Source organism: Hydrogenophaga sp. GW456-12-10-14-TSB4, assembly GCF_059424305.1.
The window spans coordinates 1-46,645 of sequence record NZ_JBWKZH010000047.1; the positions used below are offsets into that span (position 1 = coordinate 1).

A 46,645-nucleotide genomic window follows, 5' to 3' on the forward strand; every position below is an offset into this window, starting at 1 on the left:
ACAACCTCCAGCGCCAGCGCCTACGCCATTGCCGGCGCCAAGCTGAGCACCACCGTGATCGGCGCCATGAACAGCGCTACCGCGGACGTGATGGGCAAGGTCACGGAAAAGTCCGACGCGACCACGTCGTCACTGGGTGCGGCCAGCCTCGCCGCGTCGGGCGGTGCTGTCAGCGTCACCAGCCCGAGCTTTGGCGCAGGCCAGTTGGGCGGTTTGGCGGTTACCGGCTCCAAGCTCGTCGACCTCACCGGCACTGGCGACATGAACCTGACCGGCCTGACCAGCGCGGCGACCACCAGCGCGTCGAACAAGGTCTCCGAACTGCAGGCCATGGACGTCTTCAACTCGGCCATCAACGTCGCCGCCCTGGACGCCAGCATCAAGGTCGCCGCAACGGTGGACTCCAGTGCCTGGTTCCTGGGCCCCCAGACCGGTGTCGTGAACCTGTCCAACATCGAAATGGCCACCACCAACATTGGTGCTATGAACAGCAGTTTCACGCGCCTGGGCGTGAAACTGGGCAACTGATGAGGGCTTGACGTTCCCAGGCCCTGCTCCGGCAGGGCCTGGGGCGGGCGCAGGCGCGCGAATGCAGCGCCGACCTGCGCCACCACCGTCGTTGCCATGGCCGGCGCGGGTGACTGCACCTGCGCCTGTCCCTGGGTTCGCATGCCTGTTTTCCCGGCCTCAACGCCACTCCCATTTTTAAGAAGTTCCTCCATGAGCCAGCCCGCCACGAGTCCGAGCACGATGCCCCTGCGTGCGCCGGCCCTCACCGCCAGCCCCCTGTCGCAACCACACGGCATGCCTTTGGCAGGGCCCATGCAGACGCTCAAGCGGTCCCTGAACACCGTGCAGGTGAAGAAGCCCGAAGACGCCGAAGACGACCCCGTCTTGCTCGCGCAGGCCCCCTCGGTGGAGCAGGAACTGCTGTCCCAGGCCGCCGCCGGCCTCCCCCCTGCCCCGCCATCCTGCCCGGTCTCCGAACCCGGGGTCGCCGACGCTTGCGGCCCCTCAGGTGCCGCCGATGCGCACCCCGCGGGCGGCGCACTGTGGCCGCTCGGACTGCTGCCCCTGCTGGGCGCGGGTGGTGGTGGTGGTGGTGGTGGTGGCCAGACCGGCCCCACCAGCATCTATCCCAAACCCCCCGCCACTCCGCCGGGCACTGTCCCTGGCCCCACTAACATCAACACGCCGCTGAGCGTTTTGCACCCGATCGATACCAGCGCCGACAACGGCAAGACCGTGGCGGACTTCGATTCCAATCAGGCCAACGCGGTGTTTCGGGTGCTCAAGGTGGTGGACGCGGCCTCCGGCGCCACCATTCCGGGGCGCGCGGCCGAGGGCAGCGGCCCCTACAACCCGGCCACCTACCCCGGCACCGATCCGGCGAGCAACCCCTGGTTCTACCTGGACACGAGCACCGGCATCGTTTCGCTGACGGCGGCCGGTGCCAATGCCCAATGCATCGGCCAACGCTACACCGTCACCGTGCAGGCGACGGCCAACGGTCTGGACAGCGAGCAAGGGCAGATGACTTTCACGCTGGGTGCGCCCACCAGCGGTGTGCAGTACCACCTCGCGCACGCGGCTGCGGAGCCGTACCCCAGCCTTTCCATCGAGGGGGCCGTCACTGCCTATGACGTGCTGACTGTGGACCAGGGGGCCGCCGCATTCACGCATATGCAGGTATTGCCTGCCAACCATGGGTTGCTTGGCCAATTCAACTCGCTCTACCTACAGGTGGGCAACGCCTTTGCCGAAGTGGTTAACCATTTCGACGCGAGCCGTGGTGTGGGGTCCGGTGCCCTGGAGTACCTCACCTTCACCAACAGTGGCACCTACTACGGCTACGACTTCGGCACCGCCAACGGCCTCAGCTACTACCGCGTGCAGGGAGCCGAATCGAGCGATGAAAGCCCCGTTGTCAACGGCACGGCCTGCGCGGACCTGCTCTATGGCTCCACGGCCAACGACGGCCATGCCGAAACATTCAATGGGGGCGCGGGCAACGACCTGATATTTGCCGATCCGCTCAACTCCGGCCGTCCGGGAAGCTGGATCGACGAGACCTTCGGCTTGGTGGACACGCTCAATGGCGGTGACGGAAACGATTTGCTGGTCGGCGGTGGCGGGAGCGACGTGCTGAAAGGTGGATCGGGCAACGACGTGCTGATCGGTGGCTATGGCATCGACGAGCTCACCGGCGGTGCCGGTGCCGACACCTTTGTCTTGAACGCCGCTCCCGGAGCCGCCCACGCCGACACCCTGGTGGACTTCGTGGCTGGTGAAGACCGCATCTATCTGGATCGGTCCATTTTCAGCGACGCGAATCCCCTGAACCATCTGGCCTACGACGCAGGATCGGGCGCGGTGACGTACGACGGCTTGCTCATCGCCACGCTGCTCAACCACCCGACCCTGGCGCTCGACCAGACCAATTTCATCATCGCCTGAGTGCCGCGCGACGAAAGGACCCCACACACATGAAGACGCTCACGATCTGTACCTTGTTCATCGCCGCCTGGCTGGCTTCGGGCTGCGCCGTGTCGCGCGGCAACCATCAGGACGAGACGCCGCCGCGCCTGGTGACGCGTGGCAAAACCGTGGCCTGGGATCGCGGAGAAGCCTTTGGCCCCGTGCCCCTGCAATTGGCCTCGCTGGCCGCGATGCATTGCGCCTCGCTGAACACCCAGGATGTGAAATGGCAGGTCGAAGGGTTTCATGCGCGGGCGCAGGACTTTGACGGCAAGACTTTCCCCGGTGGGGGTTATTTCTGCAAGCCCAGGCAGCGCTCGAACTGACCGCAGCTCGCACCCCAATCCAAGGCTTTCGCCCAGACAACATGTACCTAGAGCACTTCGGCCTGCAGGCTTTCCCGTTCTCCATCACGCCGAGCACCCAGTTCTTTTTTTCGTCGGAAACCTCGCAGGAGGCGCTCAACACGCTGCTGATCGCGGTGTCGATGGGCGAGGGCTTCATGAAGATCACCGGGGAGGTCGGCACCGGAAAGACCATGCTGTGCCGCAAGCTGTTGGGAGCACTGGGTGAGGAGTACGCCGTGGGCTACATCTTCAACCCTTACCTGGAGCCACTGGCTCTGTTCATTGAGCTGGCGGCAGAACTGGGTCTGCCACGACCCGTGCCTGAGGGGATGACACAGCACGAAATTCTCAACGCGCTGACGCGGCGGGTGCTAGAGCTCAACGACAGTGGCAAGCGGGTGGTCATCTGTCTGGATGAAGCGCAGGCCATGCCGATCGAGACGCTGGAGGCACTCCGGCTGCTGACCAACCTGGAGACGGAGAGCCGGAAACTGCTGCAGGTCATCATTTTTGGCCAGCCTGAGCTCGACGAACGCCTGAACCACCCTTCGGTGAGGCAACTGCGCCAACGGATTACCTTCCACTATCACCTCAAACCCTTGAGCCACTCCGAGTTCAGCTACTACGTGCAACACCGCCTAGCCGCGGCCGGCTACCGGCGTGGCCAGTTGTTCACGCCCCTGGCGCTCTGGATGCTGCGGCGAAAGTCACGCTGCGTGCCTCGCCTGATCAATGTGCTGGCGAACAAGGCCATGATGTCGGCCTATGGCAAAGGCAGCCGTCTGGTCGGGCTGAAGGAGGTGGTGCACGCGGCGGATGACACCGATTCGGTGCTGGGTGCCAGACCCAAGCGCACGGCGTCGCGCTTATTGGGCGCGCTGGTCTTGGCAGGCGTGGCTGTGGTTGCCGCATGGGCGTACCGTTCATGAGCCTGATCAACGACATGCTCAAAGATCTGGAGTCGCGCGAGCGGGGCCAGGATCGCCAACGTGCACCGGCCGCAAGTCAGTATCCGTCAGAGGCTCGGCTGGCCTCGCCTTCCTGGGCTAGTCCATCCTTGCTGTTTCAAAGTGCGCTGGTCTGCCTGGTGGTGGGTGTCGCTGTGGGATGGATGGTGCGGCAGCAGGGCGCCACACCGGACCGCGCAGCGTTGCCCGAGCGCGCCGCGCCGCGCCCAGTGCAAGGCGTAGCGACAGCGGTGGATACCGCGGAGCTGGGTCAAGCCGCGACGGATTTTGCAGCGGCCACGGGGACGCCATCGGTAGCCTCCCCTAGCGAGTTGCCGCCGTCCGAGCGAAGCACAATGGCTTCGGCGTCGGGAGTGGAAGGCCCTTTGCCTGAGCGACCGCTTGCTGCTGCGGCGGCAACACGCCCCCTGCCATTGAGGGCGACCACATCGGTGTCTCCAAGCGTGGCCGCTGTGTCCTCGCCGCCTTCGAAGGCCAGCCCGACCCCAGCGCCCGTTCGCACTACGTCTGCCAACGTTCCCGGTTCCGAAACCCGAGCAATACAGGCTGCCACTGCGGTGAGGCCTGTTGCTGAGACCCCGCCGTCAAGCACCGTGAAGTCTCGCGTTGCTGCGGGCGACAACGTGAACGGGTCAGGAACGGGGCACGTTCCAGCGAAGGATATGCTGGCGCTCAAGGCGGAACAAAAATTCCAGCAAGCGCTGAACGAACACAAGCAGGGGGCGCAGGAGCCGGCATTGAGCCTGTTGCGGGAGTCGCTCGACCTGAACCCCCAGCACGCGCAGGCTCGACTGGCCTTGGCACGACTGCTGGTCGAGCGCAAGCAGTCCGCCGCTGCGGCCGATGTGCTCGGGGACGGTCTCATGCTTTCCCCGCAGCAGACCCTCTACATGCTGGCGTTGGCACCGTTGTGGATTCAGGCGGGTCAACAGGAAGACGCGATGACTTTGTTGGCGCAGGGGTTGAAATCAGCCAGCGGCGACCCGCAATTTCATGCGTACTACGCATCGCAGTTGCTGCGACTCAAGCGCCACGCCGATGCTGAGATGCACTACCGCATTGCGTTGCGAGGAGATCCGAGCAAGGCCGACTGGATGGTCGGTTTGGGTTTGTCGCTGCAGGCGATGGGGAATACCCGAGAGACGATTGAAGTGATGCGGCGAGCGAGTGAGAGCGGTCAGCTCTCCAAAACCAGCAAGGATCTGGTGGATCAAGTCATTGCCAAGCTGCAGTCCCAAGCACCTTGATGGACCACCCGCATCTCACAATGGCCTGGGGCCGAACCCAGATCCTCTGGCCTTGTGGACCTCGTGCAACTTCACGACGGCTGGATGCCGTGAGCCAGCGTAGATGCGCGCCGAGCACGTCTGTGATGGCCGGCGCGCCACCCTTGTAGGGAACGTGGTTCATCGAGGCACCTGCGGTGGACTTGAAGAGTTCCGTGGTCAGGTGGCTGGAACTGCCCACGCCGGTGGACACGTAGTGCAACGGATCGGGCCCAGCCTTGGTCAGCTCCACCAGTGCTCGTAAGCTCATGGCCGGCACCTAGGGATGCACTACCACCACCAGCGCCGATGCCCAACCTTTTCTTGGCTTGGGCAAGCCCTGATGCACTGGCCAGGGGCGTGTAGGTGCCCGTCTCCATCAGGACGGGGATGTCCCTGCGGTTGTCGGCGCTCATGCGGCTCATCCCCACCTCCGACCAGTCGCTGCCCGAGTTCGCGGTCAGGCTGCTGCGCATCTGCCGCGTGCGCTCCAGCAAACTGCCCGGAATGGCGCCGTCGTATTTCTTCTCGTAGATCGCCTTCGTGGCATCTGCAAGCGGCAACCAGGGCGTGCCATCGGGCGCGGTCTTGGTGTCGAGGCGCTGGTTGATGCTGCTCTCCAGGATCGCGGCCAAGTTCGCCATCAGCTCGTCTGGGGGCAAGCTGCGCGATCAAGTGGTCGAGGCGGCGCAGCAGCTCGGGAATGCGCGCGGCGAAGGCCTCGATGCTTTCACCCGCTGCAATGGCCTTGTTCAACTCGACCATAGGTCTCGTCGCCGCTGATGCAGACCTCTTCAACCTGGGGCGTCTTCCTGAAGCTCTCTGCCGATCGGCCACGAAGACATGGCGGGCAGCCAAAGCAACGCAGCGGCTGTTCGGTTGACACAGGTCAAATCATCCTGGCGGCATTTTGGGTTCAATGGTCCGGCGGTTTATATGCGATACGTTACTTCATTGATAAAACAGCTCGCGTTGTAGACCGTTTCCAACTGACATTGAAAGGAAACCACATGAGCACCACCGCAACCGATCGCACCTCATTCCAGCCGCCCGCCGGCATGAGCCTGGCCCAATGGATGAAGACTCGCCTGGCCACACGGGCCACCAGGCGCTATGACTGGGAAGCGCTGAAGTTCCAGGCCGACCTGGACCCCAAGTACCGTCGCGCGCAGATGCGGTATGTCGGTACCGGCGCCACCGGCGTGGCCAGCGACGCCAATACCGTGCAAGCCGAGCACTTCACCTTCTCCACCATGATCCTGCCGGCGGGTGCGGAAGGGCCATTGCACATTCACACCGATGTTGAAGAGGTGTTCTTCGTGCTGCGAGGTCGCGTCAAACTGATCGCCGAACTGAACGGCGAGTCTTGGGAGGCCGAAGCAGGCGAACGAGACCTCATCTCGTGGCCAGTGGGCGTGTACCGCGGCGTGATCAACATCGGCGATGAAGAAGCCTTGATGTGCGTCATCGTTGGCGCGTCCAAGCCTGTCACACCCACCTATCCGCCCAGTCACCCCCTGTCCCAGGTCGAGCGTTGAGTCGCGGGCCTCGATCTCGAGCATTCGTCCATCTCAGCGCCTGCTTTGCGCAGCCTGCGCCACCGCCCAGGTATCCCTACCCGGCACAAGGCCGGAGCACCCCGCTGAATACACCTGCTTCGATGACCTGCCTTGAAGGCTCAACGCGAAGGCGCCGCTGGATCCGGGTTCGAGCTCCTATGTGGCATGAACCCCATGCTCATGGAGATTTCCTCGGCCGCGCCGACAACAAGCGGGATGACCTGTTCGACCATGTACTTGTCCGAGAACTTCTGAACGATGGACGTGGCGTTGATGGCGGCAACGACGTCACCCTTGCGATCGTGAACCGGCGCGGCAATCGACCTCACACCGGGATGAAACTCCTCGTCCGTGAACACGTAGCCCTGTTCGCGGGACGTCTTCAGCATCTGGCGAAAGGCCGCGGGCTCCGTGATGCTGCGTGGCGTGCTGGCAGGCAACTCGGCCTTGCCGATGAGCGCATCGATCTGGTCGTCGTCCATCTCCGACAGCAGCGCGCGCCCCAGCGAGGTCACATGCGGCGGCACGCGCGAGCCCACATGGATGTTCACCGCCGGCACGACGGACACGCGGGCGCTGGCGATGTAGACCACTTCGCCTTGTTCGAGGATGCCCATGTGCACGGACGCACCGAGCGCGTTCTTCAGGCGGTCGAGGACCGGCTGCGCCAGTTCCAGCAGAGACAGCCCGCTGAGGTAGGAGTAGCCCAGGGTCATGGTCAGCGAGGTAGGGCGGTACCGCTTCGAGCCCTCCTGCCGCACCAGGTACCCCATCTGCTCCAGGGTGTAGACGTAGCGGTACGGCTTTGTGCGGCTCCACCCCAGCTTTTGTGCGATCTCGGTCAGCGTCAGTCCGCTGTGCTCACCGTCAAAAACCCGCAGAACCGCCATGCCTTGGTAAAGCGCCTCCACCCATGAGGAGCTCTTGTCCGCCTGATCGGTGTTGTGATGGGTACCCTGCGGTTCTGTGGTCATGTCGCTCAATCGATGGATGGCAAGGGCGGATCGCCTGTCGGTCAACCCGGGAGTGTATTGACACCCGCTGGCCGAAAGACCCGGGCATGTTCGATCGCCCACTCAGAGAACGTCTTTGGCGCCTGTCCGACCACGTCAAAGAAGTCGGTCGTCACGCAGGGGGTCTCTCGCGTCGTTTTTTCCATGTAGGCCACCAGGCGACGAGCCACTTCGGCGGGCATCGGGGCAGGCGCCCGGGTCATGCGGTCGATCGCGGCTTCCACGGTGATTTCGCGGCATTCGATGTGCTGGCCGATCGCCTGAGCGATCGCCGCCACCTGGTCACGGATGGACAGCGGCGCGGGCCCGGTGAGGAGGAGCGAACGGTCGCGGAAGGCCTCCCTGTCGAGCACCGCCATGACAGCGATGCGCGCCACATCATCCTCGTGGATGGGGTTGCGCAGCGAGGCCGGGTACGGCACCGACACGCATCGGTGCGCCCGGATCTCTTCGGCCCAGGACAAGCTGTTGGAGGCCAGCGTGTCCGGCCGCAGCCAGGTGCCGATCAGTCCCGCGTCCCGCACATACCGCTCCATCCCCCGGTGCCGCTCGGCGACGGGGTTGCGGGCATCCGGCGCCACCTTGACCACGGAGGCGGAAGACAGCAGCACGATGTGGCGCACGCCTTGCTCGGCAGCGATTTGCAGCAGCCGGGCGTCGAGGCGCGCGGGCGTGTACAGGAAGACGGTCTCCATGTCCGCGAATGCGCGCGCCATGCTGGCCAGGTCGTCGAAATCGCCCTGGACATGCTCGGCATCCGTCCACGGCGGGCCCGTCGGGCCGCGCACCAGAAGGCGCAGCCGGGGCACCCGCCCTGCGAGGCGCAGCGCCACGCTGCGGCCAATGCTGCCCGTCGCACCGGTAACGAGGCAGGCGCCCATGCTCAGGCGCGCGCGAGCACGGTGTCGTAGGCCGCGGCCAGCGCATCGGCCGATCGGCCGCGCCAGGCCACGACGCCATCCGGCCGCACGAGCATGGCCTCGTCCGAGGCCAGCCGGATCGGGTCCACCGAGTCGACGACCGTCACGCGTTGGGGGATCGATTTCCGGTCGGCGATCGCCTGGGCCTGGCTGGCCATGAGGGCATCGGCCGTGTACAGCTGGAACTGCGGTGTCAGGTGGTGGCGCGTGTTGATGGACGCCGTGCCCACGGAAAGCATGGCGTAGGGCACGCGGGCGCCGGGGTTGCCCGTGGGCGTCGCGGGGTCCTCGAAGGGGTCCGTGGCCGACGGCACGGCCTGCCCAGGCGACTTGACGAAGGCCCCGTCCGCGCACAGGTAGCCAAACATCATCTTCGCGTGGTCGATGGGTTCGCCCAGCAAGGTGCCCAGGTTTTTCATGTCCCGCCGCTCGGCCAGGTTGGCCGCTTGCCAGGTGCACACGATCTCGGCGTAGGGGCGGCGCTCGGTGTCGTACGACTCGAGCAAGGCCGGCCCGGCGATGCCGCGCAGCACATAGGCCAGCTTCCAGCCGAGGTAGAAGCCGTCCTGCATGGCCGTGTTGCCGCCCTGCCCGCCGGTGGGGGGCATGACATGCGCGGCGTCCCCAGCCAGGTAGACACGCCGGGTGCTGAGGCGATCGGCGATGCGGTGCGAGTAGTTGTAGGTGGTGTCGCCGGTCACCTCGAACTCGATGTCGTCCATGCCCAGAAGAATCCGGATCAGGCGGCGCGTTTCTTCGGGGGTGCGGTCAGGGTCGGCGGAGAAGTTGCCGACCCACTGGTTCGGATCGTCCGTGCTCACCAGAATGCCCGAGCCGTCCGGCAGCGCGGGGTTCTTCACGTAGTGGATGGTCATCGAATTGCCACCGGCCCAGCGGGAGAGGTCGGCGTTGAAGCGCACGGCGGTGACCGCCTTGAGATGCCCCACACCATGGTGGCCGATGCCGACCTGCTCTGCGATCGCACCGCGGATGCCATCGCAGGCCACCAGGTACTTCGTCGACTCGGTGCTGGCCGCGCCCGTCCGCAGGTCCCGCAGCTCAAGCTCGACCCGGTCGTCGAGCTCCCGGATGCGCTCGCAGGTCCGTTCAAACCGGATCTCGACACCGAGGTCCTGGGCGCGCCGCAGCAACGCGGCTTCGGCGCGCGCCTGGCTCGCCATGCCGGGCACTTCGGGCGAGTACTTCGAGAAGTCGGGCCGGTGGGCGATGTGGTCGTAGATCACCTTGCCGGTCAGGCTTTCGGAGACCACCGAGGTGATGCCCGGTTTGCCGGGCGGCCGGGCCGCGCGGATCGCGTCCGTGATGCCGGCCACCCGCAGCATCTCCATGCTCACCGGGTTCTGGCCGCGCGCCTTGGGGAGGATGGAGGTGGAGGCGTTGCGCTCGATCACCACCGCGCGCACCCCATTGAGCGCCAGGAAGACCGCGGTCGACAGGCCGGCTAGGCCTGCGCCCACGATCACGACATCGTGTGTTTCCAGTTTCATAAATGCTCCAGACAAGAAAACCGCCGTTACAGGCTCACCCCGCGTTCCCAGAACACAGCCCGGGTGCGCAGGTAGACGATGAGCCGATCGGCCAACAGACCGAACAGCCCCAGGACCACGATCACCGCGAACGCCGATGCGGTGTCGAAATACGAGGAGTAGCGTGAGATGAGGTAGCCCAGGCCCTTGGACTCCCCGATGAACTCGGTCACGCACATGACGATCAGCATGATGGGCGTGGCCACCCGCAACCCGGTGAGCAGGTAGGGCAACAGCGAGGGCAACAGGACATCACGGACCATGCGCAAGGGACCGACCTCGTTGTTCTCGGCCAGCCACAACAGGTTGCGCGGCACGGCACGGGTCCCCGCGTACATCTGCACGAAGATGGGGAAGAAGCACTCGAGGCCGACCTGCACGATCTTGGACGCGCCACCGAAGCCGAAGATCAGCACCACCACCGGGTACAGGGCCAGCTTGGGCACCGGGTAGAGCATCGAAATGACCGGATGCAAAGCGGCATCCGTGTAGCGATGGCGGGCGCACAGGATGCCCACGGCCGCGCCGGCGACCAGGGCCAGCGCCAAACCCAGGAACCCCTTGGAGAGAGTGGACAGCGCGTGCTCGAACAGCTCGCCCGACTGGATCAGGTCGGCCAGCTGTCGTGCCACGTCCGGGATGCCGGGCAGCATCCGCGTGTCGCCCAGCACCGCGAAGGCTTGCCACGCCGCGAGGAACAGCACCACGCCCGTGGCCTTGGTCAGGTGCGAACGGTCGAGCCTCATGCCTTGCCTCCGAGTTCCATGCTCTGTCCTCTGCACAGACGCTGCGCCACGCGCTGCAGCACGAGATTGGAGAGGTAGCCCGCGACCGCGATGAAGAGGATGTAGGCATACATCTGCGGGTACTCGCCGTTCTGGTACGCCAGCATCACCAACGAACCCAGCCCGTCGGAGTGCCCCACCACTTCGGTGGCGACCATCAGAATGAAGGCCACCATCAGGCTGATGCGCAAACCCACCAGGGTCCTGGGCAAGCTCGCCGGAACGATCACCTCGGTGAAGGTGCGCAACCGCCCCATTTCGTTGTTGCGACTGAGCCAGAGGTACTTGGGGTTGATGCCCAGCGCGCCGCTCATGGCATTGAGATAGGCCGGGAAGAAGCAGCTCAAGGCGATGATCAGGATGCGCGAAGCGTCCGAGAAACCCAGCCAGACCGCCACCGCGGGAAACAGCGATATCTTGGGAATGGCATGGACGAAGGCCTGCAGCGTATCGAGCAGGTCGCGCACCGGTCTCGACACGCCGGACAACAAGCCCAGAACGACCCCGAATGCGGAACCGATCAGGAAGCCCGCATAGACCCGGAACAGGCTGTGTCCCATTTGGCCGATCACCTCGCCCCTGGCGAGATGGTGCCCCGCCTCGACCACGATGGCCACCGGGCCCACCAGGTAGTCGGGGAAGCGGCCGCTGCGCGCGCCCATCTCCCAGAGGATCAGCACCAGCAGCTGAAAGCCCACCGTCACGTGGAGCAGGTCGTTGACCGGCTTGAGCGTCTGAGGTTTCATGGCGTGCTCCGCTCAGACCGTCGCACCGCGTCGGATCAGGTCCCACAGATGGGCCCGGTATTCCAGAACGCGCGGATCGGACTTGGTCGCTGCGGACCTCGGCCGTGGCAGATCGATGCGGCAGGTTTCCATCACCTGACCCGGTTTGCCCCCCAGGACGACCACGCGGTCCCCCAGGAAGATGGACTCGGTGATGTCGTGCGTGATGAACACCACCGTCAACCCGGAGGTCTGCCACATGCGGGTCAATTCCTCCTGCATCTCCTCGCGTGTCTGCGCGTCGAGCGCACCGAAAGGTTCGTCCATCAGCAGGACTTCCGGCTCCATCGCCAGGGTGCGCGCCAGCGCCGCACGCTGGCGCATGCCACCGGACAGCTCATTGGGATAGGCCTTGCCGAACTTGTGCAAACCGACCTTGTCGAGGTACGCCGTGGCCCGGTCCAGCGCCTGCATCCGCGACACACCGGTCTGCTCGATCGGCCATGCGATGTTCTGCAGCACGGTCTTCCAGGGAAACAGCGTCGCCTCCTGGAACACCATGCCGAGCTTGCGACTGGGTTTGCCGATGGGTTGACCATCGAGCAACACGCGTCCCGAGGAGGCCGACTCGAAGCCGCCCAACATGTGCAGCAACGTGGTCTTGCCACAGCCGCTGGGACCGAGGATGGTGATGAACTCGCCTTTTTCTATCTGGAGGTCCACGGGACCCAATGCGTGCACGACGTGGTCGCCGCGCTTGAACTTCTTGGTGACGGACTCGATTCGAATCATCCGGTGTGCTCTGCTTCTGGTTGTGTGGAAGGGGATTGGCGTGCGACTCAACGGACGAGCGCGTACCCGCCCAAGGCCATGTCGGCGGCCTTCGGGTTGCGTCCACGCGGCAGGAAGTCGGCTTCCACCATGTCGTCGATGGTGTCGTCGATGTCCTTGAGGTCGATCTTTCCGCCTTCGGCGCGACCACCGTCCGCGCCTGCGTGCGCGGCGGCTGGCGTGAGGTAGCCCGCGGCGATCAACTTGGGATAGAAGGACTCGCGGTCCTTGGCCCAATTGGCCAAAGCCTTCTGGTAGTCGGCCCGCCAGGCACAGTAAGCCTGTGGCTGCTCTTTAACGAACTTTTGCGTGAAGAACGCCAGGGTGCTCGGATGGGCCTGTACCGTGGCCTGCATGGGGCGCATCAGCATCTCAATCCCACCTGCGGCATTGGCCTTGGCCAGAAACTGGCGGGCCAGCCATGCGACGTCGATCTGCTTGTTCCGCAGCGCTTGCTCTTGAGCCGGCGGTGGCATCGAGACGTAGGAGACGTCGTTGGGCTTCAAACCCGCGCGCCGCAGCGCACTCTTGATCCAGTACTCGCTGATGGTGTTCGGACCATAGAAGCCAATGCGCTTGCCCTTGAGTTGCTTGATGTCGGTCAGACCACCGTCTTTGAGCACGACGAATGCGCCCTGGTTATCGGTGGCGTTCGTCTCCACCACAGAGGCCACAGCACGCACATCGATGCCGACGCGCACCGCCGTGATCAACGCGGTTAGGCTGATGGAGCCGGCGTCGAGCTGCCCGGCCTGCACGGCGGTCATCCGGTCATTGGGCGCAAACAGCTTGTGGTCCAACACATAGAACTTGCCCTGGTTGGGATATTTGTCCTTGTCCGCCCACAGCAGTGCCAAAGGTTCTTCGCCCCCACCCGTTAGCCCATACCGAATGGGCACCGGCTGGGCGGGCGGTTTCTGGAAATCGATCTTGCTGCACAGATCCGCCACGGGCTGCGCTCGGACCCCATGGGTCGACACGGCCAGCAACACGGCAGCCACACCCTGGAGCAGGTGTGAACCGACAGTGGCGGCGCGAAACGAATCAGGCATGTTCATGGCGATTTCCTTTTTCGAGTTCCGTTGAGGACGGCGAATTCCAATTGTTCCGTATGCGGAACGTGTTTGCGCATTCCAAACAAATCGTATCAACCAAAAGCAGAAAGAGCGAAGATTTCTTCTTGTCCCCCTGCCGCCGGGGGATATCTCATTAGAGAAACCAGCATGTCTGGCGCATGCAGTGCCGCACCACCTTGTGCGTCTGGCGCGGCCGCTTTGGTCAATCTGAACGCTCCGGCAACAGATCGGCCAAACACCCCCTCATGGGAGAAGTCAAGAAGACCAACGTGTGGTGTCTTGAGTTAGGTGGCGATGCGTGGAAGACCCAAGACCGAGTTGGTGTTGACCGAGGACGAGCATGAGCAGTTCACGGCACTGACATTGCGGCACCAAACCGCACAAGCGCTGGCGTTGTGGGCACGCAGTTTTTGACCTGCGCCAAAGGCATCGACAAGAAGGTGGTTACCAGCCGGCAACGGGTGACGCCTCAGACCGTCTCGAAGTGGCGTACCCGATTCGTGGAACATCGGCTGGACGGACTGCTCGATGCCCCTCGACCCGGTGCACCGCGCACGATCGACGATGCGCATGTGGACGCCGTGATGGCCGAGACGCTGGAGAGCGTGTCAGACGCCGCAACGCATTGGAGTACGCGCGCCATGAGGCGCGAAGCCGGCCGGTCACAAACGGCGGTCTCTCGCATCTGGCGCGCATTCGGCCTGCAGCCCTATCGGCAAAAAACCTTCAAACGCTCCAGCGATCCGCCGGTTGTCGAGAAGGTGCGCGACATCGCCGGGCTGTACCAGGACCCGCCGCTCAAGGCCATGGTGCTGTGCGTCGGCGAGAAGAGCCACCCATTAGCCCGCGGGTCAAGAGGGGCGAGCACATTTCTGCAGGCGCCCGGTACTCCCCGGCGATGCACCCATGACCACGAGCGCACGGCACGACCACGCTATTCCCAGCGCTGGACATCAGCGGCCAGTGAGGTCGTCGTCGGCGTGGAGCGCACCAACAAGGAATGGATCGCAGTGAGAGATGCGCAGCCGTGTTGACATGACGTGACTTCTACATGAAGACGCAAATGTGATGTTGCCTCATCGCTTCACATATTTGCAGATGAGGGCAACCACGATTGGAAAAAGAGCGCTGAGTCGGGAGACTCAAAGCGCAGTGAGGCCTGAGATCAATGGATGGGCTTGGAAAGCCACCAGATTGTGGATGCCGCAAATCCTTCAATAGGGCTTGCCGAATGTTGTCGGCACTATTTCGGCACACAGCGCGCTCCATCGGAGCGCTGTGGCAAGGGTATTTGCTTCATGGCCCCACAGGCACGCACATCTTGAAGCGATGGGCTCTTTCATGTTTCGATGATCAAGCTAGCTTGTACCCAGTGCTTCATTACGTTCATTAGCATTGCCCCTGAATGTCGAGCCAACTCTTTGCCATTGCGGTACAAGATGAGAGTTGGGACGCTTCGGACGGCGTTGGCTCGAGTGGCCTGGGGGTTGGCATCGATATCGACGTTGGCGAAACGTACATGAAGCAGTTGTGCTGCAGCGGCTTCGAAATGCGGCGCCAGTGACCTAGACAGTTCGCACCAAGTTGCCGAGAACTTCACAAGTATCGGAGACCCAGTGCGCGCGATGAAACAGTTGAAGGTTGAGTCGGTTAGCGAGGCTGGTGGTGGCAGCACTGAATCGGGTTCGCAGCCGCCGTGGATCTGTTCGCAGCTCTGACGCACGTCGCTGGCCGCCGCGCAGCCTGGGACCTGCTGACGCAAGATTCTGGCCTCGGGCCGCATTTGAGAACGAGCGGGGTTTTCGCAGACAGTGCCCGGCGTCCGCACGACCTGGACTCGCGTGGTGCACACGTCCATTCCTTTGGTTTGTTACTTCGGCTTGAAAGTAACAAACACGCGCTCCGCGCAGTCTGAGCAAACCTGAGCAACTATGGTCGAACGTCGACGGCGTCGTGAAACCGAAATCCAATCCCTCGGATCGTGCTAACGGGGAGATTCAAGCCGCAGGCCTCTTCAACCTTGCGGCGCAAGCGGCGCATCTGGGTGTCCAGCCGCCGCTGGTCATATTGGAACCAGTCTTCATCCAAGGCCTTGACGATCGCCTCGCGGGTGACACAGTCACCGCCGATGGCCAGCGCTCGCAGCACCGCGTAGTCTTGACCGGACAGGGGAATTGGCTCAAAGCCGGGCGGCACAAGTTGTCTTGGGGCACCTTGCAGTATCCAGCGGGGCTTCTCCTGGATGTCCAGGCGGCGGGCGAGGGCTGAGACAGTGGCCGTGAGTTCGCCCAATTCGGCTGTTTTTGGCAGATAGTGGTCGGCGCCGCCCGCCAGGCCGGCAACCTTGTATGGCATCGCGTCGCGCGCCGTCAACACGATGATGCCCAGCCGGTGGCCGGTAGCGCGCAGCTCAGCAATAAGATCGAGTCCATCGCCATCGGGCAGGCCGAGGTCGACGATCGCGATAGGGTGCAGACCAGGCACGAACGCATGTCGGAACTCTTCGATCGTTCCGACAGAGACCATCTCATGCCCCGCTTCGACAAGGAACTCGGACAATTCCTCGCGCAGTACCGGTTCATCTTCGAGCAGGATAAGGGACGCCATGCGGCACAAGTCTATTGCATGATTTCGCGGCAACCCTGGCTCTTCAGTTCGGACTGTCGAGGCGGACCGCGTACCATCCTTTCCCCATGCTGCTGCGAATTCTCCTCTTCATGTTTCTGTTTTGCGGCATCGCACACGCACAGCCACCAGTCGTGCTCGATCGGTCAGTAGGCATGATCCCGCTGCATGGCCGGATGGCGTGGCTCATCGATGCGGGCGGCCGCCTGCGGGTCCAGGAGGCGGAGACTGCGGCGGGATGGCAGGCATTGCCCGGCTCCCCGAACGCGGGCTTTACTTCGGATGCCATCTGGCTGCGGTTTGAGGTCATTCAAGCAACCAACGCCCCATCGTGGCGGCTTGAACTGCGCAATACGCTGCTGGAAGATGTGCGCTTTTTCCAGCGCGATGCAGCTGGCGAGTGGCATATGCAGGTGGCCGGGCGCAACGTCAAGCGCAGCGCTTGGCCGCTGGACACACGCAGCCCTGCGTTTCGTCTCGACTTGCCACCCGGTAGGCATGAAGTCATGGTGCGCCTAGCGAGCAGGAATTCGCTGTCCACGGGCTTGCGGCTGTGGGAGGCGGAACTCTTCTATGCAAGCGCTCGCGACGAGGCCTTGCTCTGGGGTGGCTACTTCGGCCTCTATGGGCTGGTGATCCTTATCCAGTTCTTGTTCTGGCAATGGACACGGGAGGCACTCAGCGGGTGGTACGTGCCTTACGCGGCCCTGAATTTCTTGGGCGTCTTGATGACGATGGGGTACCTTCAGAATGCCCTGGACTGGAACTCCGATCTGGCGACGCCCATTCTTGGCATCTCGATTTGCGCCGTGGTGTTCGTGAGCACCCGGTTTTCTTCAGTGCTGCTGGGACTCGACCAGGTCATGCCGCGCCTCAATCGCTTCCTGCTCAGGGGAGCGGCCGCCGTTTCCGTCGGGACGAGCCTGCTGGTTATCGCGGGCCAATACGCCGCTGGCGTGGGCACGAGCCAGGTAGTCTCGATGGCCTGGATCATGCTGTTGTCCGGAGCCTCCATCGTCTTGGTGTGGCGCGGCCATGCACCGGCGCGCTTTTATTTGATCGCCTTCGCAATTTTTTATCTGGGGGTTCTCATCCGGTACTTGCGCAACCTGGGATGGTTGGAGCCGGGACTCGTGACCGACTACAGCATCCAGGTGGGCTCCGTGCTGCACATGATTGTGATGTGCTTGTTCATCGTGTACCGCTACAACGCCCTGCGCATAGCCTTGCGTGTGGAACAGGCGGCCCGCCAAGAACAGCGAGATTTCGTCGCCATGGTGTCCCACGAGCTTCGCACACCGCTGGCAATCATCGGTGCCTCTGCGCAGCAGCTCGCGGCGCATCTGGATGCGCCTGTCGAGAAGTCGCTGAGGCGTTGCACCAACATCACGGCAGCGAGCCGGCGCATGGCGGAGTTGATGGACAACTACCTTACCGCCGAACGAATGGACAGCTCCGAGCGATCGATACGTATCCGACGGTGCGCCATGCCAAGTTTTTTCAAGGAACTCGTCTCCGAGTGGCCTGAGGACAGGATTAAGCTGACCACAAAGGCATTGCCTGAGGATTACGCCTGTGACCTCGATATGCTGCAGGTGGCGTTTCGCAATCTAATCACCAATGCGATTCGGCACTCTCGCGCCAGCACTGTCATCGATGTCATGGTTCGCGGCAACGGACAAGGCGGGCTTACCGTTCGTGTTGTGAATCGTGGCGAAAACATTCCGCTCGAAGAACGGCCATTTTTGTTCCAGAAATATTACAGAGGCCGGGCGGCACGGGGCAAAACGGGCGCTGGTCTGGGGTTGTTTCTGGTCAAGAGAATCATCGACGCGCACGGCGGGCGAGTCGAAGTGCAGTGCGATTCAGGCGTCACGACCTTCAAGGTTCTGCTGCCTGCGCTAGCCTCGTCCGATTGAGGATAGAGATCCCCGCTATGACGTGTTGATGGCAGGTTGGGCGCAAATCACATCTGCAGATGTGACTGTTTTACTTTCACAACGCCATCGGCATTCTTGCCTTAGTTGCTCAGGTTTGCTCAGACTGCCCCAAACTCGATTTTGATATTTTCAGAACCCACAAAATTGAAGTTCGTGTGCGCAACACACCAACTTGGCGCCTTCTACTGGAAGCTGTCCGCAGGTTGCAAGTGTGATTCAAGCAAGTACCTGCCGCGTTCCGATGAAGCGCAACGTTGAATGAATCCGTGACGCCATAAACCGATTCGCTTGTCTGAATCTTGCATGATCAAGCCACCTTTGCCACACAACGAAGCCAAGCGCCTGAAGGCGCTGCGCGACTTGGTGATCCTGGACACACCGCCCGAGGAGCGTTTTGACCGCATCTCAGCCTTCGCGGCTAAAGAGTTCAACGTGCCCATCGCGCAGGTCTCGCTGGTTGACCAGGATCGACAGTGGTGCAAATCGTCCTTTGGCATGGATGACGTGCAGGAAACGCCGCGCGACATCTCCTTCTGCGGCCACGCGGTGGCGATGGCGAAGACCTTGATCGTGCCCGACGCGCTGGCCGATCCGCGCTTTGCCGACAACCCCATGGTGGTGGGTCAACCCTATGTGCGCTTCTACGCCGGGGCGCTGCTGCGCCTGCCTTACGGGCAGGTGGTGGGCACCCTGTGCATCATGGACCGGCGCCCGCGCGAGTTCGACAAGCTGGACGAGGCCATCCTCAACGGCCTGCGCGACCTGGTGGTGGAGGAGCTGTTCCGGCGCGAGGAGGCGGTGTCGTGAGCGCCGCTGCGGACCGGCCGCAGGTGCTGCTGATCGAACCCGATGGTTTGGTGCGTGGCACGGTGGCCTCGGTGTGCCGTGAGCTACAACTGGTTCGGCTGCAGCAGGCGACCAGCATCGCCCAGGGAGAAAAATGGATGCAGAGCAACGCGGAGCACGGCCTGCTGCTTTCGCTAGCCGAGCGCGACGCAGCACTGGCGTTGCTCACGCGCTTGCGTGCGGGCGACTTTAAGTGCGAGGCCAATATCCCGGTTGCGGTGATGGTGCACGCTGCTGACGCGGGACTCGTGGCGACGCTGAAAGAACTCGATGTGCGTCGACTGTTGTTGCAACCATTTCGTTTACGCGATGTAGTGCACACGGTTGAGCAACTCTGGTCCGCAGCAGTGGCGCTACCCGCTGGCTGAATTCTCGATCACCAACGACTCCAAGTTCTCCGCGGCCAATCCACATCGGAACGGTCGGCGAGGCCGCGCACTTCTAGCGCCAGTACCAGATGCAGCAGTGGCACAAAAGCGATATTCGAGTGCCATCGCAACGCGCTGGACGATCCGGCTCATGAGCGCCCAGAAAGCGAGGGAAAACACGCATCTATGGAAGTACGCGATGGAAACGTCCGTCGATAAAATGGCGGGCCGACAAACTATGTTTGTTCGGTGTGACAGTGATTTTTTTGGTTACTTCACGTCTGATGTTGGAATGACGCATTCCTCCTCGGTGCAAATGTTCCTTCATCGCGGAACTTGACGTGATTCAAGGGGTGGGCTACCAAGGCCCACCCTTTTTTTTGAATGCCAAACGCAATCTTCGGATGCTTTGTCGCCTCGTTGCGCTGGAATCCCTCGTTGCATTGCTCGGCGGGGCATCAGCGCCACGCGAGCGGCGGATGTGCCGCGCGCAGTATCAGTCTATGGTTCTCCCGTGCGAGTCGTGCTTATTTTGGCGATTGCCAGCTCGCCGCCGCCGCAATGAGCCTGGTGCAGCCCGAGCCGGTATGTGGCTGCAGTTCGATGCGATGGAGAGCACCTGCGCGGCCACGTCCTCAGCCAGGCCGTGCTCGAGGTGGCTCACCTTGGACACGCCCGCGATCTGCGCGGCAGCTTGGGCCACGGCCTGCCCCCGATAGAAAGGAAGTCCCATGAGCCACGCTGACAAGAACAGTGTCTCAGATTCGACAACCAGTGCAAAAGCACCCGCAGCGAGTGATCGCAACTCGTTGACGATCGGCGCCGAAGGCGCCGATCGTGCTGCACGACGGAAAGCGTGGGAGAGTCGGCTGTCCTGAACCAAGCAGCCCGACGCACGAATGGAGGCGCAGTTCAGACCATGTTGCTCACCTGCACTGCGCGCGGGACGCGACGCATGTCCCACCGTGCCACGTGCTCACCCAGTTGATGCGCGGTGATGGCCGACAGCGTCCAGCCCAGGTGGCCGTGACCGGTGTTGTAGAACACGTTGGCGTGCCTGCCCGCACCCACGCGCGGCATCATGTCGGGCAGCATGGGCCGCAGGCCCGCCCAGGGTTCCACCCGGCGCGTGCTGACGCCAGGGAAACATTGGTTCACCCAGTCCACCAGCGGCCGGATGCGGTCGGCGCGAATGTCGAGGTTGTAGCCGTTGAACTCGGCCGTGCCCGCCACGCGGAAGCGGTCCAACCCCAGTCGGCTCGTGACGAGCTTGGTCTCGTCGTCGAGCAGGCTCACCTGGGGCGCGGCGGCCTGGCTTTGTTCGTCATTCAGCATGACGGTGATGGAGTAGCCCTTGACCGGGTACACATTGAGCCGGTCGCCGAGTTGGGCGCCGAGGGCGCGGCTGCGCACGCCCGCGCAGATCACCACCCCGTCAGCATCGACCTCCTCCCCGTTGGCCAGCATAACGCGCGCCCTGTCGCCGGTGCTCCACACGCGCGACACGGCCTGGGCGGTCATCAGTCTCACGCCCCGGCGTGCGCAGGCCAGGCCCAGGCCGTGGGTGAACTTGTGGATGTCGCCGGTGCTGTCGCTCTCGGTGTACCAGCCACCGAAGTACTCACCCTGGAGCGTGGGTTCAATGGCGCGCATTTCGTCGGGTGTGACGGCGCGGCGCGACAGGCCGCCTTGGGCCAGCAGCCTGGACACTTCGCCTGCGTGCTCGAAGCCGGCGCGGTCCCGGTAGATGTGCAGGATGCCGCGCTGCTTGTGATCGAAATCGATGCCCTCGTGTTCAGCCCAGCCAAACAGCTGCTCACGTGCGGCAATGGCCAGGCGCGTGGTGGCCACGGTGTTGTTGCGGTACTTGGGAATGGAGGCCACAAACTCGGCGAACCAGCTGAGCTTGTGCCAGCTGGGCCTGGGGTTCACCAGCAAGGGCGCGTCGGCCTTGAACATCCACTTCAGACCCTTCACCAGGGTGGAAGGATGGGTCCACACCTCGGCGTTGGACGCAGAGAGTTGCCCGCCGTTGGCATGGCTGGTCTCCATGCCCGCATAGCGGTGCTTTTCGATGAGGGTGACTTGATGACCCTGACGGGCCAGGGCGTAGGCGCTGGTGACGCCCGTGATACCGCCGCCGATGACGATGAGGTGTGCCATGTGAATCTCGCGTTCAAAGCCGTCAGACAGAGAAAGCATGGCCCGCACACCGTGTGCGGACCATGACCCCCTCTGTTTGAGACCTGAGAGATTCACCAGCGTGGGCCGGCTTGCTCCTGCGGTGGGCCGGGGGACGAATCCCGGCCACTCTTCAGAGTGCGATGCGTTGTCGACCGGTCCTTTTGCCTGAGAGTTTCCGGGGCGGTTGCTCCTTCGGCGCCGGCCTGCCATGCAAGCCAGTCTCTCCCGATCGACAGGGGTGAAGCTTACTGCGCTTGCAGCTGAATGGACTTGGCAATCGCGCGGAACTGGCTGATGCCGTCGGCATAGGCCTTGTCCACCGCCGCCAGCGGCAGGGGTTTGGCCAGCAGCTGGCTGTTGGCTTCCAGCGCCTGGTGCACGCCCGGGTCACCCAGCGTTTCGGTGATGGCCTTGTGCAGCGCGACCACCACCTGCTCCGGGGTGTCCTTCTTCACGAAGTAGCCGGTCCAGATGTTGAAGGTGAAGTCCTTGAGTTGCTTGCTCTCGCTGATGGCCGGGTAGTTCTTCACGCTCTCCAGCCGTTCGCTGTTGAGCATGGCCAGCACCTTGACGCGGCCCTGCTTGTGCATCTCGTCGTACTTCTTGCCATAGGGCGCCAGGAAAAAATCGACCTGGCTGGCCATCAGGTCCTGCTCGGCCGGCGCCGAACCCTTGTAGGGCACATGGGTCATCGGAATGCCGGTGACCTTGGACAGGTGCTCGCCGAGCAGGTGGTAGAAGGAACCTGGGCCCACACTCGCGTACGTCAGGGGGCGGCCCTGCTGCGCCGACTTGCGCGCATGCTCCAGGAACTCGTCCACGTTGCTGGCGGGAATGTCCTTGCGGGCCAGGAAGGCAATCTGCGCGGTGGCGATCATCTGCACCAGGCGAAAGTCTTCGCTCTTGAACTTGATGGACGCGATGGCCAGGGGCGCCAGGATCAGTTCGTTCGGCGAACCCTGGAACAGCTGGTAGCCGTCGCTCGCGCTGTTGAGCACTTTCTGCGCGGCGATCGAGCCGCTCGCACCGCCCAGGTTCTCGATCACCACCGGTTGGCCCAGCTGCTTGCCCAGCGTGTTGTTGACGGAGCGCGCGATGACGTCCGACAGGCCGCCGGCCGGGTACGGCACCAGCATGGTCACCGGCCGGGCGGGGTAGCTCTGGGCCTGCGCCACGCCCGAAAGGCTGGCCAGGGCGATGGCGACACCGGCCATCAAAGTCTTGTAGCGGCTGATCATGGGGAATCTCCAGTGGGGTCAGAGGTGGGGGGAGGGGACGGAAAGCAGGTCTTGCACGAGCGCTGTCCAGTAGGCGGCGCCGGTGCCGATGTTGTCGTCGTTGAAGTCGTAAGCCGGGTTGTGCACCATGCACGCACCGGGCTCCTGACCCACGCCGTTGCCGATGAACAGGTAGCTGCCCGGCACGCGTTCGAGCATGAAGGCAAAGTCTTCGCTGCCCGTCAGCATGGCGCCCTGGGCCACCACCTGTGCGGGCGGAAAATGCGCCTGCGCAACCGCCAGGGCGCGGGCGGTCTGCGCCGCGTCGTTGACGAGCACGGCGTAGCCGGGGCGCCAGTCCAGCTCGGCGCGCACGCCGTAGCTCTCGGCCTGCAGGCGCACCAGTTCGCGAATGCGCTGCTCCATGTCGCGGCGCACCTGCGGGCTCAGCGCGCGCACGCTCAGCTCCAGCCGGGCCGAGGCCGGAATCACGTTGTTGGCATTGCCCGCGTGCAACGCGCCCACGGTGACCACGGCGGGTTCCATGGGGTCGACGTTGCGGGAGACAACGGTTTGCAGCGCCATGACGATCGACGCCGCAGCCACCAGCGGGTCGACCGCACGGTGCGGCATGGCACCGTGGCCGCCGACGCCGTGCAGGGTGATGGTGGCGTAGTCCGACGAGGCCATGGTCGGCCCGCTGCGGAACACCAGTTGGCCCTGCGCGTAGCCGGGCATGTTGTGCATGGCGAAGATGGCGTCGCACGGAAAGCGTTCGAACAGACCGTCTTCCATCATCTTCAGGGCGCCGCCGCCGCCTTCTTCGGCCGGCTGAAAGATCAGGTTCAGCGTACCGTCGAAGCGGCCGCACTCGGCCAGGTGGCGCGCGGCCGCCAGCAGCATGGCCGTGTGGCCGTCGTGGCCACAGGCGTGCATCACGCCCTGGTGGCAACTGGTCCAGTCGGCGCCGGTCGCCTCTTCAACGGGCAGGGCGTCCATGTCGGCGCGCAAGCCAATGGTGCGGGTGGAGTTACCCCGGCGCAGTTGCCCCACCACACCCGTGCCGCCCAGCCCTGTGCTGACCGCGTAGCCCCATGACGCCAGCTTCTGCGCCACCAGGGCGCTGGTGCGGTGCTCGTCGAAAGCCAGTTCCGGGTGCTGGTGAATGTCGCGCCGCAACGCGACGAATTCCTGCACCAGCTGATCACTGAGACGTTCCACAGTCGAACTCCAGAGAATTGATGAACTTTGCTGCATGTTAGAAAGGGGGTGCTTTAAAGTCCAATGCATTGATGTGCATCGATCCATGACTTTCACTGGGGGTTTAGATGACACTGGTACAACTGCGTCATTTCGTGGTCCTCGCGGACCTGGGCTCCTTCGTGCAGGCGTCCGCCGCCCTGTTCCTCACGCAGCCGGCGCTCACGCGGAGCATCCAAGGGCTGGAGATCGAACTCGGCGGGGCGTTGTTTGACCGCCTGGGCCGGCGCATCGCCCTCACGCCTTTCGGACGCGAAGTGCTCAACCGCGCGCGCCAACTCGTCAGCGACGCCGAGACTCTTCGGCACGCGGGCAAGGCCCTGCACGCGGGACTGATCGGCAAGCTTCGCGTGGGCTTGAGCTCGGCGCCGGGCGCACTGCTGAGCACGCCGCTCATGCTGCACATGGCCGAACACCACCCCCGGTTGCAAGTCGAGATCTCTCGCGGCAACACTGCCGTGTTGATTCATGCGTTGCGCGAACAGCATCTGGATGCGGCGATCGTCGACATCCGCGATATGCGGCCCTCGGCCGACCTGCAAGTGGACCTCGCCTTTGAACTCGGGGCCGGCTTTCTGGCGCGCAAAGACCACCCATTGGCCCGGCGCGGTGGTCCCATCAGCTTGGCGGACGTCATGGCCTATCCGGTGGCCTCCACCCCGCTGAGCGACGAGGTGGCACGCATCCTGATCGCGCGCTACGGCCCCCAGGCCAACCCGGACGACATGGTGACGCTGCGTTGCGACGAGACCATGAGCATGGTGGACGTGGCGCTGCGCAGCGACACCATCTTGTTGACGATCTGTGCCGTGGCGCCAGACCTGATTTCACTCGATGTGTCGCCCGGCCTCGATGCCACCGGGCGCTTCGGACTCGTCGTCTCGGCACAGCGCCAGGAAGCGCCCGCGTTGCGAATCGTGCGCGCGCAACTACCGACCTGGCTCGGCGGCGCGGCCACAACGAGGGCCGTACGGGACGCCGCCGGGGCCTGATGGTCATTCAGCGCGCCAGTTATGGCCGCTCGCGTCGACCGGTCTCCTACCACTTCATGCAGGCGGCATGGGGTGGCGCGTCACGATTCATTTTGCATCGTCGATGGATCAGACTCCTATCCGTGGGTTGGTTGCCACTGTGCATCGATCCGTCATGGGAGCTACCTCGCTTTAGTAGGCTCAAGCCGGTGCCCGTGATCACCTCACCGGCGGCCGGGCGGAACCTGAGGACTGCGGCCGCTCTTGTTGTCACCGACCTAAGCATTTTGATGCTTCGGGGATGCGGCTAAAAACTTGGACTGTTTATGCCATGAGCCCCAAGCTTCGTCGGTAGTCAAGAGGGCTGCGCGCGCCCAAGGACATCTTGATCCGCTTCTCGTTGTACCAGCGGATGTAAGAGTCCAAGGCCTGGGTGAACTGCTCAACGGTCGTTGATTGCCAGTTGCCAGGATAGAACCATTCGGTCTTCAATCGACCGAAGAAGCCCTCGCAGGCCGCATTGTCGGGCGAACAGCCTTTGCGGGACATCGAACGCGTCAGCTCGGCAGCCGCGATACGTGCCAGCCATCCCGGCCATCGATAGTGGGCACCGCGATCCGAATGCACAACAGGCCGGTTGCTGCTGATGTCAATCGTCTCGATAGCGGCATCCAGCATCGTGTTCACGAGCTGCGCGTCCGGGCGCATGCCGATCGTCCAACTGACCACCTTGCCATCGAAGCAGTCGATCACAGGCGACAGATACACCTTGCCTGCCGGAATGTGGAACTCCGAGATGTCGGTGAACCGCTCGACGTAATCGAACACGTCAGCCCTGGCCGGCTCACGGCGTCGGTAAACCTTGCGAGCCGCACGGTCGTGCGCCGCTGCTTGCGCGAGCTCCCAGCCTCGGTCTTGAGCCAGCTGGAAGGATTCGCCCCAAACGGATCGAGCTTGCGTGGGCTGCTCCGCTTGGCGAAACGCGGCTCGGCCGCGTCTGCGCGCAACTGCTTTTGGATGGTGTTGCTAGACAACATGATTTGCGGATAGGTTTTCAGTCGATTTTTGGAGTCACTTTGGCGCCCTGCGGCACACCGCACGCAACAGCCAAACCGCCAAACCGGCAATAGGCCACGGCAACGGTGCGTTCAATGACTGCGCCAGCCTCGCGCGTGCCAGTTTTCCGCTCATAGGGGATAGCGCTTTGTATTGAAATCGGCCAACCGCCAAAATCAGCACGGCTCGCACGGCAACCCTTGACTACGGGAGGGCAACCAGGGGCGGGGGCTGGCGGAAGAACGCCATCATCTTCGGCAGCTCGGTCGGCATCTTCCTGTCGTTCCAGGCCATGTAGACATCGGAACGGATGGGCGATTCGGGCAGCGGCGTGAACTGCACGGCGGACACGCCGCCGTGCATCATGGCCTGTGGCACCAGGGCGTAGCCGGTGCCCTTGGAGACAAGCGCCACCACGCTCAACCAATGCCGCACCTCGTGCCGCACGGCGGGGTCGAGCCCCAGTTGGGCACACAGGGTGAGCACACGTTCGTAGTAGTCCGGTGACGCGCCGCGCGAGAACAGGACCAACGGCTCACCTGCCACCTGCGCCACGGTCCGTGGCCGCCGCCGGGCACCGGCCCGGTGCGGCGTGCACAGCACGAAGGGTTCGGACATATAGAGCGCCGTGGACAAGTTGGACGGCACGTTGGGCGTGTGCACGAAGCCGAGGTCGATCTGGCCACGCCCCAGGGCATCGATCTGCTCGGCGGAGTTCAGCTCGACCAGCTCCGCGCGGACCTGGGGGTGCGACGCCTGGAAGCGGTCCAGGCTTTCCGGCAGTCCGCGAAACAGCATGGATCCCACGAAGCCGATGCGCACGCGCGTGGTCACGCCGGCCGCCACGTCGCGCGCCTTGCGCGCGGCCTGATCGGCTTCCGCCAGCACCAGTTGCGCGGATTGCCTGAAGGACACGCCAGCGGGCGTGAGCTTCACGCTGCGACTGTCACGCTCGAGCAGTTGCACGCCCAGGTTGGTCTCGAGTTGCTTGATGTTGAAGCTCAGGGGCGGCTGCGAGATGTGCAGGCGCTTGGCCGCGCGGCCGAAGTGCAGTTCGTCCGCCAGGACGACGAAATAGCGAAGATGACGCAGTTCCATACCGATACAGAGATTAGATCGATTCAGCGGAAATCAATATTGGACATTCTGTATGCCAATTCGAACAATGCAAGTCCCAACGACACCCAGGAGACAAGCCATGAACGTTCGATTGCCGCCCGGGCTGACGCAGACACCGCCAGCGCACCCGATTCCCGACCGCGCGGGCATCAACGCCTACCTGGAAGACCACGAGCTGCAGTCCCTGCTGGCGCTGTACCTGGCACCCGACCTGCTGGCCCACCTGCAGCCGCACCTGCGCGAACTGGGACGCCGCGTGGGCGGCGAACTTGACCGACTGGCCCACGAGGCCGACCGCCACCCACCCTCGTTGCAACAACGTACCAGGGCTGGCCACGACGATCAGCGCGTCCTCAAACACCCCGCCTACGAGGCCCTGGAACAGGTAGCGTTCGGCGACTACGGGCTCGCGGCCATGTCGCACCGTGGTGGCGTGCTGGGCTGGCCGCAGGCCATGCCGGCGGCGGCCAAGTACGCGCTGACGTACTTGCTCGTGCAGGCCGAGTTCGGGCTCTGCTGCCCGCTGTCAATGACCGACTCGCTCACCCGCACGCTGCGCAAGTTCGGCAGCCCCGCGCTGGTGGAGCGCTACCTCGGCAACCTCACCACGCAGGATCTCGACGCCCTGACGCAGGGCGCGATGTTCATGACCGAACAGGGCGCAGGCTCGGACGTGGCCGCGACGGCGACCCTGGCCGTGCCGGACCCGGACGAGCCCGGCAGTGCGTGGCGCCTGCATGGCGAGAAGTGGTTCTGCTCCAACCCCGACGCCGGCCTGGGCATGATCCTCGCCCGGGTCGAAGGCGCGCCGGCCGGCATGAAGGGCGTCTCGCTGTTCCTCGTGCCCCGGGTGCTGCCCGACGGCAGCCGCAACGCCTACCGCATCGTGCGCCTCAAGGACAAGCTGGGCACGCGCTCCATGGCCAGTGGCGAGATCCGCTTCGAAGGGGCCAAGGCGTGGCTGGTGGGCGAGCCCGGGCGCGGCTTCGCGCAGATGGCCGACATGGTGAACAACTCACGCCTGTCCAACGGCATGCGCTCGGCGGGCATGATGCGCCGTGCACTGGCCGAGGCCCTGTACATCAGCCGCCACCGCCAGGCCTTTGGCAAGCGCCTCATCGAGATGCCCCTGATGCAGCGGCAGTTGGCCAAGATCATGCTGCGCACCGAGCAGGCCCGCACGATGATGTTCCAGACCGCCGAGGCCCTGCGCCGCGCGGACGCGCAGGAGGAAGGCGCCTACGCGCTGGCCAGGCTGCTCACGCCGCTGATCAAGTTCCGGGCCTGCCGGGACGCGCGGGTCGTCACCGGCGACGCGATGGAAGTGCGCGGCGGATGCGGTTACATCGAGGAATGGGGTGACGCGCGCTTCGTGCGCGACGCGCACCTGGGGTCGATCTGGGAAGGCACCAGCAACATCGTGGCGCTGGACGTGATCCGTGCCATCCGGCGCGAAGGGTCGCTGCCGGTCTGGCGCGCGCACATGCAAAGCCTGCTGGCCGAATCCCGATGGCACCCGCAAGCCCGCGCGCAACTCGATCCGCTGCTGGACCGGGTGGAAGCCCTCGCGACCCGCGCCACCGAGGACGGCCACGACGCGCTGGCACGCCAGGCGGCAAGCGCGCTGTACCGCCTGACCGCCGCCATCGCCATGGGCTGGGAAGCCAGCCGCACCCGTTCTCTGCGCCGCATGCTGCTCGCCCAGCTCACCCTGCGCCACCAGTTGCTGCCCGCCGACCCGCTCGGCGCGCCGCACGAGCCAGAGCTCTCGCCCCTGTTCGCCGAAGGATTGCCCGAGGGTGATGTGGCGCAACTCAACGCCCTGTAACCGATTTTCCCCACCAGCCCAACAAACACCAGACCAACACTTAGGAGACCACCATGCACACCTTGTCCCGCCGCAGTTTCGCCTTCTATGCCGGTTGCGCCGCGCTGGGCCTCGCCCATGCCCAGACGCCCTTTCCCGGCAAGCCCGTCACGCTGGTGGTGCCCTACGCGCCGGGCGGCCCCACCGACGCCATGGCACGTACCCTGGCCACCGCGCTGCGCCCGGCGCTGGGCACGACGCAGCCGGTGATCGTGGAGAACAAGGCGGGCGCGGGCGCCAACATCGGCGCGGAGTTCGTCGCGCGGGCAGAACCCGATGGCCACACCATTCTGTTCGGCACCTCGGCGCCGCTGGCCATCAACGTGAGCCTGTACTCGAAGATCGGCTACGACCCGGTGCGCAGCTTTGCGCCGGTGATCCACCTGGGTTACCTGCCCAACGTGCTGGTGGTGCATCCCTCGGTGCCCGCGAAGAACGTGCAGGAACTGATCGCCCATGCCAAGGCGCAGGGCAACAAGCTCAGCTACGCGTCCTCCGGCAGCGGGGCCTCGTCCCACTTGGCGGGCGTGCTCTTCAACCAGCGCGCCGGAACAGACATCCAGCACATCCCCTACAAGGGCACGGGGCCGGCGCTCAACGACCTGCTTGGCGGGCAGGTGGCGATGGCGTTCACCGACGTGCTCACCGCGCTGCCGCACATCAAGGCGGGCAAACTGCGCGCGCTCGGCTTGACCACCGCGGCCCGCTCGCGAAGCCTGCCGGACGTGCCGACCGTGATGGAACAGGGCGTGCCGAACTACGACGTGAGCGTGTTCTTCGGCATCGTCGCGCCGGCAGGCACCCCGGATGAGGTCGTGCAGCGCTTGAACGCGGCCTTCGTCAGCGTGCTGAAGCAACCGGACGTGCACCAACGGTTGCAGGAGCAAGGCCTCGAAATCACCACCGATCAGCGCCCCGCGCAACTGGCCACCTTCATCCAGTCCGAGGTGAACAAGTGGCGCGACGTGGTCAAGGCCTCCGGCGCCCGTGCCGACTGAAGCCAGGCAGACCACCATGCCAATCCCCCTCTCCACGGGCGCCCTGCACGGCATCCGCGTGATCGACCTCTCGCGCGTGCTCGGCGGCCCCTACTGCGGGCAGATCCTCGGGGACCATGGCGCGGACGTGCTCAAGGTCGAACCGCCCCAAGGCGACGAAACCCGGACCTGGGGCCCGCCCTTCGAACCGGACGGCGTGGCGTCCTACTACAAGGGCCTGAACCGCAACAAGCGCGGCGTGCGGATCGATCTCGCCAGCGACAGCGGCCGCGAACAGCTGCTGACCCTGCTCGAAGGCGCCGACGTGCTGCTCGAGAACTTCAAGACCGGCACCCTGGAGCGCTGGGGCATCGGCTACGGGACGCTCTCGCAGCGATTCCCCCGGCTGGTGCACTGCCGCGTGAGCGGCTACGGCGCGGACGGCCCCCTGGGCGGCCTGCCCGGCTACGACGCGGCCATCCAGGCGCTCACCGGCATCATGAGCGTCAACGGTGAAACGGGCGGTGACGCCCTGCGCGTGGGCATCCCGGTGGTCGACATGGTCACCGGCCTGAACGCCGCGATCGGTGTGTTGCTGGCCCTCCACGAACGCGAGCGCAGCGGCCTGGGCCAGTTCGTGGAAACCGCGCTGTTCGATTGCGGGCTGTCGCTGCTGCACCCGCACGCGGCCAACCTGTTCGGCGGTGGCAGGACCCCGGCGCGCACCGGCAACGCACATCCGAACATCTACCCCTACGACGCCTTCCCAACCCGCAGCATCCCGATCTTCCTCGCGGTCGGCAACGACGGCCAGTTCCGCAAGCTCTGCGAGCAATTGGGCGCACCGGCGCTGGCCTCGCGCCCGGCGTTCGCGAACGCTGGCGCGCGCTCGGAGAACCGGGAAGCGCTGCGCAGCGAACTGGTCACCCTGCTGTCCGGCGTCGATGGCGACGCCTTGGTGGACCGGCTGTCCGAAGCGGGCGTGCCCTGTGCGCCCATCCTGGATGTTGCGCAGGCGCTTTCGCACCCGCACACGCAGCACCGTGGCATGACCGTGCAGGTGGACGGCTACCGTGGCATGGCCTCACCGATCAAGCTCGGCCGCACGCCCGCCACCTATCGACTCGTGCCGCCCTGAACGTGGGGATTCACCTGGACACGCTGAGGACGTTTCTCGCACTACGCGCCTGCTTGAGCACTATGCCGCTCCCTGCGCGGGATCATGCCCCCTTGACCGCCAGCCCTTGAGAGGGGCTGGGCGGCAGGGAGGGATCAAATCGCCGCGTCCTTGAGTTTCTTCTGAGCGCGGGCTTTGATGGGCACGGTTGCGGGCTTGGCCGCGAAGACCTGTTCCCCTTTCGCGAACGGATTGATGCCCTTGGACTTGTGCTTGGAAGGCACCTTCTGCACATCGATCTTGAGCAGGCCGGGCAACGTGAACCCGCCCGCGCCCTTCTTGTTGACCAAGCCGAGAACGGTGGCCTCTAGAGCGGCCCGAACCGCCTTCACAGCCTTGGGTTCGACGCCGGACTGTGCGGCCTGGTGGTCGTTGACTACTTTGCCATCCAACGCCAGATCGCGCTTGCCCACACGCCACCGCACAACCACAAGCTGAGCAACACCGCGGCGCTGCCGATGTCTTTGGCGCGCTTGGAAAGGGGGTGGCACTCGGTGCCGATTCGATCTATCGCAACCTCCACGCAGGTGTTGAGCATCTCAACCACCAGCACCAAGACACACAATGCGATCAGCATCACGCACTCCACCCAGTTTTGGCCGATCCACCAAGCCGACGGGATCAACAGGCACGCCAAGGCGAGTTCCTGTCTGAATGCAGCCTCGTTCCACACGGCGACCAACCCTGCCCATGAGTTGAGCAAGGCGTGCCAGACTCGAGAGAGTCCTTGGCGTTTTTCAATCCAAGCCGTTGACTGCTCCATTCCCAGACCTCATTGATGAACAAAGCGCCGATGCTGAAGAGGAAACCTTAGCGGGATCTTAACGATTTGGCTCGCCGCCGCGTTCAGCGGAAATGAGCAGAATGCGCGTCAGTTGGTTGAACAAGGCCACGCCCTGAACTGTGATGGTCTGGACTTTTCCAGCGCGGTCTAACTCTTGGCCAAGGAGGCCTCCGGTTAGGGCAGCTCTCCCACTTTTTACACCAGCGTCGCACAACCAACAGCGGCAGCGGCAGCAGCAGCACCATCAAGTCCGCGCAAAGGTAGTAGTAGTCACTGGGGCCCGACTGCAGCACGGCCCAAGCCGGTGTGTCGACCTCAGTTCCTATACCATTCCGAGCTATGGTCACAGCCCGCATTTGAGCTGCGTACCTGCTCGTTGGCCATCCGTTATGGAAAGCGCCCCATTGAGCTGCATCGCTTTCCCGTGGAAGGCGATAGCGGTCAGATAGATACGTTTTGGGCGAAGATTTACGCCATCAACTCGCCTGCGATTGGTTCATGCCGTGAGACCTAGCCTGCGACGAAGCGCTGCAGGGCGTCAACGCGTCCAGCGCGAGCTGGTGGGCGCGGGTCTGTATGTCCATGAGCCCCAGCACCGAATGGAAGAAGTGGTCGTGCGAGAGGGGGTCGGTGGCGTGCTCGCGCAGGCAGTTCATCGACAAGCCGTTGCGCTGCCGCAGCCCCGGTGAAAACCAGCCCACCATGGGCACATGGGTCTGCTGCTCCGGCGCGAGTGCATAGGGCACGCCGTGCAGATAGAGGCCGTTCTCGCCCAGCGATTCACCGTGGTCGGACACATAGATCAGGCCGGTGTCCTCGCTGCCGCGCTCCGCGCGGGCTTTCAACCATTGCAGGGTCTGGTCGAGGAAATGGTCGGTGTAGGCGATCGAGTTGTCGTACGCGTTGACGAGCTGCTCGTGCGGACAGTCGGACAGCGTGACGCTGGTGCACTCGGGCTGGAAAGGCTTTCGATCGTCGGGTGCCCGGTGCGAATAGGCCGGCCCATGGCTGCCCATCTGGTGCATCACCACCACCACACCGCGCGCGCGGCGTTGCGGGTCGAGCGCGGCGATGCGCTGGTCCAGGCCGTCGAGCATGGCCGCGTCCAGGCACTCACCGCCCCGGCACAGGCCGGGCACCGGCTGGTCGCGCGCATACACATGGGGCACGCGGTCGCACACGCCTTTGCAGCCCGCCTGGTTGTCGATCCACAGCACGGCCAGGCCGGCGCGCTGCAGCACATCGAGAAGGTTCTCGTGTTCGGGGGGTTTGTTTCCCCCTTGCGCGCGCGTGAGCGGCGAGAAGATGCAGGGAAGGGACACCAGCGTGTTGGTGCCGCACGAGCTCACGTCGCTGAAGTTCACCAGGTCACCTTGCGCCTGCCAGCGCGCCAGCGCCGGCGTGGTGTGGCGCGCGTAGCCATTGAGGCCGAAGTTCTGTGCGCGCGCGGTTTCGCCGATCACCAGCACGAGCAGCGGTGGCCGCGCCTGCTGCGCGTAGCTCGCGCCCAGGGTGGCGTCTTCGCCCACCGGTTGCAGCGGGCGCACCTGGCGCGGCAGCTGGTCCACGGCCAGCCGGGCACCGGCATACACGGTGTTGAGCGGATTGGCCATGTAGCGCAGGTCCTTGTGGTTGCGCATGAGCGAGGCCAGCCCCTGGTAGCTCAGCAGCGCGGCCAGCACCAGCAGCGCGAACGCGACCAGCGCGTGGACACCGTTGAGCCCGACCTGCGACCACGTGCGGCGCAGCGCCAAGGGCCTGCGCCACAGCAACCACAGGGGCGGGCCGGCCACCAGCAGCACCGTGCCGGGCAAAGTCCACGACAGCAGGTCGCGCACCTCGCGCGCATCGGTGTGCAGCACGTTGGCCAGCATGGTCGGGTCGATCACCACGCCGTACTGCCACATGAAGTGCGTGTTGAACGCGGCCACCAGCAGCAGCGCGCTGGCCACCGGCCGGAACACGCGCGGCCAGGCCAGCAGCGAGAGCAACACCGCGATGGCGCCGGCGAGCAGTGCGCCCATGCCCAGGATCAACCACAGCCGCTGCGCGGGTGAACCGCCCAGCGCGTCGATGCGCTGCCACAGCGGCAGGTTGCCCACGCTGGCCAGCCACAGCGCGAGGCCCCACACGGCCGCGCTGGTGCGCGTGGTCGCTGTGGCGGGTGAGGGAGATGAAGAAGAGAAGGAAGAGAGGCGTGAAAACGCGAAAGACAAAGAGAGCTGCATGGCCGGCATCCATAGGCCAGCACACGCCGGCCGACGCACTGTGCGCAGCCGACGTTAAATGAACCTTATGCGCGCGGCCAGCGCAGCGTGAAGCGGGTCGTCATCGGCGTTTCGCCCTGGTCGCGCTGGAGTTGCGCGTCGAGCTGCTCGGCGATGCGCTCCACCAGGCGCAAGCCCAGCCCCAGGCCGCCGTGCTCGGCGGCGTTGGAGCCGGCCTGTTGGCGCTGGCCATCGTCACTGACCGACACGCCCAGGGCCTCGTCGGTCCGCCACACGGCCACTTCCACCTGCGTGCCGCTCGATGTGTGGCGCAAGGCGTTTTCGATCAGGTTGCGCAGCGCCAACTCCAGCAACATGGGCTGCGCCGACACGACCACGGGTTCATCGGGTTGCACCAGCGCGAGTTCGTGGCCGCTGTCGTAGGCCGCGGGGGCGTGCGCGGCAACCAGGCGGCTCGCCAGTTCACCCAGCGCCACCCGCCACGACGCGAGCAGACCGGCACCCGCGATGGTGCTGCGCTGGGCGCGCGCGAGTTCCAGCAACTGCGACAGAATGCGCCCCGCGCGCAGCGACTCCTGCTCCAGCTGCGCGAGGCGTTCGGGCGACGGGTCGTGCTGCGCGGCGCTGGCTTGCAAGGCCAGCGAGGCCAGGGGTGTGCGCAGCTCGTGCGCCACGTCAGAGGCGAACTCGCGCTCGCGCTGGGCACGCGTCTGCAACGTGTCGACCAGCGCGTTGATGGCCGCCACCGTGCTGGCGAATTCGCGGTGGCGGTGTTGCGTGTCCAGGCGTTGGCCGGCAAAGCCATCGAGCGCGGCGACCTCGCTCGACAGGCGGTCCAAGGGCCGCAGACCCCGGCGGATCGCCCACCACAGCAGCAAGGCCACCAGCGGCAGCACCAGCACGGCGGGCAGGGCCACGTGCTCGGCGATGTCCTTGCCCAGTTCGTAGCGTTGTTTCAGGTCCATGAGCACGACCACGCGCCGCACATGGCCGTCCTGCGTGACCTGGGCCGAGTAGGCGCGCCATTGGGGCACCAGGCCTTCGACGTTGACATTCACCGTGGCGAAACCGTGCACCGGCACCGACGCCGGGTCCAGCCCACCCACCATCTCGTGGGTGTCGGCGACCAGACGCCCGTCGTCCCACGCGACCACCGCCACGTCCTGCAGGTACTCGTGCCGCAGGTCGGGCGCATCGGCAGGGGCGTGGGGCTCGAGGCGGTACGGCGTTGCCGTCAACCAGAGTTTGGCCACCGCTGTCATCTGCCCGTCGGCAAACTGGCGGGCTTCGCGAAACGCCGTGGCCCAGGCGAATGCAATCAGCAACAGCCACACACTCACCAGAATCCCCAGCGCCCAGCTCAGCAGGTAGCGCCGCAAGGTGCGTGCGGACGGCGCCGCTGCCCTGCTCATCGCTTGCCTGCCGTCGCGGGCGCCGCGGGAGCGTCCAGGGGAACGAAGTAACCCACGCCCCGCACGGTCTTGATCAGCGACTCGCCCAGCTTGCGGCGCAAGTGATGCACATGCACTTCGATGGCATTGCTCTCCAGCGCCTCGCCAAAGCCATACAGCGCCGACTCCAGCCGCGACTTGGAGAGCACCTGGGGCCGCGCCTGCAACAAGGCGAGCAACAGGGCAAACTCCTTGCCACCGAGGGCCACGGGCTCACCCGCGCGCAACACGGTGTGGGCCGCAGGATCGATCACCAGATCACCGTGCTCGATCACCGGGCTGCTGCGCCCGCCAGCGCGGCGCAGCATGGCCCGCAGCCGCGCCAGCAGCTCATTGGCGTCGAAGGGTTTGACGATGTAGTCGTCCGCGCCGCTGTCCAGGCCGCTGATGCGGTCGCTCACGCCATCGCGCGCGGTCATGATCAACACGGGCATGTCGTGGCGCAGCAGGCCGCCATGGCCGGCGGCAGGCACAGGCTGGCGGCGCAGGCGGGCCAGCAGGTCCAGCCCCTCGCCATCGGGCAGGCCAAGGTCGAGCAGCATCACGTCGAACGGCTCCACGGCCAGGGCGAGCCAGGCCGTGTGGAGTGAAACGCACAGGTCCACCGCATAGCCCGCCTGTCGCAGCGAGGCCTGCAGGCCGCTGGCAATACCGGGGTCGTCTTCCACCACGAGAGCGCGCATGTTGGGGGCGTGTTGTGTTGTGGGTTGGTTGCTGAGCCCGCCCATTATGGGTTCGCACCTTAGCGGCACCTTAAGGTCCATTTAACCTGCGCCACCCACAGTGCCGCGCCATGCACGCACTGTCTTGCCCGCGTTGGGCCCCACTTCACCTTCTTCGATCGAATCCCGCGCTCTGGCTGCTCGGCCTTCTCGCACTCACCCTGCTCTGGGACACGACGCACCTGGACATGACGGTGATGCAGTTCATCGGCACGCCGCAAGGTTTCGCGTGGAAGGATGACTGGCTTCTCTCACGCGTGCTGCACGACGGCATGCGCCAGGCCATGACCTTTGCCTGGCTGCTGTTGTGTGCGTGGGCCGTGTGGCCGGGGCTGCGCATGCCAAGGCGCGAACGCTGGGCCGTGGTGGCGCTGGCCACGCTGTCGCTGCTGGCGGTCAACCTCGTGAAAAACGCGAGCCTCACCAGTTGCCCCTGGGACCTGCAGGCCTTCGGCGGCGCCGCGCGCAGGGTGTCGCACTGGGCCTGGGGCGTGGTCGATGGCGGTCCTGGTCGGTGCTTTCCCGGTGGTCACGCGTCCTGCGGCTTTGCCTTCATCGCGCTGTGCCTGCCCTGGCTGGACGCGCCGCAGGGCACCCAGCGCCGGCGTGCGATCGGTCTTCGCTGGCTCGCCGCTGTCCTGTCCATCGGACTGCTCGCGGGCGCGGTGCAGACCCTGCGTGGCGCGCACTTTCCGAGCCACACGCTGTGGACACTGCTGATCTGCGCCGCGGTGTCGGTGACGGGCTGGCGGCTCATGCAGCCGCGCCTGAGCGCGCCCAGCCGGAGACAGAGCGTGTCCGCCTCTCTCGCCGCGCTGCGACCGCTTCTGACCCCCATGGCCAGCATGCTCGCGGTGCTGTGGATTTCTCGGCTGGGCCTGGCCGCGTGGCAGGCCGAGCGCATTTCGCAGGCGCAGGCCTGGTCCCACGTGTGGCTGCAGGGCCTGCGTTTCGACGCGGTGCTGATGGGCATGGTCTGGGCCTTTCCGGCCGCGCTCGCGCCCTGGATGGCCACGGCGCGCGCGACCCAGCGCGTGTGGCCAACGGTGCTGCGCTGGTACGGTGGACTCGTCTTGCTGCTCACGGCCTTCATGGAACTGGCCACGCCGGCCTTCATCGCCCAATACGACAGCCGGCCCAACTACCTGTTCATCGAGTACCTCGGGTATGTGAAGGAGGTGGGTGGCACGCTGGTGAAGGACCGCGGGCCGCACCTGCTGGCCGCTGCCGTGCTGCTGCCAGCGCTGGTCTGGGTGTACGCGCGGCTCAGCCACCCGACGCGCCCATCCGCATCCCTGCGCGTCTGGCAGGCCGCGCCGCTGTCGGTGCTGCTGTTCGCCTTGCTGGCCCTGTGCGCACGCGGCGCGCTGGGCCACCGCCCGGCCAATCCGGCCAGCGTCGCCGTTACCACCGACCACCTCGTCAACGAGTTGCCGCTCAGTTCGCTGTACACGGTGTCGTATGCGCTCTACCAGTCGCGCAAGGCCGAGGAAGGTGGCATCACCTACGCCGAGATGACCGAGGCCCGTGTGATCGACGTTGTGCGGCGCGAAACCGGTTTGCCCGCGAACGCGTTCAATCACCCCAACTCGCCTCTGCGCCATCGGCAGACCAGCCTGCACCCGCGCGCCCGACCCCTCAACCTCGTGATCGTGCTCGAGGAGAGCCTGGGCGCCGAATTTGTCGGCCGCCTGGGTGGCCTGCCCCTCACACCGAACCTGGACCGGCTGGGTGACCAGGGCATCTGGTTCGACAAGCTCTACGCCACCGGCACGCGCTCGGTGCGCGGCATCGAAGCGGTGGTGGCGGGCTTTCCGCCGACCTCGGGGTGAGCACCGTGAAGCTGGCGAAATCGCAGCGCGACTTCTTCACGCTGGCCAGCTTCCTCAAGCCGCATGGCTACGAATCCACCTTCTTCTACGGCGGCGAATCGCACTTCGACAACATGCGCAGCTACTTCATGGGCAACGGCTTCGACCGCGTCGTGGAGCAAAAGGACATGCCCGCGAGCGCGTTCATCGGCACCTGGGGCGCGTCGGACGGCGACCTGTTCGAACTGGCCCACCAGCGCTTCAGCCGGCAGCCCGCCGACAAGCCTTTCTTCGCGCTGGTGTTCAGCTCATCCAACCACGCGCCGTTCGAATTCCCCGAGGGCGGCTTCGAGCTGCACGAACAGCCCCGAAACACCGTGAACAACGCGGTGAAGTACGCCGACCACGCCCTGGGCCGCTTCTTCGAGAAAGCCAGGCACTCCACCTATTGGGACAACACGCTGTTTCTCGTGGTGGCCGACCACAACTCGCGCGTGTACGGCCCCTCGGTGATCCCGATCGAGCGCTTCCACATCCCGGGCCTCATCCTGGGCGGCGCCGTGGCGCCCGAGCGCATCCGCACCGTGGCGAGCCAGATCGACCTCGCGCCCACGCTGATTTCGTTGATGGGCCTGAGCGGCGAACACCCGTTGACCGGCCGCGACCTGAGCGACCCCGCGCAACGCGCGCGCCCCGGCCGCGCGATCATGCAGTTCGACAAGATCCAGGCTTACATGGAAGGCTCGGATGTGGCCGTTCTGCAGCCCGACAGCCCCGCTCGGCTCATGCGCTTCGCCAATGGCTCACTGCAGGACCACCCTAGCAGCAACGGCGCGCTGGTGGAAAAGGCACAGGCGCACGCGCGCTACGCGCAGTGGGCTTACCAGAAGCAGTGGCACCGCTAGGGCCGCACTGGAAAGAACGATGCCGCTGCAGTCTGTGAAACTGCGTCCAGACCTCACATGAACTTCGTGCCACCCGAAACACTGGCGCAGCAGGGGATGCTTGCGCACACAGATTGAGAAATGGAATGCTGTCCGTCGTTCACCGTGGAACGGTGTCCACCATGAGGCTGGAACACTCTCCAGGCCGTTTGGGACGATTTCAGCGCCCGACACGATCAGCGGTTTGTCCTTCACTTCACGCCACTACATGCAAGCCGGGTCAACCAGATTGCTGTTCGGCATTTACGCGCGCAGCGTGCTGCGCCACGCCAGTCATTCATCGATCGCACAATAGCGCGAGCGCACCGAAGCCTTCATGGCGCAACGCAGTGCCTCACCCAATCGCGGCACTCCCTCTTGTACCGCTTGCGCAGCCAACTGGTACTCCGCCAGGGCAATCTGGTCCGCTGCTTGATCGAAGCGTTGCACGGTGATCCACACGTTCGTGCATCTTGGTCCAAGATGTCTTGCCTGGGTAGCGCCGGCCCTAGCACAGCAAGAACACCTTGAGTTGTTGGCGGGCTTTCAGGCGCAAGTTGACGGCGTCTTCGCGGGCATGCCAGAGATTGTCCATCGCCTCATGCGCCTGGTCGGGTACCCAAATCGCCTCGAACTCGCCTGCCCGGGAGAGTTCGGCCAGCCGTGCGCAATCGCGCCAATCGGTCTTCATGCGCTCGCCGACCCGGCGCGGCACCAATGACGGCGCGATGACTGATAACTTCACAACGGTAGCCTGCACGCACAACGCCTGGTACAGGCCATAGCCGTCGGCCCGGCTTCGTAAACCACGCGCACCTATTGCACTGGGCCGTACTTGCGCAGCGTCTTGAGAACCCCTTGTACGTCTGGACCCAGTGTGCCCACGAAGCGGCTCGGCTCTTGCCCCGTGTCGGCGTTCCGCGAGATCCACCAGATCACAATGGAGGATGGCATTGCGTTCGCCATCGCCTCGGTCAAGGGCTCGGTGATTCGCAAGGAAGCAAGCTGCGGCGGTGTGCGGATCGATCCGCATGCGCAACTGGACGGCGCGCGCATCGTGCTGCACGTGGTCATTGGCTTTGGCGATGCATTCACACCGCGGCCGTTTCGTCAGCACCATTGAGGATCTCAGTAAAAATCACTCTTGGTGCTGCTCACAGTAGTCCAATACCTGCTGGCGCAGTTGCAGCCAGCCTGCGCGCATGGGCGCCGCCTCTCCCTGGGCGGCACACTCCTCGACGCTGCGCGCCCATTGCGCACCCTGCTCGTGACCCAGCAGAGCCAGCACCGACTTGAGGTTATGTGCAACCCGGTGCAGCACTACCGCATCGCCTTCGCCCGCTGCCCAATCACCATCGTCCACATCCTTGGCCAACAGCTCCAGACAGCTTTTGCGGTAGCTTTCATACAGTGCCTGGTCGCCACCAAAGTACAGTTCAACCACGTCCGAGCTCCCGAGCCCTGGCGCAGGCGCGGACTGGGCGCCTGTCAGGCCTTGCTCCACACACTGGATCAAATCGCCTACCGACACCGGCTTGTGCAGTACGCGCCATACACCCTGTGCCAGCATGCGCTGCTGCAGGCTCGCGCCCACCCCGCCGCTGAACACTGCCGCGCGACAGGTATGCCCCTGCTCCCGCAGCCAGTGCAGCAAATCCATACCCGATCCGTCGGGCAGATGCAGGTCCGTCAAAACCAGTTGCACCTTTTGGGCTGACAGAGTCTCGCGTGCCTCGGCCAAGCAGCCACACGTCAACAGTTCCAGCGCCATGCCGTCCAGTGCCGCCTGCACGAAACGGCGCACCAGCGGGTCGTCTTCCAACAACAGCACGCGCGCGGGTTCAGGCATGCAGAGTCTCCTTATTAAGTAGGGCCGCAAAATCCAGCAGCAGACGCGTCTGGCAATGCGCCGAGTCTTTGATGAGCAGCATCTGCGTACGCCTTGCCCCCCGCGGCGTGCCGCCGCCTGTGCTCGAGGGGTCTTGCGCTGCCACTCTGATGGGTGTAGGCCGCGCAGAAACCCCGTCTTTGCTGCACTGCGCCACCCTACGCTCAACCAAGTCGAGCGAGATCCGCCGATGCCCACCCGGCGTCTTGCAGGCCTGCAGACCACCGCGATCGACCATGAGTTGCACCGAACGCACCGCCAGACCCAGCGCTTGGGCCGCATCACGCGTACGACAGTCTTCAGGCATTTTCTTCAGAGAATTTGCTCCCATATGCGAAATTCATCATTCGTAAAACGATTGCTTTGATAAATTTAGCCATCCTACCGAAGTTTCACTACCGTCCCACTAGCATCCCTCTATTGCACGACCTTGACTCACCTCCCCCTTCCCCTCTCAGATTGATGGCTTCCCCACCATGCGCTGTATGGTGAGGCGATGTGGACGACCTGCTCACCTCACTGGGGGTTTGGAAGCCCAGTGCCGCACACGACGGACTCCCCATCCTCCTACGATCGTGCCCCTCGATTTCACACACTCATCTGCCATGCCCCAACGCATATTGATCGTTGAAGACCATGCGGACATCCGCAAGCTGATCCGCATGACCCTGGAGTTCGAGGCCTACGAAATCCACGAAGCCGCCACGGCGGACGCGGGCCTGGAGGCCGTGCGCAGCTTGCGCCCGGATCTTTTGTTACTGGACATCATGATGCCCGGAGACATGAACGGGCTGGATCTGTGCCGCCGACTCAAGTCCGACGAGACCCTGGGCAGGCCCCGGGTAGTCTTGCTCACCGCCCGCAGTCAGAGCCAAGACATCGAGGCGGGCATGAACGCGGGGGCGGACGCCTATTTACTCAAACCCTTCAGCCCCCTCAAGCTGATTGAAACCATCAACAGCCTGGGCAGCAACACTGCCCCAACGCCATGAACCAGCCCACCGCTGAAGCCACTCAGTTCGACCCGGCTGCCGCAGACCAGATGGAGAAGATCATCGCCGACCTGGGTCGCATGTATCAGGAGCGCAACGAGGCATTGCAGGAAGTGGCTCGCGCTCACCATGAGGCACTTTTCCTGCTAGCCGTGGCGGCCGAATACAAGGACAACGATACGGGCGTGCACATCGTGCGCATCGGCTTTTTAGCCGAAGCTCTGGCACTGTATCTCGGCCGAAGCCAAGCCTGGGCCCTGCTGCTGCGCAAGGCCGCACCCATGCACGACGTGGGCAAGATCGGCATCCCCGACAGCGTGCTCAAGAAGCCCACCGGCCTCACGCCTGAGGAGCGACAAATCATGAACAGGCACGCCGCCATGGGCGCAGACATGCTGGGCAAGTCGCGCATCGCACTGTTCCAGTTGGCAGCCGAAATCGCCCATACCCACCATGAGCGCTGGGACGGCCAGGGATACCCGCGAGGTCTGGCAGGCGATGCCATCCCACTGTCCGGGCGCATCGTAAGCATCGTGGACTTTTACGACGCCCTAACCATGGACCGAGTCTACCGTCCCGCCTTCAGCCACGGAAGGGCGCTGGAGATGCTGAAGGAGCAAAGCAGCAAGGCCTTTGACCCAGCCATCGTGGACTGCTTCATTCGCCATAGCGACGCCCTGCTGGATCTGCGCCTGCGCATCACGGAGAGCCGCATGAGCTTCGCCGACTTGGTGAACGCCCCTGCCCCCGCCCTATGACAACGCCCGTCCGCCACCTGCGGCCCTGGTGCACCCGGCTGCGGTGCCTGGTGCTGGCCCTTGCCGCCTGGCCCGCCCGCTCGAGCGAGGTCCGGGCACGCGCGAGACTAGCGGCGAACGACGGGCTTGCATCTGGCCCGCCTACCGGAGCGTCACTTGGCGCGACCCACGCTCGGGCCAGCTCCAAGGGCTGGACATCGACCTGCGCCTGCCGGTCGCGTTCGTCGACTCATCCTTCCCCCACCTAGTGCCGGACCTTCTGGGCGACCGCTGCGACGTGGCCATGTTCGGCATTGCCATGCCGTCCCAACGCGTCGACAAACCCGCATTTGCCACACCTTATCCGGCGAAGAGACATCCATGCCATCAACACACGCACGAGCTACGTGGTGCGCCAGTGGAGCACCATCGAACAGAGCGGCGTGCGAGTGGGCGCGCAGGCAAGCACCTTCATGGAGACTGTGATGCGTGAGCGCCTGCACGATGCACGCCCAGTATCCATGGTCCCGCCCCAGACACGCAAGCGCGAGTGGCTGGCCAGGCGCATCGACGTGTTCATGACTGAATACCCCTATGATCACGCGCTGAGCCAAAGCGTGGATGGAGCCGTACTGCTGGCGCTGCCCCGGCCCTTCCATGTGCTGCGCTATGGTTGGGCCAGCAAACCCGGTGATACCCAATGGCCGACCATCCTCAACGCCTTTGCTGCACGCATTCGCCAAGACGGGCGCCTTGCTGCAGCGGCGCGGCGCCATGGCCTGGAGCGCATCTCCGCGCAATAGCAACAGAGCCCTCCCTGCGATGCGCATGCCGTCCTTTTTTCTGCTCAACCAGCCATCAAACAGCGGCCGCGTGCTGGCCGCTGGCACTGCGCTTGCGCTGACCCTCAGCACTCTGGCCCTGATGTGGCTTGAGCTGGACAACATGGCCGAGCGCGAGCGGCAACGGCTAGCGCTACTGGTCGGTGTGATGGAGGCGCATGCCAGTCAAGTCTTCGAGGCCGGCGGGCGGGTGCTCGACAACCTGGCATCAAGGCTGATTTTGGAATCCCACAACATGGCGCAATTCGAGGCCCAACTCTCGACCCACCAGCAAAACCTCCCGTTCCTGCGCAGCATTTCCCTCGTCAGCGCCGAAGGGCTGGTGCTGGCCACAACCACCGCAGCCGGCAAGGGCGCGCGGGTCGACCTGGGCCGTCTACCACTGCCTGCACGGAAGGACGATCGCGTCACCATCGGGCCCTGGGTGCAAGGCCGTTCACTGGCGGAGCTTGGACGGCCCGGACAATCCCCCGCCGAACTGGGCTTGATACCTCTGGTGCGCCCCGTGCACCTGACGGCGCAGAACACGGTGCTACTGGTGGGATTGATCCACCCCGATACACTGACCAGATACCAGCAGCAGTTGCTCGATGCCGAGACCTCGGACTCCCGAGCGCTGTTGATGCGGGACGACGGCCTCGTGCTGACCCACGTCGGCCCGGAAGGCAACGTCCGGGGTTCCAGCATGCGCGAACACCCTCGTTTCCATGCGTTCAATCGAGCGCACAAGGGTAGCTACGGTCCCTTGAGGGTGCAGGAGAAGCTGACTCTGGGCGCTTGGCACAAGCTGGATGCTTATCCGCTCATGAGCCTAGTGGAGCAACCCTACACTTACACGCGCTGGCTGCACGCCCTGCGCGGCCCCTTGCTGTTCATGACTCTGGCGACCCTGATGATCGGCCTGATGACCCGTGCCGCATGGCGCAATGCCCGTGCGCGCGAGGCGGCACAACGCGAGCAGGAACTGTCCATCTTGTTCAAGAGCGTGAAGGAGCTGATCTTCCGCACCGATGCGCAGGGTTTGATCCGCTTCGTCAATCCGCGCTGGTACCACCTGACGGGCCAACCCTCTTCGGCAGCCCAGGGTAAGCACCTGTGCGATATCGTGGAACCGCCGTCCCGTCCGGCCGTGGCCGCACTGTTTCAAGCCAAGAACTCCAACGACTGGCGCAGGAGCAAGGCTAGCCTGCAAGGGCCAGACGGTAAGACCCATGTGCTGGAGATCACTGTCATCCCACTGACCGACCGCAACGGCCAGCTGCACGGCTACGCCGGCAGCGCGGTGGACATTACCGCTCTGCACGATGCGCAAAAGAACCTGCAGCACCAACTGGCATTGACCGAGCGCGTGATCGAAAGCAATCCGCTGCCCATGTGCCTGACCGACATGCAGGGGCGCTTCGTCATCGTCAACGCGGCCTGGGAGACCTTCATGGGCGTGCCACGCAGCCTGGCCCTGGGGCGCCCGAACCGAAACATCCTGCCGGCTGCGCAGGCGCGTGCCTACGATGCGCACAACGAACAGCTACTGCACGATGGCGGCACCGTGCGCTACGAGGAGCGGGTGCATCAGTCCGACGGCAGTGCGCGCGACGTGCAGATCACCAAGGTGCTGCTGCACTCGGCGCAGGGCGAGCCCATGGGCGTGCTGGTCAACAAGCTAGACATCACCGATTACCTCGTCGCGCGCGACCAGGCCCAGGAGGCATCGCGCAGCAAGAGCGAGTTCGTCGCCAACATCAGCCACGAGTTGCGCACGCCACTGCAGTCCATTCTGGGGTTTTCTGAGCTGGGCATCGCGCGTGCCCACCAACAGGAGAAGTATGTCGCCATGTTCGGCGACATCCACGCCGCGGGCCAGCGCATGCTGGGCCTGGTCAACGACCTGCTCGACATCTCCAAGATCGAGAGTACGGTGGGCGCCTTTCACTTCATACGTAACGACGTGCGCGACTTGATTGAGGACGCGGCGGGCGAGATGCAGGTGCTGCTGGAGCCCAAGGGCCTGACACTGCAGCTGGAGCTGGGCCGCATGCCGCTCGTCTCCAAACTCGACCCGACGCGGTTTGCACAAGTGCTGCGAAACGTGCTGTCCAATGCGGTGAAGTTCGCGCCCGAGGGCAGCACCATCACGGTCAGCGCCCGGCTGGCCAACGAAGACACCATTGCCATTGCAGTGCGCGACCATGGGCCCGGCATTCCGCCCGCAGAGCTGGAAGCGGTGTTCGACGCCTTCGTGCAATCGAGCAAGACGCGCGACGGCTCGGGCGGCACGGGCCTGGGCCTGGCCATCTGTCGCAAGATCGTCACGGCCCATGGCGGGCATATCCACGCCACCAGCGCGCGCGGCAGCGGAACGATCCTCCACATCACCCTGCCGACGGCCAGATACACCGACACCATGCCTGGATTCCTCCATTGAGCCCGCCCTGTTAGGCCGATCCAATCTTGACCACAGCACGGCGACAGGATATTGACCCGCGCGCAAGCTGCCGGCCAACCCCGAACCTGCCCGCCTGTCATCACGCCTTGAGCGTGAAGAAGAACGTGGCGCCCTCGCCCGGAGCCGAGATCACCCAGACCCGGCCACCGTGGCGCGAGACGATGCGTTTGACAATGCTGAGTCCGATACCCGAGCCGCCGAACTCGCTCTGGCTGTGCAGGCGGTTGAACGGGGCGAACAGGCGGGCTGCCAACTGTATGTCGAAGCCGCAGCCTTCGTCCCGCACGAAGAATACAAACTCCTCGTCCTGCACGAAGCCATCCACCTCGATGCAGGTGCTCTCCTTCTTCGCACTGAACTTCCAGGCGTTGCGCATCAAGTTGTCAAGCACGCAGCGCACCAGGGTCGCGTCCGCCAGCGCCAGCAGGCCCGGCGCAACGGTGATCACGGCTCGCCGCCCCGGCTCGGATGCCATCAGCGCTTCGCCCAGTTCGCTCGCTATCTGGCTAATGTTGACTTGGGCCAGCTCCATCGACGAGCGCGACAAACGCGACATCTCCAGCAAGGCATCGATCAGATCGCCCATACGCACAGCCGAGGCGCCCATGTTCTTGAGCAGTTTGATACCCGGCTCGCCCAGCCCGTCGGCGTAATCTTCGATCATCACCGTGCTCAGCCCGGCAATGACCCGGATCGGCGCTCG

45 protein-coding genes, 7 pseudogenes and 2 riboswitches are annotated in these 46,645 nt (G+C 64.6%); of the genes and pseudogenes, 25 read left to right on the forward strand and 27 right to left on the reverse strand.

The genetic code is table 11. From position 1 onward, the window contains the following. The 5 genes from AC07ZS_RS20540 to AC07ZS_RS20560 all read left to right on the forward strand — a co-directional run. On the forward strand, nucleotides 1-528 hold a 528-nt coding region (locus AC07ZS_RS20540), incomplete at its 5' end, for a hypothetical protein (protein WP_494800384.1). A 192-nt stretch (nucleotides 529-720) separates the two neighbouring features. Beyond that, nucleotides 721-2,457, forward strand: coding sequence for a calcium-binding protein (locus AC07ZS_RS20545; RefSeq protein WP_494800385.1), 1,737 nt, complete (start codon nucleotides 721-723; stop codon nucleotides 2,455-2,457). A 29-nt stretch (nucleotides 2,458-2,486) separates the two neighbouring features. Beyond that, nucleotides 2,487-2,804: a hypothetical protein gene (locus AC07ZS_RS20550; RefSeq protein WP_494800386.1), complete on the forward strand. Its 318-nt coding sequence runs from the start codon at nucleotides 2,487-2,489 to the stop codon at nucleotides 2,802-2,804. A gap of 41 nt (nucleotides 2,805-2,845) precedes the next feature. Further along, the gene (locus AC07ZS_RS20555) at nucleotides 2,846-3,754 is read left to right on the forward strand and encodes an ExeA family protein (RefSeq protein ID WP_494800387.1); all 909 of its coding nucleotides are present in this window, start codon (nucleotides 2,846-2,848) and stop codon (nucleotides 3,752-3,754) included. A gap of 632 nt (nucleotides 3,755-4,386) precedes the next feature. Continuing rightward, nucleotides 4,387-5,040 (forward strand): hypothetical protein, encoded by a 654-nt coding sequence (locus AC07ZS_RS20560; RefSeq protein ID WP_494800388.1) that lies wholly within the window; start codon nucleotides 4,387-4,389, stop codon nucleotides 5,038-5,040. Here AC07ZS_RS20560 and AC07ZS_RS20565 read toward each other — a convergent pair. Continuing rightward, entirely contained in the window at nucleotides 5,009-5,329 is a 321-nt protein-coding gene (locus AC07ZS_RS20565) for a tripartite tricarboxylate transporter substrate-binding protein (RefSeq protein ID WP_494800389.1), read from the reverse strand. The two genes, AC07ZS_RS20560 and AC07ZS_RS20565, sit on opposite strands and share 32 nt — an antisense overlap. A 119-nt stretch (nucleotides 5,330-5,448) precedes the next feature. Between AC07ZS_RS20565 and AC07ZS_RS20570 the strand changes: the two genes are divergently transcribed. Continuing rightward, nucleotides 5,449-5,592, forward strand: a complete 144-nt coding sequence (locus AC07ZS_RS20570) for a hypothetical protein (protein WP_494800426.1) — start codon at nucleotides 5,449-5,451, stop codon at nucleotides 5,590-5,592. On the opposite strand, the pseudogene AC07ZS_RS20575 reads toward AC07ZS_RS20570, so the two are convergent. Continuing rightward, nucleotides 5,526-5,702: pseudogene (locus tag AC07ZS_RS20575) on the reverse strand (phage virion morphogenesis family protein); the annotation flags it as partial. The gene AC07ZS_RS20570 and the pseudogene AC07ZS_RS20575 sit on opposite strands and share 67 nt — an antisense overlap. Here AC07ZS_RS20575 and AC07ZS_RS20580 point away from each other — a divergent pair. Both AC07ZS_RS20580 and AC07ZS_RS20585 read left to right on the forward strand, forming a co-directional pair. Continuing rightward, nucleotides 5,668-5,841 carry a hypothetical protein gene (locus tag AC07ZS_RS20580; RefSeq protein ID WP_494800427.1) on the forward strand — a complete coding sequence of 58 codons (174 nt, stop codon included), beginning with the start codon at nucleotides 5,668-5,670 and terminating at the stop codon, nucleotides 5,839-5,841. The pseudogene AC07ZS_RS20575 and the gene AC07ZS_RS20580 overlap by 35 nt on opposite strands. A 227-nt stretch (nucleotides 5,842-6,068) precedes the next feature. Continuing rightward, the gene (locus AC07ZS_RS20585) at nucleotides 6,069-6,596 is read left to right on the forward strand and encodes a cupin domain-containing protein (protein WP_494800390.1); all 528 of its coding nucleotides are present in this window, start codon (nucleotides 6,069-6,071) and stop codon (nucleotides 6,594-6,596) included. A 140-nt stretch (nucleotides 6,597-6,736) separates the two neighbouring features. Here the strand turns inward: AC07ZS_RS20585 and AC07ZS_RS20590 are convergent, their stop codons facing one another. From AC07ZS_RS20590 to AC07ZS_RS20620, 7 genes are read right to left on the reverse strand one after another with little or no spacing between them, the layout of a single operon-like run. Then, a complete protein-coding gene (locus AC07ZS_RS20590; RefSeq protein ID WP_494800391.1) occupies nucleotides 6,737-7,591 on the reverse strand; it encodes an IclR family transcriptional regulator in 855 nt (284 codons plus the stop codon). Nucleotides 7,592-7,632: 41 nt separating this feature from the next. Next, complete coding sequence (locus AC07ZS_RS20595; protein ID WP_494800392.1) at nucleotides 7,633-8,511, reverse strand: SDR family oxidoreductase; 879 nt, start codon at nucleotides 8,509-8,511, stop codon at nucleotides 7,633-7,635. Between the two features lie 2 nt (nucleotides 8,512-8,513). Continuing rightward, nucleotides 8,514-10,058, reverse strand: a complete 1,545-nt coding sequence (locus AC07ZS_RS20600) for an FAD-dependent monooxygenase (RefSeq protein WP_494800393.1) — start codon at nucleotides 10,056-10,058, stop codon at nucleotides 8,514-8,516. A gap of 26 nt (nucleotides 10,059-10,084) precedes the next feature. Next, entirely contained in the window at nucleotides 10,085-10,843 is a 759-nt protein-coding gene (locus AC07ZS_RS20605; protein ID WP_494800394.1) for an ABC transporter permease, read from the reverse strand. Continuing rightward, a complete protein-coding gene (locus tag AC07ZS_RS20610; protein WP_494800395.1) occupies nucleotides 10,840-11,628 on the reverse strand; it encodes an ABC transporter permease in 789 nt (262 codons plus the stop codon). The genes AC07ZS_RS20605 and AC07ZS_RS20610 overlap by 4 nt, the downstream gene beginning before the upstream one ends. 12 nt (nucleotides 11,629-11,640) lie before the next feature. Next, nucleotides 11,641-12,399, reverse strand: coding sequence for an ABC transporter ATP-binding protein (locus AC07ZS_RS20615; protein ID WP_494800396.1), 759 nt, complete (start codon nucleotides 12,397-12,399; stop codon nucleotides 11,641-11,643). 47 nt (nucleotides 12,400-12,446) lie between these two features. Continuing rightward, the gene (locus tag AC07ZS_RS20620; RefSeq protein WP_494800397.1) at nucleotides 12,447-13,496 is read right to left on the reverse strand and encodes an ABC transporter substrate-binding protein; all 1,050 of its coding nucleotides are present in this window, start codon (nucleotides 13,494-13,496) and stop codon (nucleotides 12,447-12,449) included. 413 nt (nucleotides 13,497-13,909) lie between these two features. On the opposite strand from AC07ZS_RS20620, the gene AC07ZS_RS20625 reads away from it, so the two are divergent. After that, a complete protein-coding gene (locus tag AC07ZS_RS20625) occupies nucleotides 13,910-14,548 on the forward strand; it encodes a helix-turn-helix domain-containing protein (protein ID WP_494800398.1) in 639 nt (212 codons plus the stop codon). A 305-nt stretch (nucleotides 14,549-14,853) separates the two neighbouring features. Here the strand turns inward: AC07ZS_RS20625 and AC07ZS_RS20630 are convergent, their stop codons facing one another. Together AC07ZS_RS20630 and AC07ZS_RS20635 are read right to left on the reverse strand one after the other, a co-directional pair. After that, nucleotides 14,854-15,372, reverse strand: a complete 519-nt coding sequence (locus AC07ZS_RS20630; RefSeq protein ID WP_494800399.1) for a thioredoxin family protein — start codon at nucleotides 15,370-15,372, stop codon at nucleotides 14,854-14,856. Nucleotides 15,373-15,443: 71 nt separating this feature from the next. Continuing rightward, complete coding sequence (locus AC07ZS_RS20635; RefSeq protein ID WP_494800400.1) at nucleotides 15,444-16,121, reverse strand: response regulator transcription factor; 678 nt, start codon at nucleotides 16,119-16,121, stop codon at nucleotides 15,444-15,446. Between the two features lie 86 nt (nucleotides 16,122-16,207). Between AC07ZS_RS20635 and AC07ZS_RS20640 the strand changes: the two genes are divergently transcribed. The 3 genes from AC07ZS_RS20640 (at nucleotide 16,208) to AC07ZS_RS20650 (ending at nucleotide 19,293) form a co-directional block, all read left to right on the forward strand. Further along, the gene (locus AC07ZS_RS20640) at nucleotides 16,208-18,058 is read left to right on the forward strand and encodes a sensor histidine kinase (RefSeq protein ID WP_494800401.1); all 1,851 of its coding nucleotides are present in this window, start codon (nucleotides 16,208-16,210) and stop codon (nucleotides 18,056-18,058) included. Nucleotides 18,059-18,382: 324 nt separating this feature from the next. After that, nucleotides 18,383-18,886, forward strand: a complete 504-nt coding sequence (locus AC07ZS_RS20645) for a GAF domain-containing protein (RefSeq protein ID WP_494800402.1) — start codon at nucleotides 18,383-18,385, stop codon at nucleotides 18,884-18,886. Further along, entirely contained in the window at nucleotides 18,883-19,293 is a 411-nt protein-coding gene (locus tag AC07ZS_RS20650) for a hypothetical protein (RefSeq protein ID WP_494800403.1), read from the forward strand. Before AC07ZS_RS20645 ends, AC07ZS_RS20650 begins: the two co-directional genes overlap by 4 nt. A gap of 565 nt (nucleotides 19,294-19,858) precedes the next feature. Here AC07ZS_RS20650 and AC07ZS_RS20655 read toward each other — a convergent pair. From AC07ZS_RS20655 to AC07ZS_RS20670, 4 genes and pseudogenes are all read right to left on the reverse strand, one after another. Beyond that, nucleotides 19,859-19,999: pseudogene (locus tag AC07ZS_RS20655) on the reverse strand (electron transfer flavoprotein subunit alpha/FixB family protein); the annotation flags it as partial. 206 nt (nucleotides 20,000-20,205) lie between these two features. Then, entirely contained in the window at nucleotides 20,206-21,552 is a 1,347-nt protein-coding gene (locus AC07ZS_RS20660) for a D-amino acid dehydrogenase (protein WP_494800404.1), read from the reverse strand. Next, nucleotides 21,519-21,620: riboswitch (glycine riboswitch) on the reverse strand. Its footprint overlaps the gene before it by 34 nt. Continuing rightward, nucleotides 21,621-21,715, reverse strand: a riboswitch (glycine riboswitch). 7 nt (nucleotides 21,716-21,722) lie between these two features. After that, nucleotides 21,723-22,715 (reverse strand): Bug family tripartite tricarboxylate transporter substrate binding protein, encoded by a 993-nt coding sequence (locus AC07ZS_RS20665; protein WP_494800405.1) that lies wholly within the window; start codon nucleotides 22,713-22,715, stop codon nucleotides 21,723-21,725. An 18-nt stretch (nucleotides 22,716-22,733) separates the two neighbouring features. After that, on the reverse strand, nucleotides 22,734-23,951 hold the full coding sequence (locus AC07ZS_RS20670) for a M20 aminoacylase family protein (protein ID WP_494800406.1): 1,218 nt from the start codon (nucleotides 23,949-23,951) through the stop codon (nucleotides 22,734-22,736). 71 nt (nucleotides 23,952-24,022) lie between these two features. Here AC07ZS_RS20670 and AC07ZS_RS20675 point away from each other — a divergent pair, with 71 nt between their 5' ends. Then, nucleotides 24,023-24,946, forward strand: a complete 924-nt coding sequence (locus AC07ZS_RS20675) for a LysR family transcriptional regulator (RefSeq protein WP_494800407.1) — start codon at nucleotides 24,023-24,025, stop codon at nucleotides 24,944-24,946. 303 nt (nucleotides 24,947-25,249) lie between these two features. Here the strand turns inward: AC07ZS_RS20675 and AC07ZS_RS20680 are convergent. From AC07ZS_RS20680 to AC07ZS_RS20690, 3 genes and pseudogenes are all read right to left on the reverse strand, one after another. Beyond that, nucleotides 25,250-25,729: pseudogene (locus tag AC07ZS_RS20680) on the reverse strand (IS3 family transposase); the annotation flags it as partial. Nucleotides 25,730-25,803: 74 nt separating this feature from the next. Continuing rightward, nucleotides 25,804-25,959: pseudogene (locus AC07ZS_RS20685) on the reverse strand (IS21 family transposase); the annotation flags it as partial. Between the two features lie 226 nt (nucleotides 25,960-26,185). Then, nucleotides 26,186-27,079 carry a LysR family transcriptional regulator gene (locus AC07ZS_RS20690; protein ID WP_494800408.1) on the reverse strand — a complete coding sequence of 298 codons (894 nt, stop codon included), beginning with the start codon at nucleotides 27,077-27,079 and terminating at the stop codon, nucleotides 26,186-26,188. Nucleotides 27,080-27,179: 100 nt separating this feature from the next. On the opposite strand from AC07ZS_RS20690, the gene AC07ZS_RS20695 reads away from it, so the two are divergent. Genes AC07ZS_RS20695 through AC07ZS_RS20705 form a run of 3 tightly spaced genes read left to right on the forward strand, consistent with a single transcriptional unit; the run spans nucleotide 27,180 to nucleotide 31,082 of the window. Then, on the forward strand, nucleotides 27,180-28,928 hold the full coding sequence (locus AC07ZS_RS20695; RefSeq protein WP_494800409.1) for an acyl-CoA dehydrogenase family protein: 1,749 nt from the start codon (nucleotides 27,180-27,182) through the stop codon (nucleotides 28,926-28,928). A gap of 53 nt (nucleotides 28,929-28,981) precedes the next feature. Continuing rightward, nucleotides 28,982-29,965 (forward strand): Bug family tripartite tricarboxylate transporter substrate binding protein, encoded by a 984-nt coding sequence (locus AC07ZS_RS20700; protein WP_494800410.1) that lies wholly within the window; start codon nucleotides 28,982-28,984, stop codon nucleotides 29,963-29,965. Nucleotides 29,966-29,981: 16 nt separating this feature from the next. Beyond that, the gene (locus AC07ZS_RS20705) at nucleotides 29,982-31,082 is read left to right on the forward strand and encodes a CaiB/BaiF CoA transferase family protein (protein ID WP_494800411.1); all 1,101 of its coding nucleotides are present in this window, start codon (nucleotides 29,982-29,984) and stop codon (nucleotides 31,080-31,082) included. A gap of 134 nt (nucleotides 31,083-31,216) precedes the next feature. Here the strand turns inward: AC07ZS_RS20705 and AC07ZS_RS20710 are convergent, their stop codons facing one another. The 5 genes from AC07ZS_RS20710 to AC07ZS_RS20730 form a co-directional block, all read right to left on the reverse strand. Beyond that, on the reverse strand, nucleotides 31,217-31,534 hold the full coding sequence (locus AC07ZS_RS20710; RefSeq protein WP_494800412.1) for an HU family DNA-binding protein: 318 nt from the start codon (nucleotides 31,532-31,534) through the stop codon (nucleotides 31,217-31,219). Then, nucleotides 31,498-31,884 (reverse strand): diacylglycerol kinase, encoded by a 387-nt coding sequence (locus AC07ZS_RS20715; protein ID WP_494800413.1) that lies wholly within the window; start codon nucleotides 31,882-31,884, stop codon nucleotides 31,498-31,500. The genes AC07ZS_RS20710 and AC07ZS_RS20715 overlap by 37 nt, the downstream gene beginning before the upstream one ends. 497 nt (nucleotides 31,885-32,381) lie before the next feature. Beyond that, entirely contained in the window at nucleotides 32,382-34,133 is a 1,752-nt protein-coding gene (locus tag AC07ZS_RS20720; RefSeq protein WP_494800414.1) for a phosphoethanolamine transferase, read from the reverse strand. Between the two features lie 65 nt (nucleotides 34,134-34,198). Next, nucleotides 34,199-35,545 (reverse strand): ATP-binding protein, encoded by a 1,347-nt coding sequence (locus AC07ZS_RS20725; RefSeq protein WP_494800415.1) that lies wholly within the window; start codon nucleotides 35,543-35,545, stop codon nucleotides 34,199-34,201. Next, nucleotides 35,542-36,267 carry a response regulator gene (locus tag AC07ZS_RS20730; RefSeq protein ID WP_494800416.1) on the reverse strand — a complete coding sequence of 242 codons (726 nt, stop codon included), beginning with the start codon at nucleotides 36,265-36,267 and terminating at the stop codon, nucleotides 35,542-35,544. Before AC07ZS_RS20730 ends, AC07ZS_RS20725 begins: the two co-directional genes overlap by 4 nt. 110 nt (nucleotides 36,268-36,377) lie before the next feature. Here AC07ZS_RS20730 and AC07ZS_RS20735 point away from each other — a divergent pair, with 110 nt between their 5' ends. From AC07ZS_RS20735 to AC07ZS_RS20750, 4 genes and pseudogenes are all read left to right on the forward strand, one after another. After that, the gene (locus tag AC07ZS_RS20735; protein ID WP_494800417.1) at nucleotides 36,378-38,138 is read left to right on the forward strand and encodes a phosphatase PAP2 family protein; all 1,761 of its coding nucleotides are present in this window, start codon (nucleotides 36,378-36,380) and stop codon (nucleotides 38,136-38,138) included. Further along, nucleotides 38,135-39,022 carry an LTA synthase family protein gene (locus tag AC07ZS_RS20740; RefSeq protein ID WP_494800418.1) on the forward strand — a complete coding sequence of 296 codons (888 nt, stop codon included), beginning with the start codon at nucleotides 38,135-38,137 and terminating at the stop codon, nucleotides 39,020-39,022. Before AC07ZS_RS20735 ends, AC07ZS_RS20740 begins: the two co-directional genes overlap by 4 nt. Continuing rightward, nucleotides 39,023-39,150: pseudogene (locus AC07ZS_RS20745) on the forward strand (IS110 family transposase); the annotation flags it as partial. A gap of 58 nt (nucleotides 39,151-39,208) precedes the next feature. Further along, nucleotides 39,209-39,353 (forward strand): annotated as a pseudogene (locus AC07ZS_RS20750) (IS630 family transposase); the annotation flags it as partial. 32 nt (nucleotides 39,354-39,385) lie between these two features. On the opposite strand, the pseudogene AC07ZS_RS20755 reads toward AC07ZS_RS20750, so the two are convergent. Then, nucleotides 39,386-39,952, reverse strand: a pseudogene (locus AC07ZS_RS20755) (transposase); the annotation flags it as partial. Between AC07ZS_RS20755 and AC07ZS_RS20760 the strand changes: the two are divergent. Continuing rightward, on the forward strand, nucleotides 39,948-40,163 hold the full coding sequence (locus AC07ZS_RS20760) for a hypothetical protein (protein WP_494800428.1): 216 nt from the start codon (nucleotides 39,948-39,950) through the stop codon (nucleotides 40,161-40,163). The pseudogene AC07ZS_RS20755 and the gene AC07ZS_RS20760 overlap by 5 nt on opposite strands. A 15-nt stretch (nucleotides 40,164-40,178) precedes the next feature. Here AC07ZS_RS20760 and AC07ZS_RS20765 read toward each other — a convergent pair whose 3' ends face one another. Continuing rightward, nucleotides 40,179-40,889 carry a response regulator gene (locus AC07ZS_RS20765; RefSeq protein ID WP_494800419.1) on the reverse strand — a complete coding sequence of 237 codons (711 nt, stop codon included), beginning with the start codon at nucleotides 40,887-40,889 and terminating at the stop codon, nucleotides 40,179-40,181. Continuing rightward, the gene (locus AC07ZS_RS20770; RefSeq protein ID WP_494800420.1) at nucleotides 40,882-41,259 is read right to left on the reverse strand and encodes a helix-turn-helix domain-containing protein; all 378 of its coding nucleotides are present in this window, start codon (nucleotides 41,257-41,259) and stop codon (nucleotides 40,882-40,884) included. The genes AC07ZS_RS20765 and AC07ZS_RS20770 overlap by 8 nt, the downstream gene beginning before the upstream one ends. Before the next feature lie 274 nt (nucleotides 41,260-41,533). Here AC07ZS_RS20770 and AC07ZS_RS20775 point away from each other — a divergent pair, with 274 nt between their 5' ends. The 4 genes from AC07ZS_RS20775 (at nucleotide 41,534) to AC07ZS_RS20790 (ending at nucleotide 45,921) form a co-directional block, all read left to right on the forward strand. Further along, the gene (locus AC07ZS_RS20775; protein WP_494800421.1) at nucleotides 41,534-41,920 is read left to right on the forward strand and encodes a response regulator transcription factor; all 387 of its coding nucleotides are present in this window, start codon (nucleotides 41,534-41,536) and stop codon (nucleotides 41,918-41,920) included. Continuing rightward, a complete protein-coding gene (locus tag AC07ZS_RS20780) occupies nucleotides 41,917-42,678 on the forward strand; it encodes an HD-GYP domain-containing protein (RefSeq protein ID WP_494800422.1) in 762 nt (253 codons plus the stop codon). The genes AC07ZS_RS20775 and AC07ZS_RS20780 overlap by 4 nt, the downstream gene beginning before the upstream one ends. Nucleotides 42,679-43,142: 464 nt before the next feature. Further along, on the forward strand, nucleotides 43,143-43,460 hold the full coding sequence (locus tag AC07ZS_RS20785) for a hypothetical protein (RefSeq protein ID WP_494800423.1): 318 nt from the start codon (nucleotides 43,143-43,145) through the stop codon (nucleotides 43,458-43,460). A gap of 19 nt (nucleotides 43,461-43,479) precedes the next feature. Further along, on the forward strand, nucleotides 43,480-45,921 hold the full coding sequence (locus tag AC07ZS_RS20790) for an ATP-binding protein (RefSeq protein ID WP_494800424.1): 2,442 nt from the start codon (nucleotides 43,480-43,482) through the stop codon (nucleotides 45,919-45,921). 100 nt (nucleotides 45,922-46,021) lie between these two features. On the opposite strand, the gene AC07ZS_RS20795 is transcribed toward AC07ZS_RS20790, so the two are convergent. After that, on the reverse strand, nucleotides 46,022-46,645 hold a 624-nt coding region (locus tag AC07ZS_RS20795; protein WP_494800425.1), incomplete at its 5' end, for a sensor histidine kinase.

Coding starts and splice junctions, on each gene's coding strand:
- AC07ZS_RS20545 (WP_494800385.1), top strand. CDS start 721: ATGAGCCAGCCCGCCACGAGTCCGAGCACGATGCCCCTGCGTGCGCCG.
- AC07ZS_RS20550 (WP_494800386.1), top strand. CDS start 2,487: ATGAAGACGCTCACGATCTGTACCTTGTTCATCGCCGCCTGGCTGGCT.
- AC07ZS_RS20555 (WP_494800387.1), top strand. CDS start 2,846: ATGTACCTAGAGCACTTCGGCCTGCAGGCTTTCCCGTTCTCCATCACG.
- AC07ZS_RS20565 (WP_494800389.1), bottom strand. CDS start 5,329: ATGAGCTTACGAGCACTGGTGGAGCTGACCAAGGCTGGGCCCGATCCG.
- AC07ZS_RS20570 (WP_494800426.1), top strand. CDS start 5,449: ATGTCCCTGCGGTTGTCGGCGCTCATGCGGCTCATCCCCACCTCCGAC.
- AC07ZS_RS20580 (WP_494800427.1), top strand. CDS start 5,668: ATGCTGCTCTCCAGGATCGCGGCCAAGTTCGCCATCAGCTCGTCTGGG.
- AC07ZS_RS20585 (WP_494800390.1), top strand. CDS start 6,069: ATGAGCACCACCGCAACCGATCGCACCTCATTCCAGCCGCCCGCCGGC.
- AC07ZS_RS20590 (WP_494800391.1), bottom strand. CDS start 7,591: ATGACCACAGAACCGCAGGGTACCCATCACAACACCGATCAGGCGGAC.
- AC07ZS_RS20595 (WP_494800392.1), bottom strand. CDS start 8,511: ATGGGCGCCTGCCTCGTTACCGGTGCGACGGGCAGCATTGGCCGCAGC.
- AC07ZS_RS20600 (WP_494800393.1), bottom strand. CDS start 10,058: ATGAAACTGGAAACACACGATGTCGTGATCGTGGGCGCAGGCCTAGCC.
- AC07ZS_RS20605 (WP_494800394.1), bottom strand. CDS start 10,843: ATGAGGCTCGACCGTTCGCACCTGACCAAGGCCACGGGCGTGGTGCTG.
- AC07ZS_RS20610 (WP_494800395.1), bottom strand. CDS start 11,628: ATGAAACCTCAGACGCTCAAGCCGGTCAACGACCTGCTCCACGTGACG.
- AC07ZS_RS20615 (WP_494800396.1), bottom strand. CDS start 12,399: ATGATTCGAATCGAGTCCGTCACCAAGAAGTTCAAGCGCGGCGACCAC.
- AC07ZS_RS20620 (WP_494800397.1), bottom strand. CDS start 13,496: ATGAACATGCCTGATTCGTTTCGCGCCGCCACTGTCGGTTCACACCTG.
- AC07ZS_RS20630 (WP_494800399.1), bottom strand. CDS start 15,372: ATGGACGTGTGCACCACGCGAGTCCAGGTCGTGCGGACGCCGGGCACT.
- AC07ZS_RS20635 (WP_494800400.1), bottom strand. CDS start 16,121: ATGGCGTCCCTTATCCTGCTCGAAGATGAACCGGTACTGCGCGAGGAA.
- AC07ZS_RS20640 (WP_494800401.1), top strand. CDS start 16,208: ATGCTGCTGCGAATTCTCCTCTTCATGTTTCTGTTTTGCGGCATCGCA.
- AC07ZS_RS20645 (WP_494800402.1), top strand. CDS start 18,383: ATGATCAAGCCACCTTTGCCACACAACGAAGCCAAGCGCCTGAAGGCG.
- AC07ZS_RS20665 (WP_494800405.1), bottom strand. CDS start 22,715: ATGATCAGCCGCTACAAGACTTTGATGGCCGGTGTCGCCATCGCCCTG.
- AC07ZS_RS20670 (WP_494800406.1), bottom strand. CDS start 23,951: ATGCAGCAAAGTTCATCAATTCTCTGGAGTTCGACTGTGGAACGTCTC.
- AC07ZS_RS20675 (WP_494800407.1), top strand. CDS start 24,023: ATGACACTGGTACAACTGCGTCATTTCGTGGTCCTCGCGGACCTGGGC.
- AC07ZS_RS20690 (WP_494800408.1), bottom strand. CDS start 27,079: ATGGAACTGCGTCATCTTCGCTATTTCGTCGTCCTGGCGGACGAACTG.
- AC07ZS_RS20695 (WP_494800409.1), top strand. CDS start 27,180: ATGAACGTTCGATTGCCGCCCGGGCTGACGCAGACACCGCCAGCGCAC.
- AC07ZS_RS20700 (WP_494800410.1), top strand. CDS start 28,982: ATGCACACCTTGTCCCGCCGCAGTTTCGCCTTCTATGCCGGTTGCGCC.
- AC07ZS_RS20705 (WP_494800411.1), top strand. CDS start 29,982: ATGCCAATCCCCCTCTCCACGGGCGCCCTGCACGGCATCCGCGTGATC.
- AC07ZS_RS20715 (WP_494800413.1), bottom strand. CDS start 31,884: ATGGAGCAGTCAACGGCTTGGATTGAAAAACGCCAAGGACTCTCTCGA.
- AC07ZS_RS20720 (WP_494800414.1), bottom strand. CDS start 34,133: ATGCAGCTCTCTTTGTCTTTCGCGTTTTCACGCCTCTCTTCCTTCTCT.
- AC07ZS_RS20725 (WP_494800415.1), bottom strand. CDS start 35,545: ATGAGCAGGGCAGCGGCGCCGTCCGCACGCACCTTGCGGCGCTACCTG.
- AC07ZS_RS20730 (WP_494800416.1), bottom strand. CDS start 36,267: ATGCGCGCTCTCGTGGTGGAAGACGACCCCGGTATTGCCAGCGGCCTG.
- AC07ZS_RS20735 (WP_494800417.1), top strand. CDS start 36,378: ATGCACGCACTGTCTTGCCCGCGTTGGGCCCCACTTCACCTTCTTCGA.
- AC07ZS_RS20765 (WP_494800419.1), bottom strand. CDS start 40,889: ATGCCTGAACCCGCGCGCGTGCTGTTGTTGGAAGACGACCCGCTGGTG.
- AC07ZS_RS20770 (WP_494800420.1), bottom strand. CDS start 41,259: ATGGGAGCAAATTCTCTGAAGAAAATGCCTGAAGACTGTCGTACGCGT.
- AC07ZS_RS20775 (WP_494800421.1), top strand. CDS start 41,534: ATGCCCCAACGCATATTGATCGTTGAAGACCATGCGGACATCCGCAAG.
- AC07ZS_RS20780 (WP_494800422.1), top strand. CDS start 41,917: ATGAACCAGCCCACCGCTGAAGCCACTCAGTTCGACCCGGCTGCCGCA.
- AC07ZS_RS20785 (WP_494800423.1), top strand. CDS start 43,143: ATGCGTGAGCGCCTGCACGATGCACGCCCAGTATCCATGGTCCCGCCC.
- AC07ZS_RS20790 (WP_494800424.1), top strand. CDS start 43,480: ATGCGCATGCCGTCCTTTTTTCTGCTCAACCAGCCATCAAACAGCGGC.